General features: G+C 73.2%; 54 protein-coding genes (2 of these 54 only partly in view). 27 read left to right on the top strand and 27 right to left on the bottom strand.

The window, feature by feature from the left end:
- The 3 genes from OG556_RS08290 to OG556_RS08280 form a co-directional block, all read right to left on the bottom strand.
- Window positions 1-359: the 5' portion of an HD domain-containing protein gene (locus OG556_RS08290; protein WP_371516558.1), read on the bottom strand. 205 nt of this gene lie to the left of the window's left edge; only the first 359 of its 564 coding nucleotides appear in the window; it begins with the start codon at window positions 357-359; the stop codon falls past the left edge of the window.
- 234 nt (window positions 360-593) lie between these two features.
- A complete protein-coding gene (locus tag OG556_RS08285) occupies window positions 594-1,169 on the bottom strand; it encodes a hypothetical protein (RefSeq protein ID WP_371516557.1) in 576 nt (191 codons plus the stop codon).
- 13 nt (window positions 1,170-1,182) lie between these two features.
- Complete coding sequence (locus OG556_RS08280) at window positions 1,183-1,635, bottom strand: ATP-binding protein (RefSeq protein ID WP_371516556.1); 453 nt, start codon at window positions 1,633-1,635, stop codon at window positions 1,183-1,185.
- Between the two features lie 110 nt (window positions 1,636-1,745).
- Here OG556_RS08280 and OG556_RS08275 point away from each other — a divergent pair, with 110 nt between their 5' ends.
- The 4 genes from OG556_RS08275 (at window position 1,746) to OG556_RS08260 (ending at window position 4,506) form a co-directional block, all read left to right on the top strand.
- On the top strand, window positions 1,746-2,750 hold the full coding sequence (locus OG556_RS08275; protein WP_371516555.1) for a Scr1 family TA system antitoxin-like transcriptional regulator: 1,005 nt from the start codon (window positions 1,746-1,748) through the stop codon (window positions 2,748-2,750).
- The gene (locus tag OG556_RS08270) at window positions 2,710-2,844 is read left to right on the top strand and encodes a DUF397 domain-containing protein (protein WP_371516554.1); all 135 of its coding nucleotides are present in this window, start codon (window positions 2,710-2,712) and stop codon (window positions 2,842-2,844) included. Before OG556_RS08275 ends, OG556_RS08270 begins: the two co-directional genes overlap by 41 nt.
- 18 nt (window positions 2,845-2,862) lie before the next feature.
- Window positions 2,863-3,117, top strand: a complete 255-nt coding sequence (locus OG556_RS08265; protein WP_371516553.1) for a DUF397 domain-containing protein — start codon at window positions 2,863-2,865, stop codon at window positions 3,115-3,117.
- Window positions 3,118-3,246: 129 nt separating this feature from the next.
- Entirely contained in the window at window positions 3,247-4,506 is a 1,260-nt protein-coding gene (locus OG556_RS08260) for a hypothetical protein (protein WP_371516552.1), read from the top strand.
- Between the two features lie 28 nt (window positions 4,507-4,534).
- On the opposite strand, the gene hrpB is transcribed toward OG556_RS08260, so the two are convergent.
- Both hrpB and OG556_RS08250 read right to left on the bottom strand, forming a co-directional pair.
- Window positions 4,535-7,027 (bottom strand): ATP-dependent helicase HrpB, encoded by a 2,493-nt coding sequence (gene hrpB, locus OG556_RS08255; protein ID WP_371522617.1) that lies wholly within the window; start codon window positions 7,025-7,027, stop codon window positions 4,535-4,537.
- A gap of 73 nt (window positions 7,028-7,100) precedes the next feature.
- Window positions 7,101-7,955, bottom strand: a complete 855-nt coding sequence (locus OG556_RS08250) for a class I SAM-dependent methyltransferase (RefSeq protein ID WP_371516551.1) — start codon at window positions 7,953-7,955, stop codon at window positions 7,101-7,103.
- A 414-nt stretch (window positions 7,956-8,369) separates the two neighbouring features.
- Here OG556_RS08250 and rpsA point away from each other — a divergent pair, with 414 nt between their 5' ends.
- Both rpsA and OG556_RS08240 read left to right on the top strand, forming a co-directional pair.
- Window positions 8,370-9,860, top strand: coding sequence for a 30S ribosomal protein S1 (gene rpsA / locus OG556_RS08245; protein ID WP_063347134.1), 1,491 nt, complete (start codon window positions 8,370-8,372; stop codon window positions 9,858-9,860).
- A gap of 247 nt (window positions 9,861-10,107) precedes the next feature.
- Complete coding sequence (locus OG556_RS08240) at window positions 10,108-12,357, top strand: MMPL family transporter (RefSeq protein ID WP_371516550.1); 2,250 nt, start codon at window positions 10,108-10,110, stop codon at window positions 12,355-12,357.
- Here OG556_RS08240 and OG556_RS08235 read toward each other — a convergent pair.
- Window positions 12,337-12,762 (bottom strand): MarR family winged helix-turn-helix transcriptional regulator, encoded by a 426-nt coding sequence (locus tag OG556_RS08235; RefSeq protein ID WP_371516549.1) that lies wholly within the window; start codon window positions 12,760-12,762, stop codon window positions 12,337-12,339. The two genes, OG556_RS08240 and OG556_RS08235, sit on opposite strands and share 21 nt — an antisense overlap.
- Before the next feature lie 62 nt (window positions 12,763-12,824).
- On the opposite strand from OG556_RS08235, the gene OG556_RS08230 reads away from it, so the two are divergent.
- Both OG556_RS08230 and coaE read left to right on the top strand, forming a co-directional pair.
- Window positions 12,825-13,466, top strand: coding sequence for an MBL fold metallo-hydrolase (locus OG556_RS08230; protein ID WP_371516548.1), 642 nt, complete (start codon window positions 12,825-12,827; stop codon window positions 13,464-13,466).
- Window positions 13,467-13,542: 76 nt separating this feature from the next.
- Complete coding sequence (coaE, locus tag OG556_RS08225; RefSeq protein WP_371516547.1) at window positions 13,543-14,145, top strand: dephospho-CoA kinase; 603 nt, start codon at window positions 13,543-13,545, stop codon at window positions 14,143-14,145.
- 3 nt (window positions 14,146-14,148) lie between these two features.
- Here the strand turns inward: coaE and OG556_RS08220 are convergent, their stop codons facing one another.
- Window positions 14,149-15,471 carry a sensor histidine kinase gene (locus OG556_RS08220; protein ID WP_371516546.1) on the bottom strand — a complete coding sequence of 441 codons (1,323 nt, stop codon included), beginning with the start codon at window positions 15,469-15,471 and terminating at the stop codon, window positions 14,149-14,151.
- A gap of 101 nt (window positions 15,472-15,572) precedes the next feature.
- On the opposite strand from OG556_RS08220, the gene OG556_RS08215 reads away from it, so the two are divergent.
- Entirely contained in the window at window positions 15,573-16,112 is a 540-nt protein-coding gene (locus OG556_RS08215; protein ID WP_371516545.1) for a GNAT family N-acetyltransferase, read from the top strand.
- A gap of 31 nt (window positions 16,113-16,143) precedes the next feature.
- Here OG556_RS08215 and OG556_RS08210 read toward each other — a convergent pair whose 3' ends face one another.
- Both OG556_RS08210 and OG556_RS08205 read right to left on the bottom strand, forming a co-directional pair.
- A complete protein-coding gene (locus OG556_RS08210; RefSeq protein WP_371516544.1) occupies window positions 16,144-16,785 on the bottom strand; it encodes an HD domain-containing protein in 642 nt (213 codons plus the stop codon).
- Window positions 16,782-17,594 carry a hypothetical protein gene (locus tag OG556_RS08205; protein WP_371516543.1) on the bottom strand — a complete coding sequence of 271 codons (813 nt, stop codon included), beginning with the start codon at window positions 17,592-17,594 and terminating at the stop codon, window positions 16,782-16,784. The genes OG556_RS08210 and OG556_RS08205 overlap by 4 nt, the downstream gene beginning before the upstream one ends.
- Before the next feature lie 70 nt (window positions 17,595-17,664).
- On the opposite strand from OG556_RS08205, the gene OG556_RS08200 reads away from it, so the two are divergent.
- Both OG556_RS08200 and OG556_RS08195 read left to right on the top strand, forming a co-directional pair.
- Window positions 17,665-18,561 carry a LysR family transcriptional regulator gene (locus OG556_RS08200; RefSeq protein ID WP_371516542.1) on the top strand — a complete coding sequence of 299 codons (897 nt, stop codon included), beginning with the start codon at window positions 17,665-17,667 and terminating at the stop codon, window positions 18,559-18,561.
- Between the two features lie 154 nt (window positions 18,562-18,715).
- On the top strand, window positions 18,716-19,270 hold the full coding sequence (locus tag OG556_RS08195) for a hypothetical protein (RefSeq protein ID WP_371516541.1): 555 nt from the start codon (window positions 18,716-18,718) through the stop codon (window positions 19,268-19,270).
- Between the two features lie 749 nt (window positions 19,271-20,019).
- On the opposite strand, the gene OG556_RS08190 is transcribed toward OG556_RS08195, so the two are convergent.
- The 9 genes from OG556_RS08190 to OG556_RS08150 all read right to left on the bottom strand — a co-directional run bounded on the left by OG556_RS08190 (window position 20,020) and on the right by OG556_RS08150 (window position 26,726).
- A complete protein-coding gene (locus OG556_RS08190; RefSeq protein ID WP_371516540.1) occupies window positions 20,020-21,279 on the bottom strand; it encodes an alpha/beta hydrolase in 1,260 nt (419 codons plus the stop codon).
- A 115-nt stretch (window positions 21,280-21,394) separates the two neighbouring features.
- The gene (locus OG556_RS08185; protein ID WP_371516539.1) at window positions 21,395-22,588 is read right to left on the bottom strand and encodes a methyltransferase; all 1,194 of its coding nucleotides are present in this window, start codon (window positions 22,586-22,588) and stop codon (window positions 21,395-21,397) included.
- Entirely contained in the window at window positions 22,581-23,525 is a 945-nt protein-coding gene (gene tgmB, locus OG556_RS08180; RefSeq protein ID WP_371516538.1) for an ATP-grasp ribosomal peptide maturase, read from the bottom strand. Before tgmB ends, OG556_RS08185 begins: the two co-directional genes overlap by 8 nt.
- A gap of 10 nt (window positions 23,526-23,535) precedes the next feature.
- Window positions 23,536-23,751 carry a putative ATP-grasp-modified RiPP gene (gene tgmA, locus OG556_RS08175; RefSeq protein ID WP_371516537.1) on the bottom strand — a complete coding sequence of 72 codons (216 nt, stop codon included), beginning with the start codon at window positions 23,749-23,751 and terminating at the stop codon, window positions 23,536-23,538.
- A 113-nt stretch (window positions 23,752-23,864) separates the two neighbouring features.
- Window positions 23,865-24,713, bottom strand: a complete 849-nt coding sequence (locus OG556_RS08170; protein ID WP_371516536.1) for a helix-turn-helix domain-containing protein — start codon at window positions 24,711-24,713, stop codon at window positions 23,865-23,867.
- A 28-nt stretch (window positions 24,714-24,741) separates the two neighbouring features.
- Window positions 24,742-25,266 (bottom strand): DUF6879 family protein, encoded by a 525-nt coding sequence (locus OG556_RS08165; RefSeq protein WP_371516535.1) that lies wholly within the window; start codon window positions 25,264-25,266, stop codon window positions 24,742-24,744.
- On the bottom strand, window positions 25,190-25,501 hold the full coding sequence (locus tag OG556_RS08160; RefSeq protein WP_371516534.1) for a hypothetical protein: 312 nt from the start codon (window positions 25,499-25,501) through the stop codon (window positions 25,190-25,192). The genes OG556_RS08165 and OG556_RS08160 overlap by 77 nt, the downstream gene beginning before the upstream one ends.
- Before the next feature lie 161 nt (window positions 25,502-25,662).
- Window positions 25,663-25,884 (bottom strand): DUF397 domain-containing protein, encoded by a 222-nt coding sequence (locus OG556_RS08155; protein ID WP_371516533.1) that lies wholly within the window; start codon window positions 25,882-25,884, stop codon window positions 25,663-25,665.
- Window positions 25,881-26,726, bottom strand: coding sequence for a helix-turn-helix domain-containing protein (locus OG556_RS08150; protein ID WP_371516532.1), 846 nt, complete (start codon window positions 26,724-26,726; stop codon window positions 25,881-25,883). Before OG556_RS08150 ends, OG556_RS08155 begins: the two co-directional genes overlap by 4 nt.
- 356 nt (window positions 26,727-27,082) lie before the next feature.
- Between OG556_RS08150 and OG556_RS08145 the strand changes: the two genes are divergently transcribed.
- Window positions 27,083-27,370 carry a hypothetical protein gene (locus OG556_RS08145; protein WP_063347121.1) on the top strand — a complete coding sequence of 96 codons (288 nt, stop codon included), beginning with the start codon at window positions 27,083-27,085 and terminating at the stop codon, window positions 27,368-27,370.
- Window positions 27,371-27,462: 92 nt separating this feature from the next.
- Window positions 27,463-27,924, top strand: coding sequence for a hypothetical protein (locus tag OG556_RS08140; RefSeq protein ID WP_371516531.1), 462 nt, complete (start codon window positions 27,463-27,465; stop codon window positions 27,922-27,924).
- Window positions 27,925-27,946: 22 nt separating this feature from the next.
- Here OG556_RS08140 and OG556_RS08135 read toward each other — a convergent pair whose 3' ends face one another.
- Window positions 27,947-28,378: an SRPBCC family protein gene (locus tag OG556_RS08135; protein WP_371516530.1), complete on the bottom strand. Its 432-nt coding sequence runs from the start codon at window positions 28,376-28,378 to the stop codon at window positions 27,947-27,949.
- Between the two features lie 95 nt (window positions 28,379-28,473).
- Window positions 28,474-29,118 (bottom strand): CatB-related O-acetyltransferase, encoded by a 645-nt coding sequence (locus OG556_RS08130; RefSeq protein ID WP_371516529.1) that lies wholly within the window; start codon window positions 29,116-29,118, stop codon window positions 28,474-28,476.
- A gap of 76 nt (window positions 29,119-29,194) precedes the next feature.
- Here OG556_RS08130 and OG556_RS08125 point away from each other — a divergent pair, with 76 nt between their 5' ends.
- Both OG556_RS08125 and OG556_RS08120 read left to right on the top strand, forming a co-directional pair.
- The gene (locus OG556_RS08125; protein ID WP_371516528.1) at window positions 29,195-29,839 is read left to right on the top strand and encodes a formylglycine-generating enzyme family protein; all 645 of its coding nucleotides are present in this window, start codon (window positions 29,195-29,197) and stop codon (window positions 29,837-29,839) included.
- Window positions 29,840-29,904: 65 nt separating this feature from the next.
- The gene (locus OG556_RS08120) at window positions 29,905-30,411 is read left to right on the top strand and encodes a GNAT family N-acetyltransferase (protein WP_371516527.1); all 507 of its coding nucleotides are present in this window, start codon (window positions 29,905-29,907) and stop codon (window positions 30,409-30,411) included.
- A 166-nt stretch (window positions 30,412-30,577) separates the two neighbouring features.
- On the opposite strand, the gene OG556_RS08115 is transcribed toward OG556_RS08120, so the two are convergent.
- Both OG556_RS08115 and soxR read right to left on the bottom strand, forming a co-directional pair.
- A complete protein-coding gene (locus OG556_RS08115; protein ID WP_371516526.1) occupies window positions 30,578-30,850 on the bottom strand; it encodes a hypothetical protein in 273 nt (90 codons plus the stop codon).
- Window positions 30,851-30,927: 77 nt separating this feature from the next.
- Entirely contained in the window at window positions 30,928-31,467 is a 540-nt protein-coding gene (soxR, locus tag OG556_RS08110) for a redox-sensitive transcriptional activator SoxR (protein ID WP_371516525.1), read from the bottom strand.
- A gap of 57 nt (window positions 31,468-31,524) precedes the next feature.
- Here soxR and OG556_RS08105 point away from each other — a divergent pair, with 57 nt between their 5' ends.
- Together OG556_RS08105 and OG556_RS08100 are read left to right on the top strand one after the other, a co-directional pair.
- Window positions 31,525-32,238 (top strand): transketolase, encoded by a 714-nt coding sequence (locus tag OG556_RS08105; protein WP_371516524.1) that lies wholly within the window; start codon window positions 31,525-31,527, stop codon window positions 32,236-32,238.
- Between the two features lie 87 nt (window positions 32,239-32,325).
- Window positions 32,326-33,219, top strand: a complete 894-nt coding sequence (locus OG556_RS08100) for a transketolase family protein (protein WP_371516523.1) — start codon at window positions 32,326-32,328, stop codon at window positions 33,217-33,219.
- Between the two features lie 13 nt (window positions 33,220-33,232).
- On the opposite strand, the gene treZ is transcribed toward OG556_RS08100, so the two are convergent.
- The 3 genes from treZ to glgX all read right to left on the bottom strand — a co-directional run bounded on the left by treZ (window position 33,233) and on the right by glgX (window position 39,781).
- The gene (gene treZ, locus OG556_RS08095) at window positions 33,233-34,978 is read right to left on the bottom strand and encodes a malto-oligosyltrehalose trehalohydrolase (RefSeq protein WP_371516522.1); all 1,746 of its coding nucleotides are present in this window, start codon (window positions 34,976-34,978) and stop codon (window positions 33,233-33,235) included.
- Window positions 34,979-34,980: 2 nt separating this feature from the next.
- The gene (treY, locus tag OG556_RS08090; protein ID WP_371516521.1) at window positions 34,981-37,488 is read right to left on the bottom strand and encodes a malto-oligosyltrehalose synthase; all 2,508 of its coding nucleotides are present in this window, start codon (window positions 37,486-37,488) and stop codon (window positions 34,981-34,983) included.
- Between the two features lie 70 nt (window positions 37,489-37,558).
- On the bottom strand, window positions 37,559-39,781 hold the full coding sequence (gene glgX, locus OG556_RS08085) for a glycogen debranching protein GlgX (RefSeq protein WP_371516520.1): 2,223 nt from the start codon (window positions 39,779-39,781) through the stop codon (window positions 37,559-37,561).
- Between the two features lie 473 nt (window positions 39,782-40,254).
- Between glgX and OG556_RS08080 the strand changes: the two genes are divergently transcribed.
- From OG556_RS08080 to OG556_RS08050, 7 genes are all read left to right on the top strand, one after another.
- On the top strand, window positions 40,255-41,529 hold the full coding sequence (locus OG556_RS08080) for an SAV2148 family HEPN domain-containing protein (RefSeq protein WP_371516519.1): 1,275 nt from the start codon (window positions 40,255-40,257) through the stop codon (window positions 41,527-41,529).
- A gap of 300 nt (window positions 41,530-41,829) precedes the next feature.
- Window positions 41,830-43,389, top strand: a complete 1,560-nt coding sequence (locus tag OG556_RS08075; protein WP_371516518.1) for a carboxylesterase/lipase family protein — start codon at window positions 41,830-41,832, stop codon at window positions 43,387-43,389.
- A gap of 122 nt (window positions 43,390-43,511) precedes the next feature.
- On the top strand, window positions 43,512-43,967 hold the full coding sequence (locus tag OG556_RS08070) for a GNAT family N-acetyltransferase (protein ID WP_371516516.1): 456 nt from the start codon (window positions 43,512-43,514) through the stop codon (window positions 43,965-43,967).
- A 91-nt stretch (window positions 43,968-44,058) separates the two neighbouring features.
- Window positions 44,059-44,799: an ABC transporter ATP-binding protein gene (locus tag OG556_RS08065; RefSeq protein WP_371516515.1), complete on the top strand. Its 741-nt coding sequence runs from the start codon at window positions 44,059-44,061 to the stop codon at window positions 44,797-44,799.
- A gap of 73 nt (window positions 44,800-44,872) precedes the next feature.
- Window positions 44,873-46,816, top strand: coding sequence for an FtsX-like permease family protein (locus OG556_RS08060; protein ID WP_371516514.1), 1,944 nt, complete (start codon window positions 44,873-44,875; stop codon window positions 46,814-46,816).
- A 188-nt stretch (window positions 46,817-47,004) separates the two neighbouring features.
- Window positions 47,005-48,258, top strand: a complete 1,254-nt coding sequence (efeB, locus tag OG556_RS08055) for an iron uptake transporter deferrochelatase/peroxidase subunit (RefSeq protein WP_371516513.1) — start codon at window positions 47,005-47,007, stop codon at window positions 48,256-48,258.
- Window positions 48,259-48,456: 198 nt separating this feature from the next.
- Window positions 48,457-49,158 carry an exonuclease domain-containing protein gene (locus OG556_RS08050; RefSeq protein ID WP_350881640.1) on the top strand — a complete coding sequence of 234 codons (702 nt, stop codon included), beginning with the start codon at window positions 48,457-48,459 and terminating at the stop codon, window positions 49,156-49,158.
- A 34-nt stretch (window positions 49,159-49,192) separates the two neighbouring features.
- Here the strand turns inward: OG556_RS08050 and OG556_RS08045 are convergent, their stop codons facing one another.
- Together OG556_RS08045 and OG556_RS08040 are read right to left on the bottom strand one after the other, a co-directional pair.
- Window positions 49,193-50,224 carry a polysaccharide deacetylase family protein gene (locus OG556_RS08045; RefSeq protein ID WP_371516512.1) on the bottom strand — a complete coding sequence of 344 codons (1,032 nt, stop codon included), beginning with the start codon at window positions 50,222-50,224 and terminating at the stop codon, window positions 49,193-49,195.
- 253 nt (window positions 50,225-50,477) lie between these two features.
- Window positions 50,478-51,371 (bottom strand): phosphotransferase enzyme family protein, encoded by an 894-nt coding sequence (locus OG556_RS08040; RefSeq protein ID WP_371516511.1) that lies wholly within the window; start codon window positions 51,369-51,371, stop codon window positions 50,478-50,480.
- Window positions 51,372-51,773: 402 nt separating this feature from the next.
- Between OG556_RS08040 and OG556_RS08035 the strand changes: the two genes are divergently transcribed.
- The 3 genes from OG556_RS08035 to OG556_RS08025 form a co-directional block, all read left to right on the top strand.
- Entirely contained in the window at window positions 51,774-53,993 is a 2,220-nt protein-coding gene (locus OG556_RS08035) for an MMPL family transporter (RefSeq protein ID WP_371516510.1), read from the top strand.
- A gap of 323 nt (window positions 53,994-54,316) precedes the next feature.
- On the top strand, window positions 54,317-54,520 hold the full coding sequence (locus OG556_RS08030; RefSeq protein ID WP_063347104.1) for a cold-shock protein: 204 nt from the start codon (window positions 54,317-54,319) through the stop codon (window positions 54,518-54,520).
- A gap of 157 nt (window positions 54,521-54,677) precedes the next feature.
- A protein-coding gene (locus OG556_RS08025) for a DEAD/DEAH box helicase (RefSeq protein ID WP_371516509.1) crosses the window boundary here: on the top strand, window positions 54,678-55,237 show its 5' portion. 1,207 nt of this gene lie beyond the right edge of the window; the window shows 560 of its 1,767 coding nt (coding positions 1-560); its start codon is at window positions 54,678-54,680; its stop codon lies beyond the right edge, outside the window.

The raw sequence follows: 55,237 nt of genomic DNA, 5'->3' as shown, positions 1-55,237 counted from the left end.
TCCTCCAGCAGCGGGAACTCCGCCTCCAACACGTCACGAAGCCCGCGCTCCTCCGCCTCCAGCAACGCGAACGAGTGGTTCGCCACCAACCGCGTCAGCCGGTCGTCCGCGCCATGAACGTCACGAAGGAACCTGGCACCGTCCAGCGGGTGAAACCGGGTGGCTGCGAGCCGCGGCGCGTACCCGACGTCATGCAGGACCGCGGCCGAGACCAGAAGCTCGGCATCGCCCCCGAGTACGTGTGCGAGGCCGGCAGCACGCTGAGCAACACCGAGCGAGTGCTGCCATCGGCGCCGGAGCGGCTCGGCGAGTTCCTTCTCGGCCAATGACTGTGCCCACGCAAGAAGTCCATGCTTCATGGATGGATCGTGCCCAGCGGTGAGAGTCCAAGACCCACCACCAGCGGGGCCTCTTTCTCCAGGGGCAATGTCAGTGACTTGACGGCGATCGCGAGCCGCCGACCTGCGGCGATGCTGCGGCCAGAGAACAGTGGAAGACCGCAACGTCAGCGGCATTGCGTCTAACGCGCCGCGTGCGGGCGGGGGCCGTGTTTCTGGTGTGCGCAGGAAGTCGGGTGGGTCGACTTTCTGTGTTCATGGGTGGGTTGTGTGGGCGGCTTGGGCTTGGGCTTGGGCTTGGGTGCGGCAGTGGGTGAGGGCGGGTTTGAGGCGGGGGTCGGGGGTGGTGGTGAGGAGGAGTTCGCCGGCGGTGGTGAGGGTGGTCCAGTAGTGGGTGGGGTTGCCGGTGGTGGGGTGGGGTTGGGTGGCGGTGAGGGAGAGGTAGGCGGTGGTGAGGTTGCCGGTGGTGAACCAGCGGGTGAGGCCGTGTTGGTGGCCGGCGCGGATGCTGCCGTGGGCGTCGATGGCGGTGATGAGGAGTTCGATGATGGCGAGGTCGCGGTCGTCGGGGGTTTTGGGGATGTCGAAGACGCCGAGGGCTTCGAGGAGTTCGCCGGTGTCGTTCTCGGTGCCGGGGCGGGGGTTGGCGAGGAGGGCGTCGTAGCAGTCGTCGAGGCGGCGTTGGGTTTCGGCGGCGGGGATGCCGAGGGCGGTGCAGACGGCGCGGGCTGAGCGCAGGGGTTCGCGGGTGCGGCGGGCGAGGGTGGCGTAGGTGTCGGCGGGGGTGGAGCCGGTGTCGAACAGGTGGCGGGCGGTGAGGGGGAGTCGCATGGTGGGTGCCTGTTCAGACGGTGAGGAGGGTGGAGGTGGGGGGCGTGGGGGCGATGAGGGCCCAGACGAACTTGCCGACGCCGCCGGCGCGGGGGCAGCAGCCCCATTTCTCGGCGAGTTCGTTGACGAGGAGGACGCCGCGTCCGTGTTCGTCGTCGGGTGTGGGGGTGTGGAGGGAGGGGCGGCCGGTGCCGGCGTCGTGGACTTCGAGGCGTAGGCGGTGGTCGTTGGTGAGGGCGAAGCGGATCTCGATGAGGCGGTCGGTGGGGGCGTCGGCGGTGTGTTGGACGGCGTTGGCGAAGAGTTCGCCGAGGAGGAGTTCGGCGGTGTCGCGGTAGCGGTCGCCGGTGGGGAGCGCGGCGAGGTAGGCACGGAGCAACTGCCGTGCAATGGGGGTGGATTCGGTGCGGGAGTCCAGGCGAGCGGCGAACGTGCGGGGGCGGGGAGCGGTACGGATTTTGAGCATGGCGGGGCACCTCAAGGGGGCGGATGGGGGAGCGCGAAGGGAGCGCGATGTGACGCTGTGCACGCGAAAGATCGCTCTCAGGTGTCAATCATCGGGGTGCCGGAGTTACGGTGGCGACCAAATCGGCGTGTGGGGAACTGCGGCACCTGAGGGGGATTGCGATGGCACATCGGCGACTGGAGAGCGGGCTCACGTCGAGCCCGGCGGTGATGTTCGGCGAAGCGCTCCGTTTCGCACGGGAGCAGGCCGGCTACACGCAGGAAGACTTGGGCAGGCTCTTGCACTGCCACCGAACGGTGATCACTCGGTGGGAGGGCGGCAAGAGGCCGATGGACCGGGATACCGTGCAGAGAGCTGACGCCGCACTTGCCATGGGGGGTCTGCTGGTTCGACTGTGGGAGCGGGTGGACTGGCATGCGGACATCGAGCACCCGGACTGGTTCCAGAAGTATGTGGAGCTGGAAGAGGAGGCTGTGGCGATTCGCGTGTTTCAGTACTACCGAATCAACGGCCTGTTGCAGTGCGAGGAGTACGCGTATGCGGTCTTCTCGAACGGAGGTGCCCGAGACAATCCCGAGCTGGTGGCTGAGCGAGTCGCGGCTCGGCTGAGTAGGCAGGACCGATTCCTGGCCTCTGATGGGCCGATGTTGCTCGTGGTTCTCCACGAGAGCGCCATCCGCAGTGTCTATGGCGGCCCCGGTGTGATGCGGAAGCAGATGGAGCATCTTCTCGCTCTGGGTGAGCGGCCGAACATCAGCATTCAGGTGGCGCCGTTCGATCTCCCGAACACGCGGCTTCCTGCTACGTCTGTGTTCCTACTGCAGATGCCGGATGGGAAGGAGTGGGTCTACTCGGAGAGTCTGTATCGAGGACACTTCACTGATGCACCGTCAATCGTCGTTGAGCATCGTGGCGATCTTGACTTTCTGCGTGGCGATGTACTCTCGGTGGGCGACTCTCGTGCACGGATCGCCGACGCGATGGAGAGGTACCGATATGACGAGCAGCGAGCCCAGCGTGACCGGGTGGCGCAAGAGCAGCTACAGCGCGGATCACGGGGGCGAGTGCATCGAGGTGGCCCTCGGATCCCTTCCCGGAGCCGTCCCGGTGCGTGACTCCAAGGACCCGCAGGGCCCGGCCCTCGTTTTTCCGGCGGCGGCCTGGGAAGCCTTCGTGATGGCCGTCCGTGAGGGCGACTTCCCGACGTAAGCCTCCAAGGAGCTGGCGATGGTGACCTGGCGGAAGAGCAGCTACAGCGCGGGCGACGCGGGCGAGTGCATCGAGGTGGCTCTCGCGTGGCGCAAGAGCAGCTACAGCGGGGACGATGGGGGCGAGTGCGTCGAGGTGGCCCTCGGATTCCTTCCCGGCGCGGTCCCGGTGCGTGACTCCAAGGACCCGCACGGGCCGGTGCTCGTCTTCCCGGCCTCGGCCTGGACGTCTTTCCTCTCCTCCGTCCAGGCCGGTGACTTCCCGGAGCGGTGATCCGCTGACGGGGGCGCATCGCCTTCGGCGTGCGCCTGCCGCCGCCCGGAACGCGCCTTCTGACCAGGCGAAACGTGGATCGGCCCCTACGCTGGGTGTCGGCCCGCCAGCCTCGTCGAAGGACCGCGTATGCGCCGCTCCCGTCTCCTGCTGTCCCTGGCCCTGTCCGCCGTGACCGCCTCCGCCCTCGTCGCCGCCGACGCCGCGCCGGACGGGCAGGACGGGTCGATCCCGTCGGTCAGCCTGCCGGTGCTCCGCGACCCGCAGGCCCAGCAGAAGCTCCACCGCATGACGGACCCGGTGCAGGACTGGGTGGAGTCCGGCGACCGGGCGGCGGACGGCTACGCCGGGACCGTGATCGACGCGTCGAACCAGCACGCCGACATCTACTGGAAGGGCGAGGCCCCGGCCGAGGTCCGGGCGCTGCTCGAAGCGAACGCCGGCCCCGGCTACACCGTCGACGTTCACCAAAGCCCTTACTCCCGTGCCGAGATGCGCGCCGCGATCGACCGGTTCACCGCCGCTGTGGCGCCCGAGACGTGGACGTCGATCGGCCCGCAGGAGGACGGCACCGCCATCGCGATCACGTACGTGCCGACGAAGGCGACCCGGCCGACCGGCGGCGCCACGACCGAGCAGGCGTATTCCCGGACGGCCGCCGAGATCGCCGGGATGCCGGTGACGGCCACCGTCGAGGGCATCCCGGCAGCGCTGTCCGGCAGCCGGCACTCCGACAACGCGCCGTACTACGCGGGCGCCGAAGTCAACACGGGCAAGGCCTCGTTCTGCTCGACCGCGTTCAGCGGTTGGAAGGACGGGACGAAGGTGCTGCTGACCGCCGCACACTGCGGCAGCGGCCGGTACTACAACGGCACCAGCGGCTACATCGGCGACCTGTACGCGATCGGCGACGGTTTGGACGTCGGCATGATCGGGATCAACGGCAACGGCGCCGGCCGGTTCTACGACGGCGCCTGGTCGGACAGCGGCGGTTCGTCGCGGCGCACGTACGGGGTCGGACGCAACAACGTGGGGGACCTCGTCTGCCTCAGCGGCGCCCAGTCGGGGTGGAAGTGCGACGTGGAGGTCAAGAAGGTCGATGTCGAGACGACGAACGACGAGGGGACGAAGATCAAGCCGGTGGACGTCGCGGAGTCGAAGGGCGGTGACCGACGGGCGATCGGCGCGAAGGGTGACAGCGGCGGCCCCGCACTCGCCAACCCGTCCGGCGCGAACGGCGACATGGAGGCTCGCGGCGTGATCGTGGCCGGAAGGTCGGCGGTCGGCTGCCCGGCTGGATCGACGGCCCACTCGACGACCTGCTACGCGCAGGTGCTCTACGTGCCGATGACGCCGGTGGTGAGCCAGATGGGCTTCTCGATCTCCTGACGGCGGCGCGGGCAGGGAATCAGGAGTGTCAGTTCCGCGGGTTGAGGCGGCGGGTGGGTTCCGCCGTCGACGGGTCCTCGGGCCAGGGGTGGCGGGGGTAGCGGCCTCTCAGCTCCGCGCGGACGGCGCGGTAGCCGTTGTGCCAGAAGCTCTCCAGATCGCCGGTGACGGCGGCGGGGCGGCCTGCGGGCGACAGCAGGTGGATGGTGAGGGGGACGCGGCCGGCGGCCAGGGCGGGGGCCGCCGTCCAGCCGAAGAGTTCTTGCAACTTGACGGCCAGGAAAGGGCGTTCGGTGCTGTAGTCGACCCGTATCTTCGAGCCGGACGGCACGGTGATGCGCTCGGGGGCCAGCTCGTCCAGGCGGCCCGCCTCGCCGGTGGCCCAGGGGAGCAGACGCTGCAACGCCGCCGTGGTGTTGATGCGGGCGAGGTCGGCGCGGCGGCGGGCGCGGGAGAGTTCGGGCTCCAGCCATTCGTCGGCGCGTTCCAACAGTGCCTCGTCGGAGACGTCCGGCCAGGGGGCGCCGATGGCCGCGTGCAGGAAGGCGAGTCGCTCGCGCAGGCCGGGGGAGGGCCAGGTGAGGAGGGCGGAAACGCCCTCGCGGGCCAGGCCTTCGAGGATGGCGGTGCGGACCAGGGCCCGGTCGGGGCGGCTGAGCGGCTTCTCGGCGAGTTCGATCGCGCCCAGCGACTCGACCCGGCGGGAGACGACCTCGTCGCGGCGGGTGTCCCAGTGGACTTCCTCGCGGGATTCGAGCAGTGAGGCACCGGCGAGCCGGGCGGTGTCCTCGTCCAGTGCCGCCGCGTGCAGGATGCGGGCGGAAGGGGAGCCGGCCGGGCGGTCGGCGGCTGCGATGGCGAGCCACGGCAGTGCGCCGAGGGCGGTGCCGGGCGCGAGTTCGGCCGCCGTCCCGGAGGCCATCAGGTACGGGCTGCGCTCGCCCGGGGCGGGCTTGTCGACCCGGGCGCGGGCGATGCGTTCGGGGAAGGCGAGGGCGACGACGAGGCCGGCGGCGGTCGTGTCGGGCAGGTGAGTGGCGGCTTCGGAGCCGGCGGCGCGCAGGAGGCGGCGGACTTCCTCGCGCCAGCGGCCGGCGTAGGGGTCGCTGGAGGAGCGGACCGTCCGCCAGACCGCGCCGAGGTCGTCGCCGAGGGCGCGCGGCGGTTCCTCGGAGAGCAGCGCGACCACCTCGGCCGCTCGACGGGCGCCGACGGCAGGGGCGCCGTCCACGAGCGCGCGCCCCAGCCGGGGGTGCAGCCCGGTGCGGGCGAGGCGCACGCCGCGCGGGGTGGCCCGGCCGTCGGTGTCGACGGCGCCGAGGGCCTGGAGGGTCTGGCGGGCGGCGGCCATCGCCCCGGCGGGCGGGGCGTCGGGCAGGGCGAGGCCGGTGGCGTCCGGGTCGCCCCAGCAGGCGGCCTGGAGCGCGAACGTGGTGAGGTCGGCGAGGGCGATCTCGGGGGTGGGGAAGCGGGCGGCGAGGGCGTCCTCGGCCTCGTTCCAGCAGCGGTACACGGTGCCGGGGGCCTCGCGGCCCGCACGGCCGGCGCGCTGGCGGGCGGCGGCGAGCGAGGCGCGGACGGTGACCAGGCCGGCCAGGCCCCGGGCGTGGTCGGTGCGCGGCTCGCGGGCGAGCCCGGCGTCGACGACGACGCGGACGCCGGGCACGGTGAGCGAGGACTCGGCGACGGCGGTGGCGAGCACGACGCGGCGGCCGTCCGAGGGGGTGAGGGCGGCGTCCTGGACGGCCTGCGGGGCGCGGCCGTGGAGTTGCAGGACGTCCGCCGCCACGGTGGACAGCTGCCCGGCGACACGGCTGATCTCGCCGACGCCGGGCAGGAAGCAGAGCACGTCGCCCGCCTGCTCGGCGAGCGCCCGCCGGACGGTGGCGGCGACGTGGTCGAGCAGCGCCGGGTCGACCCGGGTGCCGTGGGCGGGCCGGACGGCGCGCGGCGGCGGCGCCCACACCGTCTCGACCGGGTGGGAGACCCCGTGCGCCTCCACCACCGGCGCGCCGCAGAGGAGTTCGGCCCAGGCCGCGGTGTCGGAGGTGGCCGAGGCGCAGACCAGCCGCAGTTCGGGCCGCAGCGCCGCCCGGACGTCGAGGAGGAAGGCGAGCGCGGTGTCGGCGTCCAGGTGCCGTTCGTGGCACTCGTCGAGGACGACCACGTCGACGCCGGGCAACTCCTGGTCGCGCTGGAGCCGTTGCAGCAGCACCCCGGTGGTGACCACCTCGACCACCGTCTCCGGGCCGACGCGACGGTCCCCGCGCACGGTGTAGCCGACCCGCCCGCCGACCGCCTCGCCCAGCAGCCAGGCCATCCGCCGGGCGGCGGCCCGGACGGCGAGCCGGCGTGGTTCGGCGACCAGCACGCGGAGCGTCGGACGCCCGGGATCGAGCAGTCCGGCGAGCGCGAGCGGCACCAGGGTCGTCTTGCCGGTGCCGGGCGGGGCGGCGAGGACGGCGGTGCCGGGCCCGTCCAGCGCGTCGTGCAGTGCGGGCAGGGCGCTGCGGACGGGCAGTTCGCGCCAGGCGGGGTCGAGCGAGGCGGGGTTGAGCGGGGCGGGGTTGAGCGGGGCGGGGTTCGGCAAGGCGTCAGCCCCGCTCGGCGACGAAGATCGCGGTGCCGGGGATCAGCCGCCCGCGCAGCGGGGACCAGCCGCCCCACTCCTGCTCCAGCCCGGCCGGCCACTCGGGCTCGACCAGGTCGGTCAACCGGAAGCCGGCGCCGACGAGTTCGCGGACCCGGTCGCCGATGGTGCGGTGGTGCTCGACGTAGCTGGCGCGGCCGTGCTCGTCCTCCTCGACGTAGGGGGTGCGGTCGAAGTAGGAGGAGGCGGCGGTGAGGCCCTCGACACCGGGCTCGTCGGGGAAGGCCCAGCGGATCGGGTGGGTGACGGAGAACACCCAGCGGCCGCCGGGGCGCAGCACCCGGTGCACCTCGCGCATCAGGGCGGAGGTGTCGGCGCTGAACGGGACGGCGCCGTAGGCGGAGCAGGCGAGGTCGAAGGAGGCGTCGGCGAAGGGCAGGACGGCGGCGTCGGCCTGGACGACGGCGACGGGGGTGGCGCCGCGGCCGAGGTCGATCCGGCGGGAGTGCTGGAGTTGGCGGTGGGAGATGTCCAGGGCGACGGGGCGGGCGCCGCGGCCGGCCAGCCAGCGCGAGCACTGGGCGGCGCCGGCGCCGATCTCCAGCACGTCCTTGTCCGCGACCTCGCCGAGGAGGCGGGCGTCGGCCTCGTCGAGGCCTTCCGGGCACCAGGTGAAGCGGTCGTCGCCGAGGAACTCCCCGTGCTCGTCCTGGTACTCGTCGGCGTTGCGGTCCCACCAGTGCCGGCTGGCCCGGCTGCTCTCCCCGGTGCCGGCCGCGCGCCGTACCGCGTCGTCGCCGTCGCCGTCAAGATCATGCAGGTCGGACTGGGGGGTGGTGGCCACGGTGATAATGCCCATCGCGTAGGGTGTGGAGTGCGGAAGCGCCGCTGCCGAGACCGGGCCCGTCAAGGACCCGATCCTGGCGGTGGCATCCGGGGAAGGGCCCCTTCGGGCGCCACCGCAAGGTGCGCAATCGGAGGATATGGCCTGATCCATACCGGGCTCCACCGTCTTGCCGCTCTTGGCGTTGACCGTGCCTGGCCGTCCCCGTATGCTACAAGTTGCGCTGCGGGCCTGCGCGCCTCAGACGGAGCAGGTCGCGCTCGCATCTGTCGAAGACCCCACGGTCGCAAGACGGACGCCGGATTTCCCGTTTGTGCGGGAATGCCGGTGCGCCGTGTTCTTGGCTGTCCGGCTTTCGGTGGGAGCGATACGGGCCCCCCGCGTGGCATTACCTACGACTTTCATGTCCGTACCGGAGCCCTTTTCCTAATGACGAGCCCCACCGACTCCTCCCTCAGCACCACCCCGCAGGTCGCGGTCAACGACATCGGCGACGCCGAGGCGTTCCTCGCCGCCATCGACGAGACCATCAAGTACTTCAACGATGGCGACATCGTCGAGGGCGTCATCGTGAAGGTCGACCGTGACGAGGTCCTCCTCGACATCGGTTACAAGACCGAGGGCGTCATCCCGTCCCGCGAGCTCTCGATCAAGCACGACGTCGACCCGCACGAGGTCGTCGCCGTCGGTGACAACATCGAGGCCCTGGTTCTCCAGAAGGAGGACAAGGAGGGTCGTCTCATCCTGTCCAAGAAGCGCGCTCAGTACGAGCGTGCCTGGGGCACGATCGAGAAGATCAAGGAAGAGGACGGCATCGTCACCGGTACCGTCATCGAGGTCGTCAAGGGTGGTCTCATCCTCGACATCGGCCTCCGTGGCTTCCTGCCGGCCTCGCTCGTCGAGATGCGCCGCGTCCGCGACCTCCAGCCCTACGTGGGCAAGGAGCTCGAGGCCAAGATCATCGAGCTGGACAAGAACCGCAACAACGTGGTCCTGTCCCGCCGTGCCTGGCTGGAGCAGACCCAGAGCGAGGTCCGCCAGACCTTCCTCACCACCCTGCAGAAGGGCCAGGTGCGCTCCGGCGTCGTCTCCTCGATCGTCAACTTCGGTGCCTTCGTGGACCTGGGTGGCGTCGACGGCCTGGTGCACGTCTCCGAGCTGTCCTGGAAGCACATCGACCACCCGTCCGAGGTTGTCGAGGTCGGCCAGGAGGTCACCGTCGAGGTTCTCGACGTTGACATGGACCGCGAGCGCGTCTCCCTGTCGCTGAAGGCGACCCAGGAGGACCCGTGGCAGCAGTTCGCCCGTACCCACCAGATCGGCCAGGTCGTTCCGGGTAAGGTCACCAAGCTGGTTCCGTTCGGTGCGTTCGTCCGCGTGGACGAGGGCATCGAGGGTCTGGTCCACATCTCCGAGCTGGCCGAGCGCCACGTGGAGATCCCGGAGCAGGTCGTCCAGGTCGGCGACGAGATCTTCGTCAAGGTCATCGACATCGACCTCGAGCGTCGTCGCATCAGCCTGTCGCTCAAGCAGGCCAACGAGGCGCTGGGTGCCAACCCGGCCGAGGTCGAGTTCGACCCGACCCTGTACGGCATGGCTGCCTCGTACGACGACCAGGGCAACTACATCTACCCGGAGGGCTTCGACCCCGAGGCGAACGACTGGCTGGCCGGCTTCGAGAAGCAGCGTGAGGAGTGGGAGCGCCAGTACGCCGAGGCGCAGTCCCGCTTCGAGCAGCACCAGGCCCAGGTCATCAAGAGCCGTGAGGCCGACGCCGAGGCCGCTGCCGAGGGTGGCGACGCCGTCGCCGCCGCTGCCGGTGGCTCCTACTCGTCCAGCAGCGACGAGGGCTCCGGCGCTCTCGCCTCGGACGAGGCCCTGGCGGCCCTGCGCGAGAAGCTGGCGGGCGGCCAGAGCTGAAGCTCTGACCCGCTGCCAGTACCTGGCGCATAGCTGAACGGTGGGCCCCACCCGGAGAAATCCGGGTGGGGCCCATTTCGTTTTCCGCCTTTGGCCGGGGTTTTTTGCTTCACGTTCTTTCGTATTTCGCCTTCACTTATTTGTGGTTTATGTGAAGGAATTTTGTGAGATGTGGCTCATTGTCCGTCTATAGGTCGAACACCGGGTTGCACCTACATTGAGGGGAGCTGCCCGAAAGGCCTCCTTCATGCGCAACGCTCCCACCGCTGCCGGCGACCTCGCGGTCCCCGGGCGGCTCGCCGCCCTCGGCCGGTTCTGCTTCCGCCACCGCCGCTGGGTGCTCGGCCTCTGGGCCGTCGTCCTGGTCGTGGGCGTGCTGATCGGCGGCCGGGTCTTCGAAGGAACGGTGGCCGGCGCCTCCTCCGCCACCGCCGAAGCCGACCGGGGCAGCGCGGTGGTCGCCGCGACCGACCCGGCCCGCGGCACCGTCACCGCCGTCGTGGACGGGAAGCCGGTCGACGACCCGGCCGTACGGGCCGCCGTCACCAAGGCCACCGCCGACCTCGCCGCCCTCCCCGGCGTCTCCTCCGCGCTCGACGCCTACGGCACCGGCCCGGCGCCCGCCGCACTGCGCTCCGCCGACGGCACCGCGAGCCTGGTCACCGTACGGATGGCCGACACCAGCACCTCCGCCCAGGCCGACGCCGTCACCCATCGCCTCGCCGCCCTGAACGGCGAGGCCGGCACCCACGTCACCGTCGGCGGGGACCTGGTGCTCCAGGACGAGGTCAAGAAGCAGACCGAACAGGACACCCGCTTCGGCGAGATGGTGACCCTGCCGCTCACCCTGGTCGTCATGGTGCTGGTCTTCGGCGGCCTCGCCGCGGCCAGCCTGCCGGTGATCGGCGCGGTCGCCTCGGTGGGCGGCGCACTGCTGGCCATGTTCGGTTTCAGCCGGATCATGGACATCGACACCAGCGTGCTGCCGATCGCCACCGTGCTCGGGCTCGGACTCTCGATCGACTACGCGCTGCTCATGGTGAACCGTTTCCGGGAGGAGCGCGGGCACGGCGCGGGCATCGCCGCCGCCGTCGAACGCACCGCCGCGACCGCCGGGCGCACCGTCGCCTTCTCCGGCCTCACCGTCGCCGTCGCGCTCTCCGGCCTGTTCGTCTTCACCAGCCCGGTGCTCGGCGCGGTCGCCGCCGCCGGGGTGAGCGTGGTGGTGATCGCGGTCGCCGCCGCGCTGACCCTGATCCCCGCGCTGCTCGGCTTCGCCGGCTCCCGGATCAAGGCGCCCGCCGCGCCCGTCCCCGACGAGGGCTTCTTCAGCCGGACCGTCCGCCGGGTCGGCAAGCGCGCGGTGCCGGTCGCGCTCGCCTGCGTCGCCCTGCTGATGGCCGCCGGCGCGCCCTTCCTGCACGCCGACATGCGCAACTCCGGCGCCGCCGTGCTGCCCGCCTCCTCGGCCGGGCGGCAGGTCGCCGACGCCGTCGACCAGCGCTTCCCGCAGGCCGCGGCCGCGCCGATCACCGTCGTCGTCGAGGGCGGTGCGCCCGTCGCCCAGGCGTACGCGGACGACGTCGTCGCCAAGCTGCCCGGGGTCGCCGGGGTGCGGGCGGTGAGCCCGGTGAGCGACTCGGTGTCCACCGTCGACGTGCTCGTCCACGGCGACCCGCAGGGCCACCAGGCCAAGCAGGTCGTCCAGGAACTGCGGGACGACCGCGGTGGGCTGAAGACCTACGTCACCGGCGGCGCGGCCTCGGTCGTCGACTTCAAGGACGAGCTGATGTCGCGGGGCCCCTGGGCGCTCGGGCTGGTCGCGGTCGGCACGCTGGTGCTGCTCTTCCTGATGACCGGCTCGGTGGTGATGCCGGTCAAGGCGCTGCTGATGAACCTGCTGTCGCTGGGCGCCTCGCTCGGCGCGCTCACCCTGGTGTTCCAGGACGGCTACTTCAGCGGGCTGCTCGGCTTCAGTCCCACCGGCGGGCTGGAGACCTTCATCCCGGTGCTGGTCTTCGCCTTCGCCTTCGGGCTGTCCATGGACTACGAGGTGTTCCTGCTCGCCCGGATCAAGGAACTGCGGGACAAGGGGCACAGCTGCACCCGGGCGGTGGAGCTCGGGGTCCAGCGCAGCGGCCGGATCATCACCTCGGCGGCGCTGCTGATGGTGATCGTGTTCGCCGGGTTCGCCCTCGGGGACATGCTCATGGTCAAGCAGATGGGCATCGCGCTGGCCGTCGCCGTCGCGGTGGACGCCACCCTGGTGCGCTGCCTGCTGGTGCCCGCCGCGATGAGCCTGTTCGGCGAGTTCAACTGGTGGGCGCCCGCCCCGCTGCGGCGCCTGCACCGGCGCTTCGGGCTGAGCGAGCACGTCGAACTGCCGACCGTCGGCGGGGCGACCGTCGGCGCGACGGCCGCCGTCGGCGAGGCGGCCGTCCCGGCCCCGCGGCCGGAGGCCCGGGACCTGGTGGGGTCAGCGCAGTCGCCGCAGTAGGTCGACGCCCGCCCTCAGGGTCAGCCGCTCCTCGGGGGTGAGGCGGGCCTCGATGGCGGTGGCGATCCGCTGCTCCCGGCGGGCGCGCTGCTCCAGCAGGGCGGCGCGGCCCGCTCCGGTCGCGGTGACGAGCAGTTTCCGGCCGTCGGTCGGGTGGGGCTGCTGGGTGACGAGCCCGGCCTCGGTCAGCAGGGCGACGGTGCGGGCCATCGACTGGTGGCGCACGCGCTGGTGCTCGGCGAGTTCGGCGACGGTGCAGGCGCGTTCGTCGCGGACGAGGAGGCCGAGGACGCCGGCCTGGTTCTGCGGCAGCTCGTCGTCCGGGCGCAGGGCGCGGACCAGGTCGCCGATGGCGGCGCGCAGCTCGGCTGCGAGTTCGAGGGTTTCGGGAGCCGGACTGTTCATGGGAGAAGAGTACCGGGAACCTCCGCAGCAAAACTGTACAGTCCTGCTGTATGGTCGGTCGCATGAGGATCACCAAGTTCGGACACGCCTGCGTACGCCTGGAGCACGACGGGACAACCGTCGTCGTCGACCCCGGGGCGTTCACCGACCTCGCCGCGCTGACCGGGGCCGACGCCGTCCTGATCACCCACGAGCACATGGACCACTTCGAGGAGGCCCGGCTGCGCGCCGCCCTGGAGGCCGACCCGGCCCTTCGGGTGTGGACCAACAGCGAGGTGGCCGCCCAACTGGACGGCGTGGCGCAGCGCGTCGCCGTGGTCGGCGAGGGCGACGCCTTCGAGGTCGGCGGGGTCGGGGTGAGCGTGCACGGCGAGTGGCACGCGGTCATCCACCGGGACATCCCGCAGGTGAAGAACATCGGCTTCCTCTTCGACGGCCGGCTGTTCCACCCCGGCGACGCGTTCACCGTGCCGCCGCACTCGGTGGACACCCTGCTGCTGCCGCTCGCGGCGCCGTGGAGCAAGGCCGGCGAGGTCGTCGACTACGTCCGGGAGGCGGCCCCGCGGGTGGCGGTGCCGGTGCACGAGGCGACGCTCAGCCCGGTCGGGCAGATGATCGCCACCCGGCTGCTCGGGCCGGACGGGCCGGGCACCGGTGCGGAGCTGACCGTGCTCGGGGAGGGCGAGAGCCTGGAGCTGGGCTGACGGTACAGGGGCCGGGGCCGGTCGCGCGATGGCCGGCCGCTGGTCCCGGCGGTCCGGGCGCCGGTAGCCTGACGCCATGCTGAAGATCGGACTGACGGGTGGCATCGGCGCCGGCAAGAGCGAGGTGTCCCGGCTCTTCGCCGCCCACGGCGCGGTGATCGTGGACTCCGACGTGATCGCCCGCGAGGTGGTCGCGCCCGGGACGGACGGTCTGGCGGCCGTGGCCGCCGAGTTCGGGCCGCAGGTGCTGCGCGCGGACGGCGCGCTCGACCGCCCGGCCCTCGGCGCGATCGTGTTCGCCGACCCGGCGCGGCTCCAGGCACTGAACGCGATCGTCCACCCGCTGGTGCGCGCCCGGTCCGCCGAACTGGAGGCCGCGGCCGCGCCGGACGCGGTGGTGGTGCACGACGTGCCGCTGCTCGCGGAGAACGGCCTCGCCCCCCTGTACGACCTGGTCGTGGTGGTCGACGCGGCCGACGACGTGCGGGTCGAGCGGCTGGTGCGGCTGCGCGGGATGGCCGAGGACGAGGCCCGGGCCCGGATGGCCGCGCAGGCCTCGCGGGCGGACCGGCTGGCGATCGCCGACGTGGTGATCGACAACGGCGGGCCGCTGGAGGCGCTCGCGGCGCGGGTCGACGAGGTGTGGGCGGAGCTGGTGAAGCGCGCCGCCGCTGCCTGAGGTTCAGGCGGCGGTCAGCGGCAGACGGGCCCGGACGGCGAAGCCGCCCTCGGTGGTGGGGCCGGCGTGCAGGGTGCCGCCGAGGTCGTCGGCGCGGGTGCGCATGCCGTCCAGGCCGTGGCCGCCGGAGGGCAGCCGGGGCCCGTCCGGATCCCCCGCCGCGGCGGGGGAGTTGACGATGTCCAGGCGCAGCCCGTCCGGGTGGACCTCGACGGTGACGGCGACCTCGGCGGCCGGGGCGTGCTTGTGGGCGTTGGTCAGGGCCTCCTGGACGATCCGGTAGGTGGCGTACTGCACGGCCGGTCCGGGGGCGGGCAGTCCTTCGGCGGGGCCCGTGAGGGTGAGGTCGACGGCGAGTCCCGCCTGGCGGGACTCCTCGACCAGGGCGGGCAGACCGTGCAGTGAGGGGCCCTGGTCGGAGGCCGGGGTGAGGACGCCGAGCAGGCCGCGCAGCTCGGTGAGGGCCTGGAGGCCGAGGGCGCGGATCAGGCCGAGGGTCTCCCGGACGGCGGCCGGGTCGCCGGCGGCCGCGACCTGGCAGGCGCCGGCGTGCAGCGTGATGAGGGAGACGCGGTTGGAGACCACGTCGTGCATCTCCCGGGCGAGCCGGGCGCGTTCGGCGGCGGCGGCGCGCTCCTCGGCGTACCGGCGGGCCGCCTCCAGCAGTCGGTTGCGTTCGGCGAGCGCGGCGACGGCGCGGGCGCGCTGGTGGGCGGTGAGGCCGAGTGCGAGCGGGACGACGCAGAAGACCAGTGGGTCCTCGGCCAGATTGGCGAGGGCGGAGAGGCTGCTGACGTCCCCCAGGTCCATGGGGACGAGCAGCCGCACCCCGGCCAGCGCGGCCAGGACGGCCAGCACCCGGGTGGCGCCGCGCCGCGTGGCCAGCCCGTAGAGGGCGACGGCGACCGGGAGTTGGCCGCCCAGCAGGGTGACGGCGGCGACGGCCGCCGGGTAGCGCAGGCGGACGGCGAGGGCGAGCGCGCCGGCCGCCACCAGGCCCGCGTTGACCGGGGCCGAGGTGGTCGGCCCGATGTCGGGGTCGCCCGCGGCGAGCGGGACGAGCACCAGCAGCACCAGGACGGTCGGCCCGAGCGCGACGACCGGGCCGGGCAGGCGCAGCGGCGGGCCCGGCAGCGGTACCGCGGCGAGGGCGGAGTCCAACTGGTCGGCGGGGTGGGCCTGGTGGGCGGTGTGGGGCTGGTGGTCGGCGTCGGCTCGGTGGTCGGCGTCGGACTGGTCGGTGGACGGGTGGTGCTGGTGACGGGTGGGGTCCAACCGGCCGGTGGGGCGCCGGAGTCGGGGCCGCTGCTGGGTGGGCTGGCGCATGGGGGCATGCTCGCACACCCCGTCCGGCCCGGGGTGGCGAGCGGGCCGCAGTGGCCGGGAACAGCCTGGAATTCGCCTTCCCGGGAAGGGATCATGGTCGGATGGATGATCGTTTCTCTCCCGAGCCGCCGGCCGTCGTCCGGCTGCCCCAGTACACCCGCGCCGACCACGAGGAGATCCTCGGCCCCGCCGACGACCCGTACGGCATCGCCCACGTCGGACTGAGCTGGCTGCCCAAGGACATCCACTTCGGCATCCGGGCCGCCGACGGCCGGCTCGTCGCGCACACCGGCCTGGTGCCGATCCCGCTCACCGTCGGCGGCACCGACCTGGAGGCGATCGGCGTCGGCGGCGTCGCCGTCGCCCCCGACCGGCGCGGCACCGGCCTCGCGCAGGCCGTGGTCCGGGCCGCTCTCGGCCACGCCCGCACCCTCGGCCACCGCCGCGCGCTGCTGTTCTGCCACCCGCCGCTGGCCGTGCTCTACCGGCGGCTCGGATTCCGCGAGGTCGCGGAGGAGGTGACGGTGGAGCAGCCCGAGGGGCGGCTCGCGGTGATGCCGCTGCGCACCATGTGGGCGTCGCTGGCGGAGGGCGCCGGGTGGCCGGAGGGGCCGGTGCGGTTGCGCTCGCTGCCGATGTGACGTGGCCCGGGGCGGGTGCGTGGGGGCGGGGTCACTCCGGCCAGGCGGAGTTCTCGATCACGGTGACGAAGTCGGTCCGCTCGAAGTCCGGGTCGAAGTGGGCGAGGACGTCCGCCTTGACGTTGCCGAAGGCGGTCTCCGGCTTGGGCGCGACGCCGTCGTGGAAGGCGCGCAGGATGCCGCGCTTGAAGTCCGGGCGCGGATGGGCCGCGACTACCGCGTCCCGGTCGGCGGCGGCGAGGTCCGCGTACCCGATGCCGAGCACGTCCAGCTCCACCCCGGCGGTGGTCAGCGCGATCTCCGGCTCCAGGAACTCCGGGATGCCGGGCGTGGTGTGCAGGGCGATCGCCTCCCACACCAGGCGCACCCGCCGCTCGTCCACCCCGTGCCCGCGCAGGAACGCGGCGGCGGCCTCGGCGCCGTCCACCTCGAAGCGCCGACCGGAGGCGTGGTGCTCGGGGCCCAGGCCGAGATCGTGGAACATCGCGGCCAGGTAGAGGAGTTCGGGATCGAAGTCGAGCCCCCGGCGGCGGCCCTGGAGGGCGCCGAACAGGTGGACCCGGCGGGAGTGGTGGTACAGCAGCTCGGTGGTGGCGTCCCGGACCAGCTCGGTGGCCTCGGTGGCGAGGCGGCTGTCGGGGATCCGGACTCCGGCGATCTCGGTGGCGTTCATGCGGTGGCCTCCAGGGTGGTGGTGCTCGGGTCGGTGCCCGGGTCAGTGCCCGGGGCGGTGGCGGGCGGTACGGCGGCGGTTCGGCCGGCAGGGGTCGGCGAGCCCGCCGCGTGGGCGACGGCGGCGCCGGCCAGCGCGCGGATCATGGCGTGCGCCCGGGTGCCGTCGCCGGACAGCTCCGGCTGGAACAGCGAGGCGAGGAAGAACGGGTGGTCCGGCAGTTCCAGGACGCGCACCTCGCCCGCGCCGTCCGCGCCGCTGAACCGCAGCCCGTGCGCGCGCAGTCGGTCCAGGTAGGCGGCGTTGAGGCCGTACGCGCAGTGGTAGCGCTCCAGGGTGCGGGTGGCGCCGAGGACGCGCTCGGCGAGCGTGCCGGGGGTGATCGCGACCGCCCCCTCGTGGCCGACCAGGGAGCAGGCCAGCGGCACGATCACCTGCTCGTCCCGCTCCGGGTGCTCCTCGCCGTGGACGGCCCCGCCGAGGCCGCAGACGTTGCGGGCGTACTCCAGCACCGCGTGCTGGAACCCGGCGCAGGTGCCGAGGAAGGGGATGCCGCGCTCGCGGGCCGTCCGGACGGCGGCCAGCGCACCCGCCTCGCTGCGGTAGGGGCTGCCGGGGAGCAGCCAGATCGCGTCGAAGCCGTCCAGGGCGCCGGGCGCCCCGGCGTCCTCGGTGGGGATCCAGTAGGCGTCCAGGACGAGCTGCTCGCGCTCGGCGAGGGCGTCGAGCAGCCCGGGGATGCGGGCGTGCGAGCGGACGGCGGGGGAGCGGTCGCCGACCAGGGCGATCCGCGGGGTGAGGTAGGTCATGGGACTATCCTGACCCCGCACCCGAGATCAGCGCCAACGATGATTTCTTACCCCTCGATCAGAAGAGTTGATGACTGCCGTGGATCCGCAGCAGCTGCGCACCTTCGTCACCGTCACCCGCCTCGGCTCCTTCTCCGAGGCCGCGCGGGAACTCGGCTACACCCAGTCCGCGGTCTCCCAGCAGATCGCCGCCCTGGAGGCCGACCTCGGGACCGGCCTGCTCAGCCGCCGCCCGGTCGGCCCGACCGAGGCCGGCCTGCGGCTGCTGGAGCACGCGGCGCCCCTGCTGGTCCGGCTGGAGGCGGCGCGCGCCGACGTCGCACGCCTGGCCGGTGCCCCGAGCGCCCGACTGGTGCTCGGCGCCACCCCGCTGGCGGTCGGAGTGACTCTGGGGCGCGCACTCGGCGAGGTGCGCCGGGCCCACCCGGCGGCCGACCTCGTCGTCCGGGTCCTCGCCCAGGACGCGCTGCCCGCCCAAGTCGCCACCGGTGAGGTCGACCTCGCCCTGATCGACGGCCTCGCCGCCCCCAGCGACCCGCTGCCGCTGCCCGACGTCGGCCCGCTCGGCACCGTCGCCGTCGACGAGCAGCCCGTCGCCGTCGCCCTCCCGGCCGGCCACCCCCTCGCGGGCCGCACCGGCGTCGCGCTCGCCGACCTCTCCGCCGCCCGCTGGCTCGACGCCCCCGACCTCACCCCGACCGCCGCCCGGCTGCGCGCCGCCGCCGGCGTCGACGGCTTCCGCCCCGCCACCCGCTACCGGGGCACCGACGTGCACGGGCTGCTCGCCCTGGTCGCCACCGGGCACGGGCTCAGCCTGCTCCCGGCGTCCGTCCTCGCCGGGGCGCCCGGCGTCGCGTCCGCGCCGATCGCCGCCCCGCGGCTGGTGCACCGCACCGAACTGGTGCACGGCAGCCTGCCGGAGGGGCCGGCCGCGCTGCTGGCGCGGCTGCTGTCGGGCACGCCCTGAGCCCGCTCCCCGGACCGCGCCGGGCGGCCGCGGCGTTGTGGAGGAGCGATCACCAGGCGTTCACGTCCTGGGACTGACGGTGGTCGCTCCGGTGGTGCTGTCATGAGCACAGTCGCCCGGCGCGAGGCCGGGCAGGACCCGGGAGATCCCCCACATGATGCTCCGTCAGCGTCTCACCGTCGTCGCCGCGGCGGCCGCCCTCGCCGCCGCCGGGCTCGCGGCCGGCACCGCGCAGGCCGCCCCCGCCAAGGGCTCGCCCGTCAAGATCCGTCCGCTCGCGGCGAGTTGTTCGCAGGCCTACCTGCCGCTGCCCGACCCGTCCTGCACGCCGGGCGCCTACAACCCGGACGTCACCCAGGCCACCATCGGCCAGACCATCTGCGTCTCCGGCTGGACCTCCACCGTCCGCCCGCCGACCAGCTACACCAACGCGCTGAAGGCGCAGCAGATCGCGCAGTACGGCTACGCGGACACCAACCTGTCCGACTACGAGGAGGACCACTTCGTCCCGCTGGAGCTCGGCGGCGCCCCGCGCGACCCGCGCAACCTCTGGCCCGAGCCCCGCTACGGCAGCCAGACCGCGACCGGCAAGGACGGCGTCGAGACCAAGCTGAAGAACGCGGTCTGCAAGGGCAAGGTCGGTCTCGACGACGCCCGCAGCGCCATCGTGACCGACTGGACCACCGCGCTCAGCAGCCTCGGCCTCTGACTCCCTGCTCCCGTGCTGGTGCGGCGGTCGGTCCGTCCGGTCCCCTGTGCCGGACGGGCCGACCTGCCGGCCGCCCCGGGCACCGCTTCGGCGGTGCGCGGGGCCGTCTGTGGTGGTTCTGTGGGGATGGTCGCGGCGTGGCGCCCGGTCAGCGGCCCGAGTGGGCCTAGTAGGCCGGGCAGGCCGGGCCCGCGGTCGTCCCGGGCCGTGTGTGCGCGGAGCCGTCCGCCCGTTCCCGTTCCCGCTGCCCGGTCGCCTCGCGGATGCGGGCACTCGGCATGGCTGTTCCCTTCCCCCGTACGTCCTGCCGCCCGGCCGCCGGCCCGCTGCGCCCCTCTGTTCCGAGGGGCGGTCGGGGTCGGCTGCGTCGACGGCGGTCGAAACTTATGCCACCGGGCCGCCGGGAGCAAAGCGGGATACCGGCGGGTAGGCCGCTCTCCCCGGCCGCTGCGGGGGTGTTGGTGGTGAAGGTGTGTGCGGGCGTGTCGGAAGGTATGGCGGGCCTTCGGCGGCCGACCGGCCGGCGGGACGGCGCGCGGCCGCGGATTCCCCCTGTCGGGCGGGGGTTCGCCGGTCGGCCGAAGCCCCGGCCCGCCCGCCCGTGCGGGCCCGCGGCCGGTCGCGGCGGACGGCCGATGCCAAGGATTTCCCCCGACCGGATCCGCCGCCCTCCGCCCGGGCGTCCGGCCCCGGCCCGGCATGCTCCTGGCCCCGGCCCGGCATGCTCCTGGCCCCGGACCGGTGGCGGATCAGGCGTGGGTGCCGGGGACGCCGAGCTGCTGGGCGAGCCAGGGGAGGGCCTGGGCGAAGCTGGCGGCGCCGGTCTGCCAGGTGTGCTTGCCGGAGCCGACGGCGGTGGTGGTGCGGATGCCGTCCTTCCGGGCGGCGTCGTTGAGGGCCCTGGCGGACTCGATCTGGCCGTGCTCCTCGTCGCCCTGCCCGAAGTAGCCGGAGACGCCCTGGTACTTGGGGTGGTGGGCGAGGACGGTCAGCGGGTCGTGGGCGGCCCAGGCGGCCGCGTCGCCGCCGTACAGCTCCTGGACGGTGTGGTCCTTGTCGCCGGTGGAGGGGCCCTTGTCGCCGGAGAAGTCGCCGAAGTGGGTGAAGACCTCGGGGTGTTCGACGGTGAGGTCGACGGCGCAGGTGCCGCCCATGGACCAGCCGGCCACGCCCCACCGGTGCGGGTCGGTGGCGGCGTTGAAGGTCTTCTGGACGAACGGCGGGACGTCCTTGAGCAGATGGCTCTCCGAGTTGCCGTGCGGGCCGTCGACGCACTCGGTGTCGATCCGGAAGCCGCCGGTCGCGTCGACGAAGACGAGGATCGGCGCGAAGCCGTTGTGCCTGGCGGCGAAGTCGTCCGCGGTCTTCACGGCGTTGCCGGAGCGGATCCAGTTGTCGGGCGCGGCGAACTCGCCGCCGATCAGCTCCAGCGCCGGCAGCTTCGGCCGGTTCTGGCTGCGGAACCACGCGGGCGGCAGGTAGACGAGCTCCTGGCGGTGGGTGAAGCCGCTGGCCGTGCTCGGGATGTCCACCTGGACGATGCGGCCGGTCTTCGTCTTCCCGTGCAGGGAGCCGAGTTCGGCGAGCGTGATCTGCTCCGGCAGCGGCTGCCCGCCCAGTTCGCCGATCGCGTCGTCGAGGGTCGGGTAGTAGCCGGTGGCGATGTTCACGCTGTTGGCGGCGCAGAACAGGGCGAGCAGCGCGGCCGGCGGCGCGAGCGCCCGGCGCCACCAGCGGGCGCCGCGCCAGCCGAACCCGAGCGCGCTGACCGCCGCGACCGCGACCCCGCCCCACAGCCACACCCCGAACGGGATCGGATCGGTGATCCCGGCGAGGGTGAGCACCCCGACGGCGGCGAGGGCGGTGAGCAGCAGCGCCGTCCCGAGGGCGATCGGGCCCCACTTCAGCCGCCAGGCCCGGTCCCGCCAGCCGAGGGCGGCCAGGAACAGGGCGAGGGCCACGGCCTGGACGGCCCAGGGGAACCAGCCGCCGAGCAGGGAGACGTTCATCTGGCGGAGGCTAGGGGTGCCGGATGAGAAGTCGATGAGAGGCCGGCAGGTCGCTGGAAGAAGGCTGGGAGGCGGACGGGGGCCACGAACAGAGGTCTGACGGGCGCTGCGGTGATCACTCCCCGAGAGCACCGACCGTGTTGCCGGGGCCGTCCAGCCACACCGTGTTCGTCTCCGGGGTCACCGTGAGCCCGTAACGGTCCAGCCCGGGGCGCCCGTTGGACAGCCACGTCGAGGCGGCGGCCTCGACCTCGGACCAGAGGGCCCGAGGCCCGCCCTGGAAAGCAAGCGCGGTGCCGTCGCTCCGACTCTCCAGCACCGCCCATGAACCGTCGGGGTGGAGGAACCACCGGCCTGCGACACCGTCGGCCGCCAGGCGCAGCCGGGTCGTGCCGGGCATGGCGAGTTGGGCGCTCCAAAGGAACGCCGGGTCGTCCAGGGTGCCGGGGCGGATGGCCGTGTCGAGGCCGGCGGCGTTGGCGCGGGATCGGAGGGCGGCGCGCATGAGGGGGCCGATCACGGGCCGCCGGGTCTCGCGAGAGAGCATGAACGAGACGTCGGAGTTGATGAACCGGCCCTCTGCTGCGCTGTCGCCGACGTGCAGCTTCACGTAGCCGTAGGCGTCGAGGCTGCCGACCAGAGACACCACGATGACCGCGCCGGGGAGCGCCTGGGCCAGCCACTCGGACGGGACTCGGCTGGGCGAGTACGTGGCGATGATCCGCTCGTACGGTCCGCTGCCCGGGCTGCCCTTGGCGCCGTCGCCGACGACCAGGTGGGGGTGGTAGCCGATGGCGGCGAGCCGTTCGCCGTCGACGGCGGACAGCCTGGCGTCGTGCTCCACGCTGGTCACGTACCGGTCGCCGAGCCGGGCGCACAGCAGCGCGGTGGAGTACCCGGTGCCGGTTCCGACTTCGAGCACGTTCACGCCGTCCGGGACGTCGAGGTCTTCGAGCATCCGCACCACGACGCCGGGCAGCGTCGAGGAGCTGGTAGGCGTCCCGGCGACGGGTTCGCCGTTCGGCCGGGTGGTGCCGTGGTCGAGCTGGGTGACCCACGTCGTGTTCTCGTAGGCCAGCCGCAGCCACTTCTGTGTGTCGGAGTCCCGGTCGACGGCGGTGTACCGCGTGATGCCGTCCGGGCCGTCCATGGTGGTGTAGAACGTCGGCAGGAAGACGTGGCGGGGCACCGCCAACACAGCGTCCCGCCACTGCGGGGTGCGCAGTGAGCCGTTGCGCTCCAGTTCCTCCACCAGGGCGACACGCAGCCCGTGTGCCCTTTCCTCGACCCCGTCCAGGGTGTCACTCACCTGTGGTGCCCTTCTCCAGAAGATCCGCGATGGCGCGCGAGACGGGCACGCCGGTCCTGTGCTCGATCCACGACCACTGGCCGTTGGGGTTCACTTCGAGGAAACGCCAGTCCCCGGCCGGCGTCACGATGAAGTCGAAGGCCCCGAAGACGAGTCCGAATTCGCGCATGAACGCGGACACGCGCTCGCGCACCGGGGCGGGGATGGTCGTCGGCTTGTACGTGAGGCTCTTGTAGTCGGTGCGCCAGTCGATCCGGGCGGCCTCCGACCCGGCGTGGATCTCCACGGGAAAGAAGCGGTTGCCGACCACGGTCAGCCGGACTTCGTGGGCCTTGTCGATCCACTCCTGGAAGAGGTGGGCGCACAGGCGCACCGAGTCGTCCAGATCCGTGGGGTCGACGATGACCGTGTCCACGGGCGCACCGAGGCTCTTGGTGATGATCGGGGTGCCGAGGTCGGCGGCGAACTTCCGGCCGGCCTCGGGGTCGTTGGTGATGATGCTGCGCGGGGGCTTCAGTCCCAGGCGCCGGGCGACGGCGAGTTGCCACGGCTTGTGGTTGGCGTCCAAGTCCCGCGCGGGGTGGTTGATCCACAGGCAGGGAAGGGAGACGGCGACGCCGACGAAGCCGGCCCGGGACTGGGCGGCGGCAAACCGCCGCCCAGTCTCGGACATGCCGCCAGGCAGTCGGAACTCTTCGGGTCTGCGGAAGTACACCGACCGGACACGGGACAGGTCGAGCGTGCGGTGCCCATTGTCGAGCACGCCGGCCCACCTGTCCTCCAGCGTCGCGGTCAGGGTGAGTTCGGTGGGGAACTCGGCGGTGTCGCATCGGAACACCGGGATGCCCCGGCCGTTCAGGTGCTCGACCACCAGATCCGCAGTCGAGTCGAGCCGGCTCGTGAGAACCAGCACCGCCTCGCCGTCGGGTTCGGTCACCTTGGCTCTCCTAGTAGAAGTCGGTGCCTTCGTCGTTCTTGCTGTCGGAGTTGGTGTTGCTGCTGGTCTCGCCGCGGGCGGTGTGCGCCCAGGGGTTGCCGTCGGAGGTGACGGCGATCTGCAACTCCTGGTCGTACGTGACGCCGGTGGCATCGGCCGGATCGCTGGTCTGACGCGCGGCGTAGCGCATGGCGAACGGCTGCCGTTCCACGGAGGTGGTGGTCACGGTGTTCTCCTCTCGTGCTCGATTTCGACGGCGCTGCCCGCGCCGGGTGGCATCAACGACGCTACGGAGCAACAACTGCTTGCCCAAAGGCAGTTGCGGAAAATTGCGGAGATTCACTCCAAGGCGTCAATCGTTGCCTCAATGGCGGCGCGCGCCTCTCGGCCGTAGACGGCGAAGCCTTGCAGCTCGGCGAACGTCCGGACGTACTCGCGGACTTCAGGAGGACTGGTGATCCGGACGCGGGCGCTGACCAGCTCGACCTCGACCTGGACGTCATCGAGGACATGGAATGTCTCCACCGGCCACAGGGTGCGCTGTGCGGTGAACGGGATGATGCCCAGACTGACGCGTGGCAGCGACATGACCGAGAGTAGATGGGCGAGCTGGCTCGCCATCACGGACGGTTCGGAGATGCGGTAACGCAGAACGGATTCCTCGACCAGGCACACGATGCGGTGGTTGCCTTCGTACATCGGCCGGGTGCTCCGCATTCGTTGGGCGACGGCCTGTTCGAGGTCGTCCGGCGAACTTGCCTCGCTCGCAAAGCGGGAGAGGATCACGGCGGCGTAGCCGGGGGTCTGGAGCATGCCGGGGACGACATCGGAGGAGTAGAAACGCAGGAGACGCGATTCCGAGTAGGACCGGGTATAGCTCTCTTGGAGCTGCCGGAGCCCGGCATGCCGGAGACGCTTCCACTCCATGTACATCGACGCGACCGACCGGGAGGCGGCGATCAATTCGGGAATCAGGTTCTCCGACCCACAGGCGGTGCACCAGGCCAGGATGTCGCTGTCGGACGGGGTGGATTCGGCCTTCTGAATCCGGGTGGTCTTCGCCGGGTGCCAGCCGCACCGGGCAGACAGCTCACGCCCGGTGAGTCCCGCGTCCTTGCGCAGGTGCAGGAGCCGATCAGCGAGCGCCTGTCGGGCTGCTTGCGCGGCGGAGAGCGGCGACGTGGCCATGAGCTGCCTGCCGGATGATCCTGAGGGGTCAGACGGTGTACTGGTCGTGGGGCAGGGCGCGTTCCCACACCGCCTCGAACGCGTTGGACACCAACTTCACCACGGCCGGGTCCTCGGTGTACTCGTGGCCGGCCCAGTCACCGTCACCGGTGAACCAGTGGAACAGCACCAGGTGGTCATCGATCAGCCAAAGGTCGTTTCCCGGCAGCGGGATGTCGGAAGCGAGTCGCCGGGGCAGCCACCGCACCTGCTCGCCGGCCGCGATGTTCACTGGGGTCAGCGCGTGCTCCCACCGGATGTAGTCGGTCACCGGCTCGGAGACGATCCTCGCCCGGCGCACCACCACGCCACGGCCGACGGTCTCCCGTACGAGCGGTACCCAGCCGGCCCAGCCTTCGGAATCCGGATCCAGATCGGCGCCGCCGGAGCGCTTGAACTCCGCGAACTCCTCGGCCTCGTCGGAGACGCCGTAGACGTCACGCATCTCCAGATGGACGGCCGTCTGCTGCGCTCCCTTCAAGAGGGAGGAAAAGTCCGGCACGTTCTGCGTCATCGCATGCCTTTCGCAGGATGGGGATCATCCGCATGGGGATGCGGACGACGGCTTCATGGTCAGGGATGCCCCGCTCGTGGCCGGGGACCCACTCGGTCCCGCAGATCCGGGCTTCGAGCACCGCGCTCGCCTTCCATCCCTGGATGACGATCTCGTGCGCCTCGTCCTCGATCCACACGGTCGGCGAGCCCCCCGACTTGGTGTCAGGGTCGATCCCAGCGAAATCCAGCGCCATCGTGATCTCCTGCGTCCAGCCCGCTGTGGGTAGTTGCGGTTCACACCGTGGCGCCGGAACAGAGGTGCGTCAAGGGGCGCGGGGTCGCACAGGAGGCGGCGCACACCAGGCCATGCGGGCGGCCCCGCGTGGCTCGGCGGGGCCGCCCGCCTGTAGGTGTTTCAGGGGGCGGTCGGGAAGTCATCGGTTTGGACGGCGGCGATGAAGGCCTGCCAGGCCTCGGGACTGAAGCCGAGGGCCGGGCCGTGCGGGTCCTTGCTGTCGCGGACCGGGACGATGCCGGTGATGCCGTCGGCGACTTCGACGCAGTTCTCGTTCGGGTTGCTGGCGCTTGCCTTCTTCCACTGCACAGGGAGTGCGGAGGCGACAGGGAAGTGGGTCACTTGAGCGGGTCTCTCTTCTGTGTGATGAGGTTGAGCGATTGGTCCAGAGACAAGGCGGCTGCCATGATTTCGTCGAACGCCGCTCGATAGACATCGACTTGGTCCGGGTCCTCAACCCAGTCGCTACTGAGTATTCCGCTGAGCAGAACCAGGTCGAGATCGCGTTGCCGAAACTCCAGGAGTGCGAACGGTCCGGTCATGCCGGGGTGCGGCGGAGCCATGGCCGGCATGACCTGAATCCTGATGTTGGGGAGCCGGCTGAACTGCAGCAGCTTGTCCAGCTGGTCAGCCATCACGCCTGGGGCGGCACTCATGGTCAGGGCCGACTCGTGGATCACGGCCCATAGCTTCAGCGGGTTCTCGGATCGAGTCAGGACGGACTGCCTGTTGATCCGGACTTCGACTCGCTCTTCGACGCTGGGCTTCTCTATGACGCCGCTGGAGATGATGGCGTGAGCGTACTGGCGGGTCTGGAGCAGGCCAGGGATGTAGGCAGATTCGTACGACTTGTTGCCCACGGCAGTCTCTTCGAGGCGGATCAGATCCGTGTAGAGCGGATTCAGTTGCTCGTAGCCCGCGATCCAGCCGGGACGCCGCTTGTCTCGAAGGATCTCGACGAGGACCTCTTTGAGCTCCTCGTCGCACTCGTAGAAGTCGAGCAGCGCGCGGACGACGTCCGGCTTGAGCTGGACGCGGGCGTTCTCGTATCTGCTGAGCTTCACCAGGTTGACGCCGTCGACCTGGGCCGCCACCTCTTCGGCCGACAGGTTCTTGAGCTCGCGAAGTCGCCTGAGCTCGGCTGCGATGCGCCGGTATCGCACGGCTGGTACTGCGACCGCCATCTATGCGACCCCTTCAAAGCTTCCAAGAGCCAGTGTGCATGGCGTATGTGATGCTTCGCCACCACCCGTGGGGAGTCTAAGGGCGCCACCTTGCCACTCGAAGTGAAAGTTTTCATATTTGCTCGACTTGCCTTGCACTTCTGATGTGGCGTGCATCGTGCTTTGCACGACGCGCGCCGTGACCGCGCGCCGCTCCTTCGCCCTGCGTCCGCCGATGGCGAGTCCGGGCGGGGCCTTCTCCTCGTCAAGCTCCTGTCCGAGCGCTGGGGTTGCTGCCCGCGCGTGCCCATCGGCAAGATCGTGTGGTCGGAGATCGGTTCCGCCGCCGCCTCCTCCGCCCCCGTGGAGCGTGTGGCGTGAACGAGGACCGCCTGGTCACCGCCGAGATCACCGGCGGTCTGATGCCGCCGACGATCTACGCCCTCCTCCCCAAGGCGCTCGACGCCCTCTGGCGTTCCCTCCAGTTCCAGCCCATGAGCCGTCCCCAGTGGCTGTGGTTCGAGCGCTACCTCACAGGCCCGTCCGCCGACCGCTTCGTCGCCGGCTACCTCGCCAGTGCGGGCCCGCTCGACCTCCCTGTCGTTCTCCCCGACTCCCTCCACCACCTGCGTCTCGGCTGGACGCCCCCCGGAGGCGAATGGTGAGCCGTCGCGCGACGGGCCGGCCCTGCCGCTCCTCCCGGCGTGGTGCGTGCTAGCTTTGAACGCGTTCAAATAAGTGGGCGCAAGGGGGAGCCGTGGCCGTGGTGCCGGGGAGTGCGAGGGTGCTGGCGGGGCTGGCGGCCGCGGTGTGCCTGCTCCCGCTGGCGCTCGTGGCGGTGGCGTTCGGCCTGGGCGGCTCGTTCTCGTTCCTGCACGTGATCGCGCTGGTCAGCGCTGCGGCCGCCGCCGTGCCGGTGTGCTACCGGGAGCTCGGCCCGTTCCGGATCGCCTGTGCGGCGGCGGGCGCGGTGGTGGCGGTCGCCTCGGTGCCGCTGCTGTTCGTGGGCATCTGGTTCGTGATCGGGTTCGGCGCGTGGCTCATGCTGGCGGCCTTCCTGTTCCTGCCGGTCGCCGCGATCCCCGCGCTGGTGGCCGCGTTCCAGCGCGCCCGCGGCCCCGAGTACGGCCAGACGGCGGCCGTCCTCGGGTGGACCGTCGGGGTGCTGTCGCTGCTGGGCTGGTCGCTGGTCGCGCTCTACGCGGTGATGGGGCGCTGAACTCCCGGACGGCCCGCCGTCGTCAGCCGCCGAACCGCTCGCGAAGCGCCGCCAGGCCGGCCGTGAACACCCCGTGGAGGCGGTCGGCGGTGGCCTTGCGGTGATCGGCGTCGACGTCGTACGTGGCGCTCCACTCCACGAAGCTGGCGTCGAGCGCGGTGACCTGGGTGACCCGCAGCGTCGCCCGGTAGCCGTACAGCTCGAACGTCCCGTCGGGGAAGCTGTAGGTGTAGCTGCGGGCCTCCTCGTCGTAGGCGAGCAGCGTCTCGTACAGCGCCGCGCCGTCGATCTCGAACACCCGGACCGACCCGATCGCGTTGCCCGTCAGCTCGTTGCCGAGGCTGCTGGCCGGCAGCCCCGGGTGCCAGCCGCCGAGGTCGTGGAAGTCCCCCAGCAGCTCCCACACCCGCTCGGCCGGAGCCTCCACGACCGTGCTGACCTTGATACCCGCCATCGTCGTCGCCTTTCGCCAACCTTCGTACGGACGGGCACCATCCTCGGGCCGGCGCGCGGCGGACGCCAGGGCGCCCGGTGATGAGCGCGGGATGTTCACCGTCCCGGCGCGGCCGCTTCGAGGTCGTCGACGGTGCCGGACATGACGGTGCGCAGGTGCCGGGTGAGGTGGTCGGTCGGCCAGTCCCACCAGGCGAGGGCGAGCAGGCGGGCGATGTCCGGCTCGCTGTAGCGGGTGCGGATGAGCTTGGCCGGGTTGCCGCCGACGATCCCGTAGTCGGGGACGTCGTCGACGACGACGGCGCCGGAGGCGATGATCGCGCCGTGGCCGATGCGCACGCCGGGCATCACCATGGCGCCGTAGCCGATCCAGACGTCGTTGCCGACCACCGTGTCCCCCCGGCCGGCGAGGCCGGTGATCAGGTCGAAGTGCTCGGCCCAGCTTCCGCCCATGATGGGGAACGGGAAGGTCGAGGGGCCGTCCATGCGGTGGTTCGCCCCGTTCATGATGAACCGGACCCCCGAACCCAGTGCGCAGAACCTCCCGATCACCAGCCGCTCCGGGCCGTAGTGGTAGAGCACGTTGCGGGTCTCGAACGCGGTCGCGTCGTCCGGGTCGTCGTAGTAGGAGTAGTCGCCGACGTCGATCAGCGGGGACGTCACCAACGGCTTGAGGAGCACCACGCGGGGCTGCCCGGTCACCGGATGGAGAGTCGAGGGGTCCGGTGGAACTGAACTCATGGCGACACCGCTTCGGATCGTCAGGTGTGAAGAGCGGAAAGGATATTGATCATCCCACGGGCTAGGATCGCGGCCCATGGATGCGAGCACCCGAACCGACCTGATCGCCGTCCCGCCCGGCCGCGTCACGCTGTCGGACCGCCGTACGCAGCGGAGCTGGACCGTCGAGCTCGCCCCCTACGAGCTGGCGCCCTGTCCGGTCACCCGCGAGCAGTACGGCGCCGGGGCCGGCGACCGGCTCCCCGCCGACAGCGTCTCCTGGTACGACGCCGTCCGCTACTGCAACGACCTGTCCCGGCGGGACGGGCTGGCGCCGGCCTACCGGCTCGACGGTGAGTCCGCCACCTGGGACCGCGCCGCCGACGGCTACCGGCTGCCCACCGAGGCCGAGTGGGAGCACGCCTGCCGCGCCGGGACGGACGGCCCCCGCTACGGGCCGCTCGACCAGATCGCGTGGCACCGCGGCAACTCGGACGAGCGCCCGCACCCGGTGGGCGGCCTGCGCCCCAACGGCTTCGGCCTGTACGACCTGCTCGGCAACGTGTGGGAGTGGTGCTGGGACGTGTACGACGCCGAGGTGTACGGCGGCTACCGCGTGCTGCGCGGCGGCGGCTGGTTCGACGAGCACTGGAGCTGCCGTGCCTCCGTCCGCCGCCGCAGCCACCCCACCCTGCGGATCGACGACGTCGGCTTCCGGCTCGCCCGGACGATCACCGGCTGAAGGCGCGCCCCCGGGGAACCCGGGCCAGGTCGCGGACCGTTGGGCCCTGCATGAACGATGCACCGGTGTCCCTCAGACCGATCGGCGAAGCCGACCTCGACCCGCTCGAAGCGCTGCTGCACGACCCCCAGGCGGTGGGCCCGTTCCAGTGGTACGGGTGGCGTGACCCCGCGCGGTTCCGGCGCCGCTGGGCGGAGTACGGCCTGCTGGCGCCCGAGCAGTCGATGCTCGCGGTGCTCGCCGGGGACGAGTTCGCCGGGTTTGTCGCCTGGCGGCAGGCGGGCCAGGTGGACGTGGCGCCGTACTGGAACGTCGGCATCGTGCTCCGCCCGGAGGCGCGCGGCCGGGGCATCGGCACGCAGGCCCAACGGCTGCTGGTGGACTACCTGTTCGCCCACACCCCGGTGATGCGGCTGGAGGCGGACACCGAGGACGCCAACCTCGCCGAGCAGCGCGCGCTGGAGAAGTGCGGCTTCGTCCGCGAGGGCGTCCAGCGCAGCAGGGGCTTCCGGGACGGCCAATGGCGGGACATGGTCCTCTACAGCCTGCTGCGCACCGACCCCCGGCCCTGATCCGCAAGACCCGTCAGGCGGCCCCGAACCACTCCTCCGCGAGGGCGTCCAGCGTCCGCGCGGAGGGCTTCAACTCCTCCAGGTACCACGGCAGATGGCTGTACACGTGGAGCAGCGTGTATCCGCGGCCAGGCGGGGGCCAGGCCCCCGCCGGACAGCCGTGACATCAGCACGTGGCGCCAGCCGTCGACGTGGCGTCCTCACCCGCCGCCAGGGCGCCCTGCCGACCCCCACTCCCGACGTACGGGCCGCCGGGGAACAGCTTGAGGACGTGCGCGTCGCCCACCGCGTAGACCGGGACGGAGCCTTCCGCGAAGCGCTCCAACGGCAGCCCGGCGAGGCCGAGTTCGGCGCAGAGCGTCTCGGCTCCGGGGCGCATCACCGCCTCGTCGCGCACGATCGCGTCCCACTGCTCTTCCGTCTCCACCACCGGCAGCATGGGCGCACGGTAGGCGGACCGGCGCCGCTGCGGCAAAGGCTTTTCAGCGGGTCCGGTGGGTTCGGCGGGTTAGCGGTTCAGTGGGGCCCGCAGACGTCGGTGGCGGCGGGGGAGAGGGGTTCCGGGCCGCCGGCCGGGTCGCGGGTGAGGAGGTAGCGGGCGCCGGGGCCGGTGTCGGCGGCGCGGTCGGCGGCGTTGTAGAGGGAGCAGCGGGAGAGGGAGAGGCAGCCGCAGCCGATGCAGCCGGTCAGCTTGGCCTTGAGGCGCTGGAGCTCGGCGATCTGCTCGTCGATGCGGCTCTGCCAGGATTCGGCGACCCGGTCCCACTCGGTGCCGCTGGGGGCGGGGCGCTCGGGGAGCCGGTCGAGGGCGACGCGGGCCTCGTCGAGGGACAGGCCGACGCGCTGGGCGGCGCGGACGAAGGCGATCCGGCGCAGCGTGCCGCGGGGGTAGCGGCGCTGGCCGCCGGCGGTGCGGGTGGCGTGGATGAGGCCGAGGCTCTCGTAGTAGCGCAGGGCGGAGGCGGCGAGGCCGCTGCGGCGGCCGAGCTGGCCGATGGTGAGCAGGTCGTCGCGGTGCGGGCCGGGTGCTCGGCCGTGGTCCGGGGTCGCGGTCATGGGCACCCACTCTAGCCGCTTGACCTCAAGTCGACTTTAAGTTGCACCATCGTGGTCATGACGACGAACGCAACCGCGGACCGCGCGGAAACCGCCCGTTTCGAGGACCTGTCGGCGCTGATGGGTCTGATGACCGGCGACGAGAAGCACGGCCCGGCCGCCACCTCCACCCTGGACGCGCTCTGGGTGCTGTACGACCGGGTCCTGCGGGTGAGCCCGGAGCGGGCCGAGGCGCAGGACCGGGACCGCTTCCTGCTCTCCAAGGGCCACGGCCCGATGGCGTACTACGCGGTGCTCGCGGCCAAGGGCTTCATCGACCCCGGGGTGCTGCCGAGCTTCGGCGGCTACGACTCTCCGCTCGGCCACCACCCGGACCGGATGCTCGTCCCCGGGGTGGAGATCGCCTCCGGCTCGCTCGGGCACGGCCTGCCGCTGGGCGTCGGCACGGCGCTCGGGCTGCGGGCGCAGGGCCTGACCGACCCGGCGGTGTGGGCGCTGGTCGGCGACGCCGAGTTCGACGAGGGCTCCAACCACGAGGCGGTGGCCTTCGCCGGTGCGTACGGGCTGGAGCGGCTGCACGTGGTGGTGATCGACAACTCCTCGGCCACGCACGGCTGGCACGGCGGGATCGCGGCCCGGTTCGCGGCCGAGGGCTGGTCCGCCGTGACGGTGGACGGCCGCGACCACGAGGCGCTGTACCGCGCCTACACCGCCGAGCACCCGGGCCGCCCGCACGTGGTGGTCGCCCGGGTCGAGCCCAAGGACTCCTGAGCCCGAGGACTCCTGAGCCCGAGGACTCCCGGGCCAGAAAACCCCCACGCAATCGCCGACCAGCACGAACCGAAAGGCACTTCACCGATGGACACCATGCGCGAGCGCTTCATCGACGTCACCAGCCGCCTGCTGGACGAGGACCCCCGGCTGGCCGTGGTGCTCGCCGACATCAGTGCGGCCGCCTTCGCCCCGGCCCAGCAGCGCCACCCGGACCGGGTGGTCAACGTCGGCATCCGCGAGCAACTGCTGATCGGCGCGGCCGGCGGCCTGGCGCTGGCCGGGATGCGCCCGATCGCCCACACCTTCGCCAGCTTCCTCGTCGAACGGCCCTTCGAGCAGGTCAAGTTGGACCTCGTCCACCAGGGCGTCGGTGCCGTCCTGGTGAGCGCGGCCGGCTCCTACGACTGGCCGGCCGGCGGCCGCACCCACATGTCCCCGGGCGACGTCGCCCTGCTGGACACCCTGCCGGACTGGACGGTCCACGTGCCGGGCCACCCGGACGAGGCCGAGCAACTGCTGCGCCACGCCGTCGCGGACGGCGACCGCAACGTCTACGTCCGCCTCTCCGAGCACCGGAACGCGCAGGCCCTGCCGGTCGAGCCGGGCCGGTTCACCACCGTGCGGCAGGGCTCGCGCGGCGTGGTCCTCGCGGTCGGGCCGATGCTGGACGCGGTGCTCGCGGCCACCGAGGGCCTGGACACCAGCGTGCTGTACGCGGCGACGGTGCGCCCCTTCGACGCGGCCGGGCTGCGGGCGGCGCTGGGGGAGCGGGCGGACGTGGTGCTGGTGGAGCCGTACCTGGCGGGCACCTCGGCGAACGAGGCGCACGCCGCGCTGGCCGACCGCCCGCACCGGGTGCTGGGCCTGGGCGTGCCGCGCGAGGAGCACCGGCACTACGGCTCGATCCCGGAGCACCTGACCGCCTACGGCTTGGACGCGGCCTCGCTGCGGGAGCGGATCGCCACCTTCCTCTGGTGACGCCCGTGGTGGGTCAGGGCGCGACGACCGCCACCGCGACGACCGCTACCGCGTCCGCCCCCAGCCGTACCGCCGTCCCGTCCAGCGCCGCCGCCCCGAAGGCCGCGACCAGTTCGCGCCCGGTCCCGTCCAGCGGCAGGGCGGCCTCGGCGGGGCCGAGGTTGACGGCGATCCGGTACGGCCCGCGGTGCACCACCAGCCAGCGCGCCGCCTCGTCGTACGCCACCCGCACCGCGCCGAGGTCGGGGTCGGACAGCTCCGGCCGGTCGCGGCGCAGCCGGATCAACGTCCGGTGCCAGGCGAGGAGTTCGGCGTGCGGGGCGCGCCGGGGCTCGGTCCAGTCGAGGACGGAGCGCAGGACGGTGGCGGGCTCCTGCGGGTCGGGGACGGACTCGGCGGCCCAGCCGTGGTCGGTGAACTCCCGGCGCCGGCCCTGCCGGACGGCCTCGGCGAGCTGCGGGTCGGTGTGGTCGGTGAAGTACTGCCAGGGGGTGGCCGCGCCCCACTCCTCGCCCATGAACAGCATCGGGGTGAACGGCGAGGTGAGCACCAGCGCGGCGCCGCAGGCGAGCCGGCCGGCGGTGAGGCAGGTGGAGATGCGGTCCCCGAGGGCCCGGTTGCCGATCTGGTCGTGGGTCTGGAGGTAGCCGAGCAGCCGGTGCCCGCCGTCCGGGGGGAAGGGGCGGCCGTGGCCGCGGCCGCGGAAGCCGGACCAGGTGCCGTCGTGGAAGAAGCCGCGGGTGAGCGTCTTGCCGAGGGCGGCGAGCGGGCGGCGCGCGAAGTCGCCGTAGTAGCCCTGGGATTCGCCGGTGAGCGCGCAGTGCAGGGCGTGGTGGAAGTCGTCGCTCCACTGCGCGGTGAGGCCCTGGCCTCCGGCCGCGCGGGGGGCGGTGGTGCGCGGGGTGTTGAGGTCGGATTCGGCGATCAGGAACAGCGGGCGGTTGGTCGCGACGGCCAACTTCTCGACCTCGTGGGACAGTTCCTCCAGGAAGTGGACGGCCCGGTCGTCCGCGAGGGCGTGTACGGCGTCCAGCCGCAGGCCGTCGATCCGGTAGTCGCGCAGCCAGCCGAGCGCGCTGCCGATCAGGTAGCGGCGCACCTCGTCGGAGCCGGGGGCGTCCAGGTTGACCGCCGCCCCCCACGGTGTGTGGTGCCGGTCGGTGAAGTACGGGCCGTACGCGGGAAGGTGGTTGCCGGAGGGGCCGAGGTGGTTGTGGACGACGTCCAGCACCACGCCGAGGCCCTTGCGGTGGGCGGCGTCGACGAAGCGCTTCAGCCCCTCGGGCCCGCCGTACGGCTCGTGCACGGCCCACGGCGAGACCCCGTCGTAGCCCCAGCCGTGCCGGCCGGGGAACGGGCAGACCGGCATCAGTTCGACGAAGTCGACGCCCAACTCGACGAGGTGGTCGAGGTGTTCGGCGGCGGCGTCGAAGGTGCCGCGGGGGGTGAAGGTGCCGATGTGCAGCTCGTACAGCACGGCGCCGGGCAGCGCGCGGCCGCGCCAGCCGGTCCGCGACCAGCGGAACGCGGCGTGGTCGACCGGGCGGCTGGGGCCGTCGGGGCCGTGCGGCTGCCAGGGGGAGCGGGGGTCGGGCAGCGGCGGCCCGCCGTCGAGGCGGAAGGCGTAGTCGCCGGCCGGAGCGCCGCCGGTCCACCAGCCCGGGCGCTGCGGGCACCGGGCCAGCGGATGGGCGGAGCCGTCGACCTCGACCTCGACCCGGTCGGTGGCCAGGGGCGCCCACACCTCGTAGGTCCGCACGCTCAGCTCCTCCTCGTCAGCAGTGCCACCGGCCGGTCCGCCAGCAGCCGCGCGACGGGCACCGGGCCCGCCGGGTGGGTCCGCAGCGTCAGCAGGTCCGTCCAGGGCCCGCCCTCGGGCAGCTCCAGGACGGTGCCGCGCCAGCCGCCGGCGCGTTCCAGCCCGTACGGGAGCCGGGTGACGGCGGTGACCACGTCGGCGCCGCGGGCGAAGGCCAGCAGGTGGTCGGCGGCGGGGCCGGCGGCGGCCAGCGGCCGGTAGGGCCCGAGCGGGCGGTCGCGCCGCAGGTGCAGCGCCGCCCTGGTGAGGTGCAGCTTCTCGCGGGCGAGGTCGCCGGGGCGCGGGGCGGCCGCGTCGGTGAGCCGGACGGCGAGCGCGCCGAGGTCCACCACGCCCCGGTTGTCCGGGTCGACGAGGGTGTACAGCGGCTCCTCGCTGCCCTGGTAGAGGTCGGGCACGCCCGGGACGGTGAGGTGCAGCAGCGCGGCGGCGAGGGTGTTGGCGCGGGCGTACGGGGCGAGGGCGTGCACCAGGCCCTCGATCCGGGGCAGCAGTCCGGGGTTGGTGTGGACGGCGCGGGCGCGCACGGTGAGCGCCTGCTCGAAGCGGGCGTCGGGGGTGGTCCAGGAGGTGTGCAGCTTGGCCTCGCGGGCGGCCTTGAGGAGGGCCGCGACGAGCCGGTCGGGGTCGATCGGCCAGGCGGCGACGAGGGTGTGCCAGAGCAGCCAGTCGCCGTCGCGGGCACCTGGGTCGCTTTCGTCGTCGTGATCGCCGTGGGGGCCGGGCCCGGCGGCGGTGGACCAGGCGGCGGCCTCGGCGGCCCAGGCCTCGGGCTGCTCGGCGAGGACGGCGAGCCGGGCGCGGGCGTCGGCGCTGCGCTTGGTGTCGTGGGTGGACAGTACGGTCATGCTGTGCGGCCAGGCGCGTTCCAGGTAGCGGCACCAGTCGTGGAACCGGGCCGGGGGCAGCCCCGGCCGGCCGGGCTCGCCGCCGACCTCGTTGAGGCCGGGCAGCGCGTTCCACCGGTAGAAGGCGGTGTCCTCGACGCCCTTGGCGGCGACGGCGGCGGCGGTCTGCGCGAAGCGCTCGCAGAACTCGTCCTTGTCCGGCCCGCTCCCCAGCTCCCCGAGGGCCAGTGCGGCGACCAGCCGGTCCGTCGGGTCGCCCGAGCCGCCCAGCGCCGCGCGCACCTGCTCGGCGGAGGCCGGCGGCACCGGCTCCCCGGGCCGGGCGTACGGCCGGTACGCCGGGTAGCCGGTGAACAGCCGCCGCAGCGCCGCGCGCAGCTGCCAGGGCGCGTGGTCGGCGTGCGCGGGCTCGGCGGCGCCGATCCGCAGCGCGATCCGCACCAGCCGGTCGACCTCGGCGGCCAGCTCGCCGTGCGGCGCGGTCATGGCGGCCCGCCCGCGCCGGGCGGCGGCGACCGCCGGGTGGGGGTCGGCGCAGGGTTCGCCGTCCGGCGCGGAGCCGGTCAGGAACGCCGCGTACGCCCCGGCCAGCCGGCAGGCGCCCGCGTGGTCGGTGAGCACGCCGTCGATGCGGCGCAGCGCGTCGTAGCCGGTCGTCCCGGCGACCGGCCAGTCCGCGGGCAGCCGCTCGTCGCCGGTGAGGATCTTCTCGACGACGGTGTACGCCCCGCCGGTGGCGCCGGCGAGGCGGCGCAGGTAGCCGCGCGGGTCGGCGAGCCCGTCGGGGTGGTCGATCCGGAAGCCGTCGACGACGCCGTCGGCGTGCAGCCGCAGCAAGGTGGCGTGGGTGGCGGCGAACACCTCGGGCTCCTCGACCCGGACGGCGATCAGCTCGTTGACGGTGAAGAAGCGCCGGTAGTTCAGTTCGGTGCGGGCCAGCCGCCACCAGGCGAGCCGGTACCACTGGCGGGCGAGCAGCTCGGCCGGCGGCAGCCCCGAGGTGCCGGGCCGCAGCGGCAGCTCGTGGTCGTGGTAGCGCAGCACCTCGCCGTCCACCACCAGCTGGTCCAGCACGGCGCCGAGCCGGTCGCCGAGCAGCGGCAGCAGCACCCGGCCGCGCGCCGGGGCGTCGACGGGGCCGGGCTGGGCCGCCCAGTCGATGTCGAACCAGCGCGCGTACGGCGAGTCGGGGCCGTCGCGCAGCACCTGCCACAGCGGCTGGTTGAGCCGCTCGGGGACGGGCACCGCCATGTGGTTGGGCACCACGTCGACGAGCAGCCGCAGGCCGTGCCGGTGGGCGGTGTCGGCCAGCGCGCGCAGGGCGCCCTCGCCGCCGAGCTGCTCGCTGACCCGGCCGTGGTCGACGGTGTCGTAGCCGTGGGTGGAGCCGGGGGCGGCCTCCAGCAGCGGGGACAGGTGCAGGTGGGAGACGCCGAGGGCGGCGAGGTAGGGGACGGCGGCGGCGGCGTCGTGGAGGGTGAAGCCGGGTTGCAGCTGGAGGCGGTAGCTGGCCGTGGGGGCCGTGGCGGTGGCGGTAGGGGTGGCGGATGAGGGGGAGGTGGCGGCCGGGCGGGGCGGTGCGGGCTCGGCGGCGGAGGTCATAGGTCCATGAGTACCCGGGGGAGCCCGCCGCCAAGACCCGCTGCTGGTCCGAACAGGTGAGCGCAGGGTGTCAGGCCGGCCGCTGGAGCACCATCAGCGAGCGGTCGGTGAGCCACAGCGCGTCCCCGGCCTTGACCCGCGCGCCCGCGCCCGGGGCGGGCAGCCGGGGCTGCGCGGTGTCGACCACGACCTGCCACTCCTGCCCGTGGTCGGCGGGCAGGGTGAACTCCAGCGGCTCGAAGTGCGCGTTGAACATCAGCAGGAAGGAGTCGTCGACGATCCGCCCGCCGCGCCGGTCCGGCTCGGAGATGGCGTAGCCGTTGAGGAAGACGGTCAGGGACTTGGCGTAGCTGGCGCCCCAGTTGCGCTTGGTCATCTCCTCCCCGCCGGGGGTGAACCAGGCGATGTCGGTGAGGTCGTCGTAGCCGCCCGAGTCGTGGCCGCCGGAGGGGTGGCCGCCGGAGGGGCGACCGCCGGAGAGGTGGCCGCCGGCGGGGCGGCCGCCGGCGGCGAGCGTCCCCGGCCCGGGGCGCCCGGGGACCGGCCGCCCGTGGAAGAAGCGCCGCCGCCGGAACACCGGGTGGTCGCGGCGCAGCCAGATCATCCCCTGGGTGAACTCCAGCAGCCGCGTCTCGGGCCCGTCGCCGTCCGGCCAGTGCACCCAGGTGAGTTCGTTGTCCTGGCAGTAGGCGTTGTTGTTGCCCTGCTGGGTGCGGCCGAGCTCGTCGCCGTGGGAGAGCATCGGCACGCCCTGGGAGAGCATCAGGGTGGCGATGAAGTTGCGCTGCTGGCGGGCTCTGAGCTCCTCGACGGCCGGGTCGGTGCCGGGGCCTTCGACGCCGCAGTTCCAGGAGCGGTTGAAGGACTCGCCGTCGCGGTTGTCCTCGCCGTTGGCCTCGTTGTGCTTGTCGTTGTAGGAGACGAGGTCGCGCAGGGTGAAACCGTCGTGGCAGGTCACGAAGTTGATGGAGGCGATGGGGCGGCGGCCGTCGTCCTGGTAGAGGTCGGAGGAGCCGGTGAGCCGGGAGCCGAACTCGGCGAGGGCTGCCGTCTCGCCGCGCCACAGGTCGCGCACGGTGTCCCGGTACATGCCGTTCCACTCGGTCCACAGCGGCGGGAAGTTGCCGACCTGGTAGCCGCCCTCGCCGAGGTCCCAGGGCTCGGCGATCAGCTTGGCCTGGGAGACCACCGGGTCCTGCTGGACGAGGTCGAAGAAGGAGGAGAGCCGGTCGACCTCGTGGAACTGCCGGGCCAGGGTGGCGGCGAGGTCGAAGCGGAAGCCGTCGACGTGCATCTCGGTGACCCAGTAGCGCAGCGAGTCCATGATCAGCTGGAGCACGTGCGGGCTGCGCATCAGCAGGCTGTTGCCGGTGCCGGTGGTGTCCTCGTAGAACCGCTGGTCCTGGGCGAGGCGGTAGTAGGAGACGTTGTCCAGCCCGCGCAGGGACAGCGTCGGCCCGAGGTGGTTGCCCTCGGCGGTGTGGTTGTAGACGACGTCCAGGATCACCTCGATCCCGGCCGCGTGCAGCGCCTTGACCATCGACTTGAACTCCTGCACCTGCTGGCCCCGGTCGCCGCTGGAGGCGTAGGAGGAGTGCGGGGCGAAGAAGCCGATGGTGTTGTAGCCCCAGTAGTTGGTCAGGCCCAGGTCGCGCAGCCGGTGGTCGCGGACGAACTGGTGCACCGGCATCAGCTCGATCGCGGTGACGCCGAGCTTGGCCAGGTGCTCGATCACCGCCGGGTGGGCCAGGCCCGCGTAGGTGCCGCGGATCTCCTCGGGGATGCCGGGGTGCAGCCGGGTGAGGCCCTTGACGTGCGCCTCGTAGATGACGGTGCGGTGGTAGTCGGTGCGCGGCGGGTGGTCGGTGCCCCAGTCGAAGTACGGGTTGATCACGACCGAGTGCATGGTGTGCGGGGCCGAGTCGAGGTCGTTGCGGCGCTCGGGCGCGCCGAAGTGGTAGCCGTAGACGGCCTCGTCCCAGTCGATGTGCCCGCTCATCGCCTTGGCGTACGGGTCCAGCAGCAGTTTGGCGCTGTTGTGGCGCTGGCCGAGGCCGGGGTTGTACGGGCCGTGGACGCGGAAGCCGTAGCGCTGGCCGGGCTGGACGCCGGGGAGGTAGGCGTGCCGGACGAAGGCGTCCGTCTCGCGCAGCTCGACGGCCGTCTCCGAGCCGTCCTCGTCGATCAGGCACAGCTCGATCCGGTCGGCACTCTCGGAGAACACCGCGAAGTTGGTGCCGACCCCGTCGTAGGTGGCGCCGAGGGGGTAGGGCTTACCGGGCCAGACCTGCATGAGTCCTCAACTTCCTTGCACTCAACGGAAACTGACGTGTAGTCCGATAACGTGCCCGGACCCGGACGCTCTCTTCCCGGCCGGGCGGCCGGGCATGTGCGGCGCTCGTGCGCCGTGACGCACGGCACAGTGCGCATACTCCCCGAGCCTTCCCCCGGCGGCCGGGACATGTGCTGCCGGTTCGCCCGAACGGGTGTCCAGTCGGCATTCCTGTGATAAGCGCGGGCCGGTGGCGAGCGGGGCCCGTGATCGGAGGGGCCCGCGGTGGTCGGGGCCTGCGACGCGCGGGGCTTGCGGGGGGCGTGGGTCTGTGAAGGGTGGGCCTGGTGGTGGTGCCGGGCCCCGTGGGCCATCCGGCTGCACACCGCTCGCGGCGGGCAGTACCCTTGATCGTCCGGCCGTCCCCGGGCCGGTGGCGCTCCATCAGTCGCGCGGGGGCGGAGCGTAGAGCAGCAAACCAGGTGAGGTGGCGCATGGTGTTCCCCGCCGGCGGCCGCGGCCCGGGGCCCGACGGCCCCGACCGGGGCGGCGCCCGCAGCGAGGCGCCCACGGTCGTCATGCGCCCCACCCTGTCCGGCCGCCCCCTGGTGCCCGCCCAGGGCGGCCCGGTCGAGGTCCCCGCCCTCGCCTGGTCCGCCGCCGAATGGGAGGACGCCTACCAGCGGGTCCGCCTGTCCGGCCGCGCCTACGTCTGGCTCAACCTCGTAGAGCAGCGGCTGCGCTCCCTCGTCGACGAGGTGCTGCACCCCATCTACGCCCCCGCCCACGGCGAGGACTGGGTCACCGCCGCCGCCGGCCCCGCCGGCGAGGAGTGGGCGCACCGGGCCGGCGCCGTCCGCGAGGTCAGCCGCCGCAAGGGCTACCTGCTCGACCCGGCCGACGACGACCCGCTGGTCTTCCTCACCCTGCCCCAGCTGCGCGAGCTGATGGTCCAGCACTGGCCCTGCTTCGAGCCCTACCTGTCCGACCGGCGCGAGATCGAACTCGCCCTGGACGAACTGGAAGTGGCCCGGCACGTGGTCTCCCGCAACCGGGTGCTCACCCAGACCGTCCTCGCCCAGACCGAACGCGCCGCCGCCCGCCTGCTCGCCGTCCTCGACGGCGGCGCCGGCGGCGTGCCCGCCGACGTCGTCGAGTCGCTGGTGGCCGGCCGGTACGCGGACGTCGTCGCCGTGCACGCCGACCGCGTCCGCCTCCAGCGCGACCTGCCCGTCGAGGACCTGCTGGACGGCGCCCGGCGGCTGGACGCGCTCGGCATCGGCCTCGGCATGCTCTGCCAGAACTACACCGGAAAGCGGCTGGTGCGCCTGGCCGGCGACGGCTGCCGGGTCCGTCTGCTTTTCCTCAACCCGGCGAGCAGCGCCGTCCGCCGCCGTGAACGCGAACTCGGCCTCGGGCGAGGCGAGTTGTCGCGCTCCATCGAGATGAACATCATGCACGTGCGCCGGGTGCGGGCCCGGTTGCGCGACCAGGGCGGCTTCGAGATCCGGGTCTTCGACGAGACCCCGCGCTTCACCGCCTACCTCGTCGAGGGCCCCCGCCCGACCGGCCAGGTCGGCGGCCGCCGCCAGAGCCGCGACCTCGGCGTCATCCAGCCCTACCTGCGCCGCGCCCGGGGCATGGAGTCCCCGGCCCTGGTGCTGCGCGGCGGTGCCGGCCAGCAGCCCGGCGGCAGCGAACAGGGCCTGCTGGAGGTCTACCGCGAGGAGTTCGAGGGCGCCTGGGGCGACTCCCGGCCGGTGTCCTGAACCCGCCTCCCGCTTTTGATTGACCGTCAATTCCACCCTCTCCACCCCCGGGTGGAGACCCGGAACTCCATCCGTGCGGCGGCGACACCCCCGGGCCGGGCCGCGCAAGCTGGAGACGGGGTCGCGGCCGCACGAGCGGCGCGACGACGTCGAGGGGAGTGCGCCGTGGTGTACGGAACAGAGCACGGGACAACAAGCGGGACAGGACGGGGGGCAGCGCGCGGAAGGCTGCGCGAAGGGCCCGGGACGGGGCCTGGGGCGGGAACCGCCCCCCGGCGCTGGCCGCTCGCACTGGTCGGCGTGGCGGCAACCCTGCTGGGCCTGCTGCCCGCCGTCCCCGCCGAGGCCCGGGAGGCGGGCGGCTGCCGAACGGCGACCTCCGTCGGTCGCCTCCAGGGGGTGGCCCAGGACGGCCGCTGCGCCTACCTGGGCGTCCCGTACGCGGCGCCGCCCACCGGCGAGCGCCGCTTCCGCCCGCCGCAGCCCGCCGCGCCCTGGCCCGGAACGCTGCGCGCCACCCAGACCCGCCCCGGCTGCCCGCAGGACCTGAGCGCGGGCGGCGGCGGCACCGAGGACTGCCTGTACCTCAACGTGTGGTCGGCGCACGGCGGAGGCGCCCGCAAACCCGTCATGGTCTTCCTGCACGGCGGCGCGGACGAACTCGGCGCCGCCGGCCAGCCCGTCTTCGACGGCGGCCTGCTGGCCGAGCGCGGCGACGCCGTCGTGGTGAACCTGGACTACCGGCTCGGCATCCTGGGCTGGACGGAACTCGGCGCGCTCGACCCGTCCTACGCCGGCTCGGGCAACAACGGGCTGCGCGACGAGACCGCCGCGCTGACCTGGGTGCGCCGGCACATCGGCGCCTTCGGCGGCGACCCGGGCAACGTCACCGTCTTCGGCCAGTCGGCCGGCGCCATCTCGATCAGCGCCCTGCTGGCCGGCGACCACCCCGAGCAACTCTTCCGGCACGCCATCGTCGAGAGCGGCCCCGGCTACCTGGTGCACACCGCGGCCGCCGCGCGGGCCACCGCCGGAAAGGTCTTCGCCACCGGCGGCATCCACACCGTCGCGGACCTCGACCGGCTGAGCACCCCACAGGTCCTCGAACTCCAGGAACAGGTCCAGCACGGGCTCTCCGGACTGTCCTCCGCGGTCTTCTTCGGCCCGTCCATCGACGGGGCGCTGGTGCCCGGCCCGGTCGTCGAACGGATCGCCGCCGGCAGCGCCCGCGACGTCGACGTGATGACCGGCACCACCGAGAACGAGACCGACTACTGGGCGCTGTTCGACCCCACGCTGCCGGACCTCCCGCTGAGCGCCTACCGCAACCTGCCCCCCGTGCTCGCCGACCGCAAACAGCAGATGTACGACCGGTACGCCGCCGACCGCCCCGGGGCCACCGAGGGCCGGGTGGTGAACGCGATGCTCACCGACCAGACCGAGCGGATCCCCACCCTGCGCCTGGCCGAGGCCCAGTCCCGCTGGCGGCCCACCTACGTCTACCAGTTCGACTGGCACGTGCCCTACGTCCCCGGCCTGCCCGCCGCCCAGAACCTGGGCGCCATGCACACCCTGGAACTGCCCTTCGTCTTCGGCGGCCTGGACCTCGGCGCGATCCCGCGCGGCGCGCAGACCGTCGCCGCCCAGCGGCCCGAACTCACCCGGCTGTCCGAGCGGATGGCCGACGCCTGGGCCTCCTTCGCCCGCCAGGGGGAGCCGGGCTGGCCGTCCTACACCGCCGACGCGCGGGCCACCCGGATCTGGGACCTCAACCCCAGCGTCCAGTACGCGCCGCACGACGACGAACGCGCCCTCTGGGACGACTACTCCTTCCCCGCCCTGGACCTCGGCACCCGCTAGCCGAACCGCCGTCGGAAGAGGGGGCCGGGCCGCCGCCCGGCCCCCTCGGCGCGCCCCGCCCCGGCGTCCGGCCCCTGAAACCCGCTGGCCAGGGCGGTGCGGCCGCTGCCACACTGCGGGCCGTGAACAGCCTCCCCTCCTGGACCCTGCGCCCCGCCACCGCCGCCGACGTCGAACCCGTCGCCGAACTCAAGGCCGTCGTCCTGCGCGCCGACCTCGAACGCCTCGGCCGCTACGACGACGACCGGGTCCGCCGGCGCCTGCGGGCGGGGTTCTCCAGCCGCCACAGCTCCGTCATCCTCGTCGACGGCGCCTTCGCCGGCTCCGTCACCGTCCGCCCCGCCGAACAGGGCGGCCGCTGGATCGAGCACTTCTACCTCGCCCCCGCCCACCAGGGCCGCGGCCTCGGCACCGCCGTCCTGCGCCACCTCCTCGCCCAGGCCGACGCCGCCGGCGAACCCGTGCGCCTGGACGTCCTCCAGGGCAGCCCCGCCCGCAGCCTCTACGAACGCCACGGCTTCGTCCTCGACCACGAGGACCCGATCGACGTCTACCTGGTCCGCGAGCCCGCCGCCTGAACCGAGCCCGCCGCCTGAACCGGGGCCGGCCCGGCAGTCAGGGCTGGTCGGAGCAGGGGCGGCCGTGGTAGTCATAGCCCCCGTGATGATCATGGGGGATGACGGGGCCGTACTGCGCCTCGAACAACTGCACCGCACCTACGGGACCGGGCCGGAGGCCGTCCACGCGCTCAGGGGAGTGGACGTCGACTTCGCCCGCGGCACCTTCACCGCCGTCATGGGCCCCTCCGGCTCCGGCAAGAGCACCCTGCTCCAGTGCGCCGCCGGGCTCGACCGGCCCGACGGCGGCCGGGTCGTCCTCGACGGGGCCGACCTCGCCGCACTCACCGAGAACCGGCTGACCGTCCTGCGGCGCGAGAAGCTCGGCTTCGTCTTCCAGGCCTTCAACCTGGTCGGCTCGCTGACCGCCGAACAGAACGTCGGCCTGCCGCTGCGCCTGGCCGGGCGCCGCCCCGACCGCGCCGACGTCCACCGCGCCCTCGCCCAGGTCGGCCTCGGCGAACGCACCGGACACCTGCCCTCCCAGCTCTCCGGCGGCCAGCAGCAGCGCGTCGCCATCGCCCGCGCCCTGATCACCCGCCCGCAGGTGCTCTTCGCCGACGAGCCCACCGGCGCCCTCGACAGCGCCAGCAGCCGCGACGTCCTCGCCCTGCTGCGCGAACTCGTCGACCGCGACGGCCAGAGCACCGTCATGGTCACCCACGACCCGGTCGCCGCCTCCTACGCCGACCGCGTGCTCTTCCTCGCCGACGGACGCCTCGTCGCCGACCTCGACCACCCCACCGCCCCGCAGATCGCCGAGCGGATGACCGCCCTGGAGACGGCGGCATGAACGAGCGGAGCGAGTTCATCACCGAGAGGTGCGCGTGGGCGAATGCCCCCGCCGAGCGCAGCGAGGTGGGCGCATGAGATCCCTCGTCACCCTGCTGCCCGTCGCCGCCGCCGCACTGCGCCGCCGCAAGGCCGCCTTCGCCGGCTCCTACCTCGCCCTGACCCTCGGCGTCACCCTGGTCGCCACCACCGGCACCCTGCTCGACAACACCGCCGGCGACGACTCCCCGCTCGGCGCGCCCTCCCTCCACAAGGTGCTCCTGTTCAGCGCCGCGATGGCCGCCTTCGTCGCCCTCTTCGTCGTCGCCGGCACCTTCGCCTTCGCCGTCGCCCAGCGCCGCCAGGAGATCGCGATGCTGCGCGCCGTCGGCGCCACCCCCCGCCAGGTCGTCGGGCTGATCACCGGCGAGGCCGCCGTCGTCGCCCTCGCCGCCGCCGTCACCGGCTGCCTGCTCGCCCTGCCCGGCGCGCCCGCCCTCGCCGCCTGGCTGGTCGCCCGCGGCGCCGCCCCGGACGGCTTCGCGGCGCACCCGGCCCCCGCCCCGCTGCTCACCGCCGCCGTCGTCGGCCTGCTCGTCGCCCTGCTCGGCGCCGTCACCGCCGCCCTGCGCGCCGGCCGGGTCCGGGCCGTCGAGGCACTCGGCGACGCCGCCGTCGACCGCACGGCCATGACGCCCGTGCGCTGGGCCTGCGCCCTCGCCGGACTGCTCGCCCTGGCCGGCACCGTCGGCTACTACCTGGCCGCCCCGACCATGCCCGCCGCCCCCGGCGACCAGCCGGCCGACCCGCAGCTCGCCTCCCAGTGGGTCCTCGGCGCCGACCTGCTGACGATCACCGCCCTCGCCCTGTTCGCCCCGCTGATCGTCCCGCCCCTGGTCCGGGCGCTCAGCGCGCCACTGGCCCGCGCCGTCGGCGCCGCACCCCTGCTCGCCCGGCAGAACGCGCTCACCGCCGTCCGCCGCACCGTCTCCACCGCCACCCCCGCCTTCCTCACCATCGCCCTCACCGGCACCGTCATCGGCTCCACCGCCGCCTTCGCCGACGCCATGACCGCCCAGAACCGGGCCACCACCGCCGCCCGGTACGTGCTGCGCCCCGGCGCCACCCCGCTGCCCGACGACGCCGCACACCGGCTCACCGCCGACCGGCCCGGCCTGCGCGCCACCGCCACCACCCCCACCGTGGTCACCGGCCTCGGCGCCGCCCCCGCCGACTTCGCCGACCCCGGCGAGGACTCACCCGCCTCCGCCCCCTCCGCCGCCACCGTCGTCGACGGCGACCTCGCCACCGCCTGGACCCTGCCCGTCGTCCAGGGCACCGCCGCCGACCTGCACGGGCCCACTCTCGCCGCCTCCACCGACCAGGCCCGCGGCCACGGCTGGACCCTCGGCGACCAGGTCCACCTGCGCCTCGCCGACGGCACCGTCACCACCCTGCGCCTCGCCCTCGTCTACCGCACCCAGCTGGGCCTCGACGAGATCCTGCTCAGCGGCGACGCCACCACCGCCCACCTGGCCGGCGCCCACCCCGGCGCCGTCCACCTCTCCGCCGAACCCCCGGCCGCCGACCGGCTCGGCGGCGAACTCACCGACGCCCGCGCCCCCGGCCCCGACCCCGGCGCCCACTACGCGTGGATCGCCACCACCACGATCCTCGGCCCCGCCCTGCTGTACGCGCTCATCGCGATCGCCAACACCATGGTGATGTCCGCCGCCGACCGCCGACGCGACTTCACCGTCCTGCGGCTGGCCGGCACCCTGCGCCGCCAGGTGCTGCACATGGTCGCCCTGGAAGCCGTCCTGGTCGTCGCGACCGCCGCCGTCCTGGCCCTCGCCGTCACCGCCCTCACCCAGTACGGCACCACCGCCCTGCTCAACCACCGCGTCCTGGCCGGCCAGGCCGCCATCGACCCGCACCTGCCCTGGCTCCCGCTCGGCGCCGCCGCGGCCGTCTGCCTCGCCCTGGCCGTCGCCGCCAGCGTGCTGCCCAGCCGGATCGCCCTCGCCCGCGTCCGGTGACGTTCGCCCGGTGACGTTCGCCCGGTGCCGGTCTCCTGGTGACGTTCGCTCAGCGGCGCTCACCCGGGCGACCCTCACCCGGGCGACCCTCGCCCGGGTGAGGGGAGTAGGCCGGACGGATGGTGACCGGCGGTCGGGCGCGGCGCTCACCCGAGTACCGGGCCCGACCGCTTGTTAGCGTCCCGTCCATGATCGACAGCCCGCACTCCACCGGCTCCGAACACCCCCGCGCCACCCGCCGCGGCCTGCTGCGCACCGCCCTCGGCGCCACCACCGCCGGAGCCCTCACCCTCACCGGCGCCCGCCCCGCCCAGGCCGCGCCCCACCCCGCCACCCGGCGCATCGACTTCCACGGCCACCACCAGGCCGGCATCACCAACCCGCCCCCCGGCTACGGCACCTTCCTCGCCCTCGACGTCAAGGCCCGCGACCGCAAGGCCCTCGAAACCCTCCTGCGCACCCTCACCGACCGCATCCGCTTCCTCACCGCCGGCGGCACCCCGCCCGACCTCGGCCCCGCCGCCGCCCCCTCCGACAGCGGCACCCTCGGCCCCGACCTGCCCACCGACGACCTCACCGTCACCGTCGCCGTCGGCGCCTCCCTCTTCGACACCCGCTACGGCCTCACCCGCCACCGCCCCCGCCGGCTCACCGCCATGCGGCCCTTCCCCGTCGACGCGCTGCGCCCCGCCGAATGCCACGGCGACCTCTCGCTCCAGATCTGCGCCGAGAACCGCGACACCGTCCAGCACACCATCCGCGACCTGCTGCGCAGCACCAACGGCCTGATCCGCCCGCGCTGGCAGCTCGACGGCTTCCAGAACCGCTCCCGCCCCACCGGCGCCGCCCGCAACCTGCTCGGCTTCAAGGACGGCATCGAGAACCCCGACACCACGAACGCCCGCGAGCTGGACGCCCTCGTCTGGGTCGGCGAGGGCGGCGACGAACCGCGCTGGGCCGCCGGCGGCAGCTACCAGGTCATCCGCGCCATCCGCACCCTCGTCGCCGGCTGGGACGAGGTGCCGCTCAAGCAGCAGGAACGCCTGATCGGCCGGCGCAAGAACGACGGCGCCCCGCTCGGGGCGGCCGGCGAGACCGACACCCCCGACTACCGCAACGACCCAGACGGCGCCGTCATCCCCCTCGACTCCCACATCCGCCTCGCCAACCCCCGCACCGACGGCACCCGCGACAGCCGCATCCTGCGCCGCGCCTTCAACTACGACCGCGGCCTCGACCCCGACGGCGAACCCGACCTCGGCCTCGCCTTCTGCTGCTACCAGCAGGACGTGGCCCGCCAGTTCGAAGCCGTCCAGACCCGCCTCAACACCGAACCCCTCGCCCGCCACCTCCGCCCCACCGGCGGCGGCTACTTCTACGTCCTCCCCGGCGCCCGCGACACCACCGACTGGCTCGGCCGCACCCTCCTCACCACCACCTGACACCCCGGTCCGCGCGCCCGTCGCCCAACCGGGGCGCGGGCGCCCGCCGTTGGGGCGACCTGCCGAAACCGAGGAGGCCGCCCGCTGCCGTCCGCCGCCGTACCGGCCCGCACCCCGACCGCCCCGGAGGCCGGGTTGTCGGTGGGGCGGGTGATGATGGGGGCTGTTTCGAGAGGCAGGACGGAAGGACACCCCCTTATGAGCTGGTGGCAGCAGCCACTGGTCGGCTTCGACCTGGAGACCACGGGCACCGACCCGGCCGTGGACCGCATCGTCACGGCCGCGCTCGTGGACACCGTCGGGGCCCGCCGGGTGGGGGCCGCGCACTGGCTGCTCGACCCCGGGGTCCCGATCCCGGCCGAGGCGGAGGCGATCCACGGCATCGGCGACGACCTGGCCCGCGGCAAGGGCCGGCCGGCCAAGGAGGCGGTGGAGGAGATAGCCGGCGCGCTCTGCGAGCGGCTCGCCGCGGGGCGCCCGGTGGTCGCGTTCAACGCGCCGTTCGACCTGTCGCTGCTCGACGCCGAGCTGCGCCGGTACGGGCTGGTGCCGCTCGCCGAGCGCCTCGGCGCCCCGGTCGGGCCGGTGCTGGACGCGCTGGTCGTCGACCGGGCGGTGGACAAGTACCGCAAGGGCTCGCGCACCCTGCAACGGGTCTGCGAGGTGTACGGGGTCGAGCTGACGGACGCGCACGAGGCGGGCAGCGACGCGCTGGCGGCCGTCCGGGTCGCCGTCGCCCTCGCCGAGCGCTACCGGGCCGAGGTCGGCGACGTCGCGCCGGCCGAGCTGCACGGGCGCCAGATCGGCTGGTACCGGGAGTGGGCCGAGGGTTTGCAGGCGTGGCTGCGCCGCGGCAAGGACCCGCAGGCCGTGGTCGACCCGCGGTGGCCGATGAGGTGACCGCCCCCGGTGGGGCCGGTGGGCCGGACAGTTCCTAGCCGGCCGGCCAGTCGAAGGTGTAGCCCTGGGCGACCAGCCAGGGCAGCAGCTGCTTGAGCGCGGCCACGGTCTGGGTGCGGTCGCCGCCGCCGTCGTGCATCAGGATCACGCCGCCGGGCTTGAGCTGCTTCTGCACGGTGGAGACGATGGCGGGCACGCCCGGGCGGGACCAGTCGCGCGGGTCGACGGACCAGCCGAGCGAGGACATGCCGAGGCTCGCGGTGATCTGCTCGTTGTCGGCGTTGAAGCCGCCGCCGGGGGCGCGGAACCAGCTGACCTGGGTGCCGGGGCCGCCGGCCTTGACGATCATGTCCCTGGCGGCGGTGATCTCGTAGGCGGCCTTGTCGTGGGGGAGCTTCGCGAACGGCTGCGGGTGGTGGACGCTGTGGTCGCAGAGCCGGTGGCCGGCCGCGAGGACGCGCTTGACCAGGGCCGGGTTGGCGGCGGCGTTCTGGCCGATCTCGCAGAAGGTGGCCTTGGCGTGGTACTGGGCGAGCAGGTCGAGGATCTGGCCGGTGGCGGGGCCGGGGCCGTCGTCGAAGGTGAGCGCCACGGTGTGGCCGCCGGAGGCGGTGGAGCCGATGACGGTGCCCGGCTTGACCGGCGCGGGCGGCGGCGCGGTGGTGGCCGCGGGCGTGGTCGCGACGGACGTGGTGGTGACGGGCGTGGTGGTGACCGGGGTGCTCGGCCTGCCGCCGTGGGGCGCGGCGGTCGTCTCGGCCGGCGCCTTGGGCGTGCGCGGCTTCGGGACGGCCGGCGGGGCGGCGGAGGAGGGCGCGCTGTCGGAGCCAGGGGCGGGTGCGACGGTGGCGACGGGGCCGTCGGTCGGCCGGGAGTCGGTCGGCGCGATGGTGATCGGGGGCTGGGTGCTGACGCCGGCCGTCGGCTGGAGGGCTCCGCTGGCGGTGCCGCACGCGGCCAGGCCCAGGGTGGCGGCCGCCACGACGCAGCCTGCGACCAGCCGGCGGCGGGCCGTGAGGGCCGTACGGGTCGGAGGGGAGGGCCGGCGGGTGGCGGAGTGGGGCATGGCGGCGGCTCCTGTGGTGCAGAGGGGTGCAGAGGACGGGTGCCGATCCCTCGGTCAGGATGACTGTCCGATAGGACGCCGAGCGTACGTGCCCCGGTTGCGGAGCGGACCGGAGCGCCGTAGGAGTCTTCTCACACGCGCCTGGGTTGGCGCCCCCGCGGCCCGCCGGGTATCCCGGGGGCCGTGACGGGGGCGTTCCGGCAGGTCAGGAGCCCGGTACTTCGGAAGCCCGACGCCCCAGGAGCCCGGCATCTCAGAACGGGTACCAGCGCACCTCGGTGGCGCCCTCCCGCAGCGAGGCGACCCGGCGCCGGAACTCCGCCAGCGCGGCCGGGTTGCCGGGTGCCTGCTGGGCGACCCAGGAGGCGCTGGCGGTCTCCCGGGCCCCGCGCAGCACCGCGAAGCCGGGCCAGGCGCGCACGTCCCAGCCGTAGGCCTCGACGAAGGCCCGGTACTCCTCGCCGGGCACGCCGTACCGGTCGTGGCTGAGCGCGAGGACGACCAGGTCGTGTTCGCGCAGGTCGTGCGAGACGTTCTCCAGGTCGAGCAGGACGGGCCCGTCCGGGCCGACGTGGACGTTGCGGGGCAGCGCGTCGCCGTGGATGACGCCGGGGTGCAGGTGCGGGGCGAGGTCGGGCAGGGCGGCGGCGAAGCCGTCGCGGCGGTGGCGCAGGAAGGCGACGTCGGCCGGGTCGACGTGGCCCTCGGCGGAGGCCAGCCAGCGTTCGACGGGGGCCAGCAGGTCGCGGTGGGCGAGCGGGAAGGGCGGCAGCGGCAGCCGGTGCAGGGCGCGCAGCAGCGGGGCGAGGTCGGCGGGGCGGGCGGGGCGGACGGCGGGGGCGAGCCGGTGCCAGAAGGTGACGGGGTGCCCGTGGGCGAGCTGGGGCTCGGCGTCCACCCCGTCGTACGGGCGGACCACCGGGACGTCCTGGGCGGCGAGCCAGTGGGCGACGGCGAGTTCGTGCCGCGCCCGTTCGTACAGTTCGGGGCCGCGGCCGACCTTGGCGACGACGGCCGGGTCGCCGAGGTCGAAGACGGCGTTCTCGCCGAGCGCGAGCAGCTGGGCGTCGCCGGGGCCGGGCAGTCCGGCGGACTCGCAGGCGTGGGCGAGCAGCAGCCGGGCGCGGCCTTCGTCGAAGGGGATCATGGCGGTGCTCCGTTGGGGCGGCGTTCATCCGGAGGCCTCCGGACGGTGATCATCATGACGGACCGGGGTGGGGTTTTCCCTACCCTCCTACCCTGACATCTCCTCCCATGGGGTAGGGGGAGAGATCCACCCTGAGGGGGAGCTGTCTCCACCCGGAGCACGAGGTCAAGGGGGGTGTGCCCGGGAGAAACTGGGCCGGGGCCGCTTCGGAGCGGCCCGACGGGGGTTGGACCACGGGGGCTCCTTGCCGGGCGGCAAGCAAGTACTCGTAGGATGACGCCCGAATCCACTTACCTGCCGACCGGCTAGGGAGCGCCGCCGCGCGTCTCCCACCGGTCCAGCCGTCGCCCGGCGTCCCGTCCCCCAAGGGCTGCGGTGAACCATGCCCAGGAGGCATCGAGCATGTTCCACCGACTAGGACAATTCGTCGTACGCCGTGCGTGGTGGGTGATCATCGCGTGGGTGGTCGGAATGATCGCCGTCCTCATGACCGCGCCGAAGGTCAGTTCGCAGACCGACGAAGCCGCGTTCCTCCCCAAGCACTACGAGTCCATCCAGGCCGCACAGGTGCAGGAGCGGGCCTTCCCGGCAGCCTTCACCCCGGGCGCGCTCGCACTCTTCGAGCGCAACGACGGCGCCGCGTTCACCGACGCGGACAAGGCCGCGATGGGCAAGCTCGTCCAGGACCTGACGGCCAAGAAGATCGACGGCGTCGAGAAGATCATCCCGCCGTCCGACCAGCTGGGCATATCCCCGGACCACAAGTACGCGATGGCCATGATCGCCGTCGACAAGTCGAAGCAGCAGGACCAGAACGGCACCGCGGACATCGCCAAGGCCCTCCGCGACGACGGCAAGGCACTGGCCTCCGGCACCGACCTGAAGTTCCAGCTCGGCGGCCCCGCCGCCCAGGCGCTCGACCAGAAGGAGTCCTCCGGCTCGGCCGAGGCCATCATCACCATGGCCACGGTCCTGCTGGTCATCGTGATCGTCGGCATCATCTTCCGCGGCATCCTGGCCGGCCTGCTGCCGGTCCTGGTCTCGCTGATGATCGCGCTGCCCGCCTCCATCGGCCTGATCAACTACGCGACCGACATCTTCGACCTCAAGAGCACACCCATCCTGATGGCGATCCTGATCGTCGTCGTGCTCGGCGTCGGCACCGACTACTTCCTGTTCCTCGCCTTCCGCTACCGCGAGCGGCTGCGCGCCGGCGACGACCGCGACACCGCCGTGGCCAACGCGGTCGGCCGGGTCGGCGAGGCGATCGCCTCCGCCGCCGGCGCCGTCACCATCGCCTTCGCCGCGCTGATCCTCTCCAGCCTCGGCATGTTCCAGGCGCTCGGCCCCGCCCTGGCGATCGCGGTCGTGGTCACCGCCCTGGCCTCGATCACCCTGGCCCCCGCGCTGCTCGCCGTCATCCCCGCCCGCGCCGTCTTCTGGCCCGGCAAGAAGTGGACCGACGAGCCGAGCACCGCACGCTTCACCGCGCTCGGCCGGGTCGTCCAGAAGCGCCCGGCGCTGGCCGCCGTCGCCTCCGGCGGCTTGCTGGTCGCCCTGTCCGTGGGCGCCCTCGGCTACAACGGCGACTTCGACATGGCCGGCAGCTCCATGCCCAAGGACAAGGAGTCGATGGTCGTCCAGGACAAGATGGCCAAGGGCTTCTCCGCCGGCGCCGCCGACCCGAGCCAGGTCTACCTGAGCAGCACCGACGGCAGGAAGCTCGACCCGGCCTCCTTCCCGGCCTACGCCGACAAGCTGCAGGGCGTCGGCGGGGTGTCCAAGGTCTACCTGCCGAGCGCCGACGCCAAGAGCATCAGCGCCGACGGCACCACCGCCCAGTTCACCGTCATGCTCAAGGACTCCCCGGCCAGCAACGAGGCGATCGACGCGGTGACCGAGCTGCGCACCGTCGCCCACGCGCAGGCCCCGGCCGGCAGCGAGGCCAAGGTCGGCGGCCTCACCTCGGTGTTCAAGGACATCAACCTGGCGATGACCCACGACTACAAGCTGGTCTTCCCGATCGCCGGGCTGCTGATCCTGCTCATCCTGGCCCTCCAGCTGCGCAGCGTCGTCGCCCCCTGGTACCTGATGGCCTCGGTCGGCCTCGGCTTCAGCGCGACGCTGGGCGCCACCACGCTGATCTTCCAGAAGATCGGCAACGAGACCGGCCTGATGTTCATGATGCCGATCCTCATCTACCTCTTCGTGGTGGCGATCGGGACGGACTACAACATCCTGATCATCGCCCGTCTGCGCGAGGAGGCCCGCGCGGGCCGCAGCCCGCGCGAGGCGGCCCGCGAGGCGCTGCGGCACGCCGGCCCGACCGTCGCCGCGGCCGGCTTCATCCTGGCGGCCTCGTTCGGCACGTTCATGCTCGCCGGCAACACCTTCATGATGGAGTTCGGCTTCGCGATGGCCTTCGGCATCGTGCTGGCGGCCTTCGTGATGGCGATGTTCTTCACCCCGGCGCTCACCGCGCTGATCGGCAACCGGGCCTGGTGGCCCGGCCACGGCGCCGACCCCGAGCACGGCCACGGCGGCCACGGCGGAAGCCACGGTGCCGGCCCGGCGCCGACGGCGGACGCGTACGGCGTGCCGGAGCCGGCCGGACGGCGCTGATCGCTTCGTTCGCACACGGGCGACGCCCGACCGTCGCACCGAACAGGCGGCGTCCCGCTTCGGCGGGGCGCCGCTTGCCCCCTTTCCCTGGCCGTCAAACGTGATCTGTTGAGCACAAAAGTCCCCGGTCAATCGGGGTGTCGCCGTGCTACAGTCGACGCAGTTGCAGTTTTGGTTCCCATGAACGTATGTGTGCGCCTGCTGGTCCAACCAACAGGCGCATTTGTTTTGTCCGGTGTTTCAGTCTCCGGATGGGGATCGCGGCTACTCCGGGGTTCACGCGGTGTGAATCCCTGATGCCCCAGTTTTTTGAGGAGACGGTTATGGCTACCGGCACCGTGAAGTGGTTCAACAGCGAAAAGGGCTTCGGCTTCATCGAGCAGGCCGAGGGCGGCCCGGACGTGTTCGCCCACTACTCGAACATCGTGGCGAACGGCTTCCGTGAGCTCGTCGAGGGCCAGCAGGTCGAGTTCGACGTCACCCAGGGCCAGAAGGGCCCGCAGGCCGAGAACATCCGCGTCATCTGACGTCAGCCTCCACGCTGACTCGCGATCTCGCGAAGCGGGGGCCCGTACCACACGGTGCGGGCCCCCGCGCATGCCGCCGTACGGCCGGGGCGGCAAGTTTCCTACCGACGGCCGACCAGCCCCCACCCGGGGCTGCCGACCGACGTACGGAGACTCCGTGACCACCCCTGCCCGCCCGCCGCGTGACCGCGCCGCCCGCACCACCGACCAGGCCCGCCGCGGCGAGAACCCGCGCCGCAGCGCCGGCGCCGGCCGCGGCGAGAGCACCGGCCGCGCCGAGAACGCCGGCCGCACCGGCGCCGGCGACCGCGCCCGCCGCGGCGAGAACCCGCGCGCCACCGGCGACGCCGAGCGCGCCCGCAAGCCGCGCGGCCGCACCGGCGCCCCCAAGAACAGCCGCGCCACCGCCGTGCCCGAGGCCGCCGACTTCACCGTCGTCGAGGGCACCCCGGCCCGGCCCCCGGCGGACACCTTCGCCGAGCTGGACCTGCCCAAGGGCATCCTCAGCACGCTCACCCGCGAAGGCGTCACCGCGCCGTTCCCGATCCAGGGCGCCACGCTGCCCGACTCGATCGCCGGCCGCGACGTGCTCGGCCGCGGCCGCACCGGCTCCGGCAAGACCCTCGCCTTCGGCCTGCCGCTGCTCGCCCGCACCGCCGGGCGCCGCGCCGTCGCCCGCTACCCGCTGGCGCTCGTCCTGGTGCCCACCCGCGAGCT

Origin of the sequence: Kitasatospora sp. NBC_01300 (genome assembly GCF_041435235.1) — a bacterium.
Lineage (GTDB): Bacteria > Actinomycetota > Actinomycetes > Streptomycetales > Streptomycetaceae > Kitasatospora.
This window is presented reverse-complemented; position numbering and strand designations above follow the sequence as displayed.

Coding starts and splice junctions, on each gene's coding strand:
- OG556_RS08040 (WP_371516511.1), bottom strand. CDS start 51,371: ATGATCCCCTTCGACGAAGGCCGCGCCCGGCTGCTGCTCGCCCACGCC.
- OG556_RS08215 (WP_371516545.1), top strand. CDS start 15,573: ATGGATGATCGTTTCTCTCCCGAGCCGCCGGCCGTCGTCCGGCTGCCC.
- OG556_RS08050 (WP_350881640.1), top strand. CDS start 48,457: ATGAGCTGGTGGCAGCAGCCACTGGTCGGCTTCGACCTGGAGACCACG.
- OG556_RS08265 (WP_371516553.1), top strand. CDS start 2,863: ATGGTGACCTGGCGGAAGAGCAGCTACAGCGCGGGCGACGCGGGCGAG.
- OG556_RS08200 (WP_371516542.1), top strand. CDS start 17,665: ATGACTGCCGTGGATCCGCAGCAGCTGCGCACCTTCGTCACCGTCACC.
- OG556_RS08285 (WP_371516557.1), bottom strand. CDS start 1,169: ATGCGACTCCCCCTCACCGCCCGCCACCTGTTCGACACCGGCTCCACC.
- treY (WP_371516521.1), bottom strand. CDS start 37,488: ATGACCTCCGCCGCCGAGCCCGCACCGCCCCGCCCGGCCGCCACCTCC.
- OG556_RS08035 (WP_371516510.1), top strand. CDS start 51,774: ATGTTCCACCGACTAGGACAATTCGTCGTACGCCGTGCGTGGTGGGTG.
- OG556_RS08105 (WP_371516524.1), top strand. CDS start 31,525: ATGACGACGAACGCAACCGCGGACCGCGCGGAAACCGCCCGTTTCGAG.
- OG556_RS08260 (WP_371516552.1), top strand. CDS start 3,247: ATGCGCCGCTCCCGTCTCCTGCTGTCCCTGGCCCTGTCCGCCGTGACC.
- OG556_RS08080 (WP_371516519.1), top strand. CDS start 40,255: ATGGTGTTCCCCGCCGGCGGCCGCGGCCCGGGGCCCGACGGCCCCGAC.
- OG556_RS08250 (WP_371516551.1), bottom strand. CDS start 7,955: ATGGGCATTATCACCGTGGCCACCACCCCCCAGTCCGACCTGCATGAT.
- rpsA (WP_063347134.1), top strand. CDS start 8,370: ATGACGAGCCCCACCGACTCCTCCCTCAGCACCACCCCGCAGGTCGCG.
- OG556_RS08030 (WP_063347104.1), top strand. CDS start 54,317: ATGGCTACCGGCACCGTGAAGTGGTTCAACAGCGAAAAGGGCTTCGGC.
- OG556_RS08065 (WP_371516515.1), top strand. CDS start 44,059: ATGGGGGATGACGGGGCCGTACTGCGCCTCGAACAACTGCACCGCACC.
- soxR (WP_371516525.1), bottom strand. CDS start 31,467: ATGACCGCGACCCCGGACCACGGCCGAGCACCCGGCCCGCACCGCGAC.
- OG556_RS08210 (WP_371516544.1), bottom strand. CDS start 16,785: ATGAACGCCACCGAGATCGCCGGAGTCCGGATCCCCGACAGCCGCCTC.
- OG556_RS08060 (WP_371516514.1), top strand. CDS start 44,873: ATGAGATCCCTCGTCACCCTGCTGCCCGTCGCCGCCGCCGCACTGCGC.
- glgX (WP_371516520.1), bottom strand. CDS start 39,781: ATGCAGGTCTGGCCCGGTAAGCCCTACCCCCTCGGCGCCACCTACGAC.
- OG556_RS08135 (WP_371516530.1), bottom strand. CDS start 28,378: ATGGCGGGTATCAAGGTCAGCACGGTCGTGGAGGCTCCGGCCGAGCGG.
- OG556_RS08230 (WP_371516548.1), top strand. CDS start 12,825: ATGAGGATCACCAAGTTCGGACACGCCTGCGTACGCCTGGAGCACGAC.
- OG556_RS08160 (WP_371516534.1), bottom strand. CDS start 25,501: ATGGCGCTGGATTTCGCTGGGATCGACCCTGACACCAAGTCGGGGGGC.
- OG556_RS08165 (WP_371516535.1), bottom strand. CDS start 25,266: ATGACGCAGAACGTGCCGGACTTTTCCTCCCTCTTGAAGGGAGCGCAG.
- OG556_RS08045 (WP_371516512.1), bottom strand. CDS start 50,224: ATGCCCCACTCCGCCACCCGCCGGCCCTCCCCTCCGACCCGTACGGCC.
- OG556_RS08240 (WP_371516550.1), top strand. CDS start 10,108: ATGCGCAACGCTCCCACCGCTGCCGGCGACCTCGCGGTCCCCGGGCGG.
- OG556_RS08100 (WP_371516523.1), top strand. CDS start 32,326: ATGGACACCATGCGCGAGCGCTTCATCGACGTCACCAGCCGCCTGCTG.
- OG556_RS08130 (WP_371516529.1), bottom strand. CDS start 29,118: ATGAGTTCAGTTCCACCGGACCCCTCGACTCTCCATCCGGTGACCGGG.
- OG556_RS08125 (WP_371516528.1), top strand. CDS start 29,195: ATGGATGCGAGCACCCGAACCGACCTGATCGCCGTCCCGCCCGGCCGC.
- efeB (WP_371516513.1), top strand. CDS start 47,005: ATGATCGACAGCCCGCACTCCACCGGCTCCGAACACCCCCGCGCCACC.
- OG556_RS08220 (WP_371516546.1), bottom strand. CDS start 15,471: ATGCGCCAGCCCACCCAGCAGCGGCCCCGACTCCGGCGCCCCACCGGC.
- OG556_RS08170 (WP_371516536.1), bottom strand. CDS start 24,713: ATGGCCACGTCGCCGCTCTCCGCCGCGCAAGCAGCCCGACAGGCGCTC.
- OG556_RS08195 (WP_371516541.1), top strand. CDS start 18,716: ATGATGCTCCGTCAGCGTCTCACCGTCGTCGCCGCGGCGGCCGCCCTC.
- coaE (WP_371516547.1), top strand. CDS start 13,543: ATGCTGAAGATCGGACTGACGGGTGGCATCGGCGCCGGCAAGAGCGAG.
- OG556_RS08205 (WP_371516543.1), bottom strand. CDS start 17,594: ATGACCTACCTCACCCCGCGGATCGCCCTGGTCGGCGACCGCTCCCCC.
- OG556_RS08235 (WP_371516549.1), bottom strand. CDS start 12,762: ATGAACAGTCCGGCTCCCGAAACCCTCGAACTCGCAGCCGAGCTGCGC.
- OG556_RS08150 (WP_371516532.1), bottom strand. CDS start 26,726: ATGGCGGTCGCAGTACCAGCCGTGCGATACCGGCGCATCGCAGCCGAG.
- OG556_RS08280 (WP_371516556.1), bottom strand. CDS start 1,635: ATGCTCAAAATCCGTACCGCTCCCCGCCCCCGCACGTTCGCCGCTCGC.
- OG556_RS08190 (WP_371516540.1), bottom strand. CDS start 21,279: ATGAACGTCTCCCTGCTCGGCGGCTGGTTCCCCTGGGCCGTCCAGGCC.
- OG556_RS08115 (WP_371516526.1), bottom strand. CDS start 30,850: ATGCTGCCGGTGGTGGAGACGGAAGAGCAGTGGGACGCGATCGTGCGC.